Below are 57,671 nucleotides of genomic sequence, written 5' to 3' on the forward strand. Positions count from 1 at the left end.
TAAAGGTCTGTTATAAACCGAAAAGTTGCGTATATTTACACGCAACTTTTCATATACCAACACGTTAGCGGTAATGTAAAACCACTCGACATAAAGACCATTAATTAAACAATGAACGATAGCATTTTAATAAAGAATACAACCATTGTGAATGAAGGACAATCATTTATTTCAGATGTTCTTTTGTCAGATGGACTGATTCAAAAAATTGGAAATATTGAACCTAAACCGAACCAAAAAGTAATTGACGGAACAGGAAAACACTTGTTCCCAGGAATCATTGACGGACAAGTGCATTTCAGAGACCCAGGACTCACGCATAAAGGAGATTTATATACCGAAAGTAAAGCTGCGATTGCAGGCGGTGTGACTTCCTTTATTGATATGCCAAATACAGTCCCAAATATATTAACTGTAGAGAGCCTAAGAGAAAAGTTTGAAATCGCTTCCAAAAAGTCTTTAGCGAATTACTCGTTTTTTCTTGGTGTCAACGGAGATAACATTGACGAGGTAACTAAAACCGATACCAGTCAATTTATTGGTGTTTCTGATGACGGCTTGTACTTTACAAAAAAAGGAAATCTGCTTGCCGACAATCCAGAGACAATGGAAAAACTATTCGCTAACTGCAAATCCATTATCGCCATTCATTCAGAAAAAGAAGAAATTGTAGAAGAAAACGAAAGGATTTTTAAAGAGAAGTTTGGCGAAAATATACCCGCTAAATACCACCCAATCATTAGAAACACTCAAGGATGTTATGAAGCTACTAAGCGAGCTATTGAATTAGCTAAAAAACACAATGCTCGCTTACATATTCTGCACTTGACCACAGAAGCCGAAACACACTTGTTTCAAAATGACATTCCATTAACAGAGAAAAAAATAACGACAGAAGTTTCTCTTCACCACCTGTGGTTTTCTGACAAAGATTATGACCAATTGGGAATGCTGATTAAATGGAATCCTGCCATTAAAACCGAACAAGACAAACAAGGCTTGTTGACCGCTCTACTTGATGACAGAATTGATATTGTTACAACAGACCACGCACCACATACATTGGACGAAAAAGAGCAACCTTACTTTCAGTCAATGTCAGGAGCACCAATGGTTCAACATTCTTTGAATTGTATGTTGGAATTTTACAAACAAAACCTCATTTCATTAGAGAAAATAGTTGAGAAGATGTGTCATAATCCAGCGATTCTTTACAAGATGACCAAAAGAGGGTTTATAAGAGAAGGATATTATGCCGACTTGACATTGGTTGACTTGAATAGTAAATGGACAGTAACTAAAGAGACCCTACTCTATAAATGTGGTTGGTCGCCATTGGAAGGAACGACTTTTCAAACGGAAATCAAACAGACCTTTGTGAACGGAAATTTGGTTTATGATAACGGAATATTTTTCGAGCAAGTAAAAGGAAAAGAAATAGAATTTGGGATAAGAAATAAAGAAAACACTACCGCTAACATTGGCTATACGTAATGCGGGCGAAAGTGCAGATATGAAAGTAATTACATTAAATAAACTAACTGCTAAACGGAAAGTGAAGTGCCTTGAAATCCCGCACTACGCATAGCCGAGACCGTTATGTTTAATTGCTCAGGAAAATCGAATTGCAGGAAAAATTTGCTGAATATTTTTTAAAGTTTGTTAAGTTCAAACCAAAAAAGGAAAATAAGAACGTGGGAATATTTTAATTTCTGAAAATCTAGTAATAATCTAAGAATTAAATTCTTGTTTGAAAATTATCGCAAAAATTTTCTTTGTAAAAAAATCTAAACTAGAGTAAAAATAATTAAAGAATAAGAAAAATACTTGGGAAATTTTTACTGTTTGAAAATTTAGTAATCATTTAAAACACTAAACTTTTGTTTGAAAATCATGGTTAAAAACTCTTTTCCAAACTCATTTAAAAATGTTCCAAATAGAATAAATAAAATTGTTTTTTTTTTAATAAAAATCAATAAAATATGAAAAGGAAAATTATAAAAAAGGAAAAAATAAAATGCTAAAAAAAAAAAGAAAATGGAATTAAAACGTGTCAAACATTGTGTTTCGCAACAAAACATAACACTGTATAAAAAAAATTGCTACTTTAGTGCTTAAATAAAGGCAATTGCTTTTTTATCAACTTCTGAATTTCCTTCGGAAATTCCTCGTTGACAAAAAACGCAACTTTCCTTATACGAGAAACGTTGTGTATAATGCAAAAAAATGAAGAACATCTTGAATAGAACAGAACAATTTATACTTAAAATAATATCTATTTTTAAACCTAAAATTGACAGATGGATTGTCAAAATATTTATAGGTTCTGGTCTTACTTTAATTGTATCAGGATTAACTGGATTATCTTGGTATGTTGCAGTCTTACTAAATGTATTAAAAGCAGAATTAAAGAATAATTTAGGAACAGATTATGGAATTGGAATTATAGAATGGTCTTCTGTTGTGATTGGTTCAATTTTAACCCTTATTGGCTTAATTATTTACTTTATAAACAAACGTATTGAAAGCAAGAATAAAGATAAACCTAAATTATTAATTGCAATTTTACATAAATCAATCGATGATTTTTTAGAGCCAAATTTTGTAAATATCAGAAACGGTTATTATAAGAATTTTGAAACTCACAAAATTGTAATTGACCAAACCAAAACATACAAATCCGGAGAATTAAACTTTCCTGACTATGCTATATTTGAACAACAAAACTTACTAACTGAAATAAAAACACTAACAAAGACTAATCCAAATATTGAAATTGCATATTTTGGATTGGCTCACATACCTATGCTTTTTGATATCGGTTCTCAAATAGCAGATAAGTTTAAAATAGACTTCTTTGAATACAATCGTAATTCTTATCAATGGGATTATTTAGAAATAGGTCAAAATAAATTACTTATTACTCAAAATTCTGAGATAAGAGAAAATGAAAACAAAAATGCAGTTATAAAGATTGAAATAAGCTATCCAATAAACAATGAATTAATAGAAAATGTTATTCCCGACTTTAAAATATTAAATTCAATATCTCTTGATTCTATAAAATTAGATTCTATAAAAAACATTAGTGAAATTAAAGATATTTCTATAATATTCAGAGAGTCTATAGATAAAATATTAATCAATTACCAAGACATAAAACAAATTCATTTATTTTATTCAGGTCCTGTATCGTTAGCAATTAATTTAGGAAGAAAAATAAGTAAAAGAACTGATCCTAAATTTATTATTTACAACTATATGAATAATACCAATCCTAAATACAAATGGGCAATAAACTTAAATGAAAATGAGTCCTCTAAAAAAATAATTCAAAATTAATGTATAACCTTAACAATAAACTAGGGAGCTTTTATAACGAGGTTGTCAGACTTAAAGAAGCAGACAGAAACAAACTGCGAGAATATAAAAAATTAAACCTTGAACGACTAAATTCAGGTATTGATTCAATTAATGCAAAAGAGAACAAATCCTATCCTTATCCAACAATATTAGAACAAGGAAGTATAGCTATGCATACAGCAAATCGACACGATGACAATGATTATGACATAGATGTTGCTGTTATTTTTCCTAAAGACCAATTACCGACAAGTGCCTTAAATTCAAGAAAGCTTGTAGAAAAGTTTTTGCGAGAGAAAACGGGAAATTTCTCTAAACAACCTGAAGCAAGAACAAATGCTGTTACAATATGGTATAACGAAGGTTATCACGTAGATTTCGCAATTTACCGACAATCTATCGACTTTTTCGGCAATACAATTTATGAACACGCAGGTTCAAATTGGAAAAATAGAAATCCTCAAGATATTACTAATTGGTTTAGCAACTTTGTTATAACAAAAAGTCCAAATAAAAATTTTGGAGCTACTGTTGAGAATAACCAATTTAGAAGAATTGTGAGACTTCTTAAGAAATTTACACGTTCTAGAGAAAACTGGAGCCTACCTGGAGGTTTAGTTATTTCTATTTTGGCTTCAGAATGCTATGTTCCAGATTATTATAGAGATGATATTTCACTAGTCAAAACTATAAACTCAATATATAATAGACTTAAATACAATAATCAAGTATATAACCCTACTGATAAATCTTCTGAGCTAACCGAAAAAAGCAAGTATAAAAATGAAGTTAATAGATTAAAAGAAAAACTAAAACAAGCTGTTAAAAAATTAGATATATTGAACAGTCCTGAATGTGACGAAGACAAAGCTAACGAAGCTTGGAAATGGATTTTTAATTCAGATTTTTGGAAAATAGAAATAGAAACAAACAGTTCCTTAAACAAAAGTTTTTCTCTACCATCAAATCTGATTTCTTTGAATGCAAGTTTACATATTAGCAAAAATGGTTTTCGTTTAAATTCTAATGTCACTAATGGTAATTTTAAAATTCCAAAAAAAATGTGGTTAAAATTTAATGCTTCTACTAATATATCAGTCCCTTTTGATGTTAAATGGATAGTAGAAAATAAAGGAGATGAAGCGGAAGCTAAACCTGATTTAGGTCACGAAACATTAGACCAAAATATATATTCAAGTTCATTTTCCCATTGGGAACAGACTGCCTATAAAGGAAAACACAAATTAATTTGTCAAATTATTAAAAATAGCCAAGTGGTAGCTACCGAAAAATTTGAAGTGATAATAAAAAAGTAAAGCACTATACACAACACCGTATATAATTTATTGCTGGCTTTTAGCCTACTTGCGAAAGTCCTCGCGGACTTTCTTGGTCGGTAATTATTTACTAAATTAGTTGCTTGAAACACGCAACAAACCATATACAACAACGTTACCTGCAAGCTAAAAAAACATACCGATGAAAAAAACAACTGTATTAATTGGAATTATATTCTTTACGACAATCTTTGGTTGTAAGGAAAGTACAAACAAACTTGGAGAAAATGAATTTGTTCTTAAAGGAGAATTAGAAGGAATTAAAAACGACAGTTGGATTTATTTAATATTTGATAATAAACCTGTTGACTCGACTAAAATAATAGACAATAAATTTTCAATAAATGGAGTCACAGAACATCCAAAGCAATACAATTTATTGATTAAAAATTCACAAAATTACACTCGTATTTGGTTAGAATCTGGAGAATTAAAATTTAAAGCAAAAGACGGAGAATTTAAAGACGCCATAATTGAAGGGTCTAATTCACAGAAAGAAAGTGAAAAACTTTGGAAACCAATTTGGGAATATAGAAAACGAAGAGACAGTCTCTCAAAAATAGTGTATAATAACGAACTAAATGATAGCTTAAAGTTAAATGCAAAGTTGGAACTTAAAAAAGTTCAACAGAATAGGCTGAAAATTGAGAGTGATTTCATTAAAAACAATCCTCAATCATATGTGAGTGCAAAAACTCTTGATTTTTATGCTACGTCCTTACCCAAGAAAACAGTTTACGAATTATATGATGGCTTTAGCGATGAAATAAAAAAATCTTCTTATGGGAAATCTGTAAAACGATTTTTGGACTTAAACCAAAACCCACAAATTGGAGATAAATATTTAGATTTTACAATGCCCAATGAAAATAATAAATTAGTGAAATTATCAGATTTCGAGGGTAAATTAATATTGTTAGAATTTTGGGCTTCTTGGTGTGGACCTTGTAAAAAAGAATATCCAGCATTAAGAAAGGCATATTCAAAATTTCATAGTAACGGTTTTGAAATTGTAAGTATTTCGGAAGACCAAACCAAAGAACAATGGCTCAAAGCAATAGATGAAAATAAATTAAATTGGATTAATCTTTGGCAAAAAGGTGGAAACAATGCTGACCCTTATTTAATTTACGGGATTAACGGAATACCTGCAAATTTTTTAATTGATGAAAATGGAATCATTATCGAACAAGATTTGAAAGGAGAAAAATTAATATCAAAAATAGAGGAAAAGCTAAAAGATAAAGCCAGCAGGTAACACCGTATATAATTTATTGCTGGCTTCTCGCCTACTTACGAAGGTCCTCGCGGACTTTCTTGGTCGGTAATTATTTACTAAATTAGTTGCTTGAAACACGCAACAAATCATATACAACAACGTTGTAAAACATTAAAAAAACATTTGTGCAAAAAATAGAATTTGGAGATATAAATAAATTTTTAGTTTCAATTGGAATTGTTCTAATTGGACTTGCTATTCTTACGCCTTATTTATATCTAAAAGAAGATTTTGGACTGAATATTGAATCTCAAAAGATTTTGAAATTCGACCAAGAGGTTCAACAAATTTTCACCAACAAGAAAAACCAAATAAGTACAATTCAAAGTATTATTCCTTGGACATCTTCTATTCTTTTAGGTTTAGGAATTTTAATTAGTGGAATTGGAATTAACAGGTGGCTTAAAAGACAAAGTAAAATTGACGAAAAATTTGACAAAGAGATTCAAATACTTGATATAGAAATTCAAGCATCTTCACCAGAAGAAAAAATTGAGAATGCCAAAAAAGAAGTTAAAGATATTGAACTTGCTGAAGAATTGGAATCAGAAGTGAAATCTGTTCATAAACCAAGAAACCAATCCTATATTAATTATATGAAAATAGAAAAAAATCTATTTGACTTATTTAAAAATATGGATAGTCCGAATTTCAAAGTATATCAAGAACCGAAAATTGGAGATAGATTTTACATAGATATACTTCTTAAAGCGAAATCTATAAAGTATTCTGACCGAATTATAGAAATCAAATACTTTAGAAATCAATTGCCAATTTCTACCATTCAAAAATCATTACATCAATTAAGTACTTATATTTCATATTACAGAAATAACACAAATAAAAGAGTAATTCCTATTCTACTTTTAGTTTATAAAGATGGTATCATAAATAAAGATAGATTGGATAGATATAAAGAGAGAATAGAATTTTTCGCTAAAGACATTCCTGAATTGACAAGGCTGAAAACGGAATTTATAGCGGAATCTAAACTTGAAAAATTTGATGTTAAGAAACTATTGAAAAAATAACGTTTTACAACACCGTATATAATTTATTGCTGGCTTTTTGCTTACTTGCGAAAGTCCTCGCGGACTTTCTTGGTCGGTAATTATTTACTAAATTAGTTGCTTGAAACACGCAACAAACCATATACAACAACGTTGTGGTGCATACAAAAACTGAATGAAAAGCATTTTAATAATATTAGGAATCATTATCGGAATTATAGTTTTAGTTGCTATTATTTCAATAAATAAAAGACGACCTAAATTCAACAAAAAAGGATTTAGTCTTTTAGAAAAAACACTACTTTCTGAACTTTACGAAATGTTTGATTCCGAAATTCAATTAAAGTTAAAAACTCAAATTGAATATTTTGAACCAAAAAGAAAATGGAGACAATATTGGGAAAAAAGTATGTCAATAGAACTTTATGGAAATAATGAAAATCCAATTTCCGGCAACTTAAAATATAACAGAAAAGATGAAAGTAAACTTGCAACAATTAGGTTTAAAGTAAATAGCGAGAAATATAACATTGAATTTGACAATTATGACGGACGAATTTGGGGTTGGAAAATAAGACCAAATCCAAAGTCAATTATGAAAGAGACGACAATTAATGTTATAAGTAAAAAAATAAACAACGACCCAAATAGTTTTGCCCAAACTACTTTCAAAAAAGAGAAAATAAAATCGATTCCAAAATTTGACGGTTTACTTGGAGAATTAAATGCTATTCAATCTATAAATCAAGTTTTTCAACCGATTGGAAATCAATTCTTGGAAAATTACACAAAAAATATTGATTCAAAATTACCTGTTGAATATCTAAAAATTATTGAAAAATCTGAAGGAGTTGATTTTGGAGATTTTAGAATACTTGGAGTATCTGAAATATACTCAACTGGACTTGACAATGGAAATTACTTCCACTTGGCGGAATTTGATGATGGAGTTATTACAATAAAAGAAGAAGATAAGAGTGGAACAATTTATTACTGCCACTATTCTGGACTTTTGGACGATTTAGGAACTGATTTTAGAAAAATAATATTGGAACGTGCAAAAAGTACGACACCACAACACCGTATATAATTTATTGCTGGCTTCTTGCCTACTTGCGAAAGTCCTCGCGGACTTTCTTTGTCGGTAATTATTTACTAAATTAGTTGCTTAAAACACGCAACAAACCATATACAAAAACGTTAGGCACCATTAAAAACAAACTATGAAAGTCCCATTTTACATTTTGATTTCACTAATGTTTTTGACTTCTTGCAAAGAAAAAGAAACAGAAAACCGAGTTGAAAACTATACCGAAGTCAACCTCAATTTTAGCGATTATGAACCAAGTGAGCATAAAAGCTTTATCGACTTGAAAATTGAAAACGGAATTAATCCAATTGACCAACAGTTAAAAATATCTGATAGCGGAACAGTTTTTTATAATTTTATTAATGAGAAAAAAAGAGAGCTAGTTTTTAACTATGAAAATAGAGAATTTAGCTTAATCGTTTCACCTAACGAAAAATTAAACGCAGAACTAACAATTGCAGAATTGACCGATTGGAAATCTAAATTCAACGGATTTAAAACTACTTCCGGAGAAAATAGAGTTACAAACAATCTTATTCTTGAAAACACATCTTACATTGACAGCTTAATTAAAAAAGCACCTGATGGATTTAGCAATGATGGGAAGTCTGTTGATATTAATTATAAAAACAAACGGATTTCAGAAATGCAACAACAATTAAAAGCATTTGACTTATTTATAAAGGAAAAGAATATCAAAGACAAAACATTTATTGATTGGAGTAAATCCCAAATTAGATACCGAGCAGGAAATGATTTAAGTCTATATCCATTTTTCGGAACACTAAACAGAAAAATTGATGATGAAAATGACTATTTCAATTTCATCAATGAAGTTAAACCAAATCAAAATGATGAATTAACTTATCAATCACGCTTAAAATATTTAGAAACATTATCTACTTCATACAAGATAATGAGCAACGTTGCTGACAAATATTCATCCGAGAGAGAACAATTAAAAAAGGATAGTCTATCCAATTTTCCAATCGCATTTAATATGGTTAAAAAGCGTCCAAAAAATGATGAAAGTGAATTATTGATGGCTTACTTATATCGCAAGAATAATAAAGTGCCAGAGCTATATCAAGATAGTTTGGCAAGTTTCGTGAATGATAAACTATTTAACCAAGTTAAGTCATTAGAAAAAAATGAGACGTTGGATATAGTAACTCTAATTAAAAATTACGACATACCAGATAATGAAAAAACTGAACTTTTAGCACTTTATAATAATGCAAAAGGAAAAGTTATTTATCACGATTTTTGGTTTACGAATTGTGCGCCTTGTATGAAAGAACTTCCTAACTACAACGATTTAATTGCAACAACTAATGAACAAGATGTTGAATTCATTTTTTATGGAGCATATATGAAAAATGAAGAATGGAAAAAGACAATAGATAAATTCAAACTGAAAGGCAAACATCATTTACTTACAAAAAACCAATTGGCCTTTTTTGAAAAATATTTTAGAGTTCACGGCTTTCCACATCATCAAATAATAAAATCAAACGGGCAAATTGGCGATAAAGTTCGTTTTGGAGCATATCCAAACAACTTTGATGAAATAAATAAACTGATAGGTAAAAACCAAGTTGCGAATAATAACGGTGCCTAACACCGTGTATAATTCATTGCTAGTTAGAGCTTACTTACGAAAGTCCTCGCGGACTTTCTATCTGTGATTTATTTGCTAACTTTAGTGCTTAAACACGCAACGAAATCATACACAATCACGTTAGCCAAAATTAAAAACAAATATGTGGGAATCAATTAAGCAGTTTTTTATTGACAATAGCGCAGCCATTATAATATCATTAGTAATCGGTGCTGTATTTTTTATTTTAGGACCTTTAGGCTTATGGTTTTCAGGAAAGAAAGTAAAGAAAGAAAAAATACATAAGGCGAAATCAGAACTTCTTGACTTGATAGAAAGTATGCTTGTAAATAATGAGAAAATTACTGTTTCAAAGCTTATTACGCTTTTTAGAGCAGTAGAAAGGCAAAATGGTAATAATCTCGGTCTTGATTCTGACTTAAATAATATACTTGAAGATTTAACATTACGCTTTGCGAAAAGTAAGCATCTATCGTCTGAGCAAAAGGATGTCTACATTGATAAAATTGACAAACTGATTGAATCTGTGAACAAGCAAGAATTGCCGGACGAAGAGAAAACTCAGATTGAGAAGAGAGAACTTCCCAAATCATTTAAGACAATTATAAAGGACTTAAAAGCGGAATCTGAATCCGAGAATATTGACAAGAAAAAATTGAATGAAAAAATAGATCAATTAGAAAAAAGGCTTGTTGGTACGAGCGATCCGTTTTTAAGAATGATAAGAATAATAAGAGAAAAACCACAGCTATTTTGGACAGCGATGCTAGTTTATGTAATAATTGTGGTTTTAGTTTTATTCATAACAGGTAAAATAAACTTTGGCTAACAACGTATAAAAATAATAGGGCAATTGTAGCAAAACCGAATGGTTTGGGCACTTTTGCTAAGTCGCCAAATTTTTAAATTTGGCTTATTGAGAAAAAAGATAATAAGTAAAATTTAAAAATTCGGCTTGTGTTTCATCCGAATGGTTAGCGACTTTTTTCAGCCCTACTATTCTTATACAAAACCGTTGGCAACTATTAAAAAAAATCGTAACTCAAATTGAAATTATTTAAAATCATAATATTTTTTCTGTTTTCAACCTTTGTTTATGGACAGAATACTCTTCCGAATATGGAGGAGGAAATAATTATTAATGACAGCTTAATAGCTAAACCTGGAGAACGTTATATTGACGGAATTAAAATTGGATTGGAGAAAATAATCATTCACGAAAACAACATTAAAGAAATAAAAGTTTACAAAGGAGAAAGTGCAAAAATTTATAGCGGAGCAATTGGAGCAACAATAATTGAACGAAAAAAGAAATATGAATTTGTTTTACTCTCAAAATTTATAGCCGATTTAAAAAGTGGAAATAAAAAGCTAAAAAACGAGAAAAACATTGAGGTAATTTTAAACGAAATTTTAATTGAAAAACCTGAAGAATATAAAATTGAATTAAATCCTGAAATGAAAATCACAATTCAGAATTATTCTGATGACGGAATTTATCACGGAGGAAAAGAAAATAAACCGAAAACACAAATAATAATCGGAACGAAAAAATAACAGTTGCCAACACCGTATATAATTTATTGCTGGCTTCTCGTCTACTTACGAAAATCCTCGCGGATTTTCTATTCGGTTTTTATTTGCTAACTTTAGTGCTTAAACCACGCAACAAACCATATACAAACACGTTGTGGTGCATTTAAGAAAAATCGTGCTTAAAGAGAAAATTTAGCTGATTGAAATACTGAACGAATAAAAAAACGAACTGAATTACTAAACGGAAAATAAAGAAAATGGAACAGGTTGGAAATTTCAAAATAATCGGAATAGAAACTGAAACAACAAACGAAAACGGAAAATCTGCGGAGGATATAGGCAAACTTTGGGAGCAATTTTATTCCGAAAATATTCCTAGCAAAATCCTGAACAAAAAAAGTGATGAAGTTTATTCGATTTACACCGACTACGAAACTGATTATAAAGGAAAATACAAAACAATAATTGGACAAAAAGTGGATTCGCTTGACAAAATTCCGAACAGACTAATCGGACGAGAATTTAAAGGCGGAAAATATCAAAAATTTATTGCAAAAGGAGAAATGCCAAATGCAGTAATGGAAAAATGGCAAGAAATTTGGAAAAAGGACAAAGAATTGAACCGAAAATATACAGCGGATTTTGAAATTTATGGAAAAAAATCACAGAATGGAAAAAATTCGGAAGTTGAAATTTATATAGCAACTGAATAAATAACGACACCACAACACCGTGTATAATTAATGGCTAGTTCTAGCCTACTTACGAAAATCCTCGCGGATTTTCTATTCGGTTTTTATTTGCTAAATTAGTTGCATAAAACACGCCACTAATCATACACAAAACCGTTGGCAACAAGCAAAAATGAGAACATTATGAGAAAAATAATTAAACCTTTATTATTGCTAACATCACTTTTGATAATATATTCTTGTAATCCTGAAATTGATATATTTGGAGGAAATGAACATTTCAAATTTTCTAGTTCAGATGAAATTTATTTGTTTAAAGATTATAATAAAGTCGGAGAAATAAGGCAGTTTATTAATGAAAATAATAGAATTGTTAATTTTGAAATTGAGAGATATAAAATTGAAAAAGAATCTTCTGGATTTCTTTCCCCAGCAAAGATGTATTATTATGATAATTTAGTAATAATTTTGAAACTGACTGAAATAAATTCAGAAGTCTGTAATAAAATCATCATTTCTATTTCAAAAAGCAAAGAAGGAAAATTAGGTAATAGTATTTCTATTCCATCATCTACTGAAAATTCTTGTGGTGGAATTAAATTTCAGTATAAAATCCCTGAACCAATTGAATACGAAATCAATGAAATGAAGATTGGAAATATTACATATGAAAGTGTTTTGACATTTGAAGGTAAAGGAGGTCTAATTAACTATTTATCATTTTTTGAAAAATCAGAAGTTAATAAAGTTTATTTTGACTTAAAAAAAGGAATTATTGGTTTTGATGATTCTGAAAGTAATACGAAATTTAGAATTATGAATTAAAGCCAGTTGCCAACACCGTATAAAAAAAATTGCTGGTTTTAGCTTACTTACGAAAATCCTCTCGGATTTTCTTGGTTCGTGTTTTATTTACTAACTTTATTGCTTAAAACACGCAACTTTTCTTATACAAAAACGTTATGTGCAATTAAAACATAGCGGTCGGAATAAGCCGAATAGAGACTTGAAACAGAAGTAGGCAAAACAAAAAACAATTGAAAAATGGCTTTAAATTGGTATCAATGCAAAAATTGCGGAACTGCAATCAAACAAGACAGAAATCCAAGTAATTCAGGATGTTCTGCAAAAACTTTTCACTCTTGGACAAAATTGGCAGAAGTTGGCGACACTAATTACAGTTGCAAAAAGTGCGGAACAACTATCCAGGCGAAAAGAAACCCTTCAAATTCAGGTTGTCCGAGTTCAACATTTCATTCTTGGACAAAACTTTAAGAATGAAAAAACGACCAAATCTTTTTGACTATGCGACTTCGGAGCTTTCGCAAGACGCATTTTTAACTTGGCTAATCCAATGGGCAGATAAAGACTATCGAGAAATTGATAGTTCTTTAAATGCTTGTGCTATTTCGTTTGTTCAAGAGCTTTTAGGAAAAGACAATTCTTATAAGATTGAAACGGTTGAAGCAGGTAGACAATGGAACAACATTGATGTTTGGGCTTTAGTGAATAATCAATATTTCCTTGTAATAGAAGACAAAAAAGGAACGAAAGAACACTCTGACCAACTAAACCGATATTCCGAAATCGCTAAAAATCACTACGAAAAGTCTGAAATTGAGATAAAACTTGTTTACTTCAAAATGGAAGAGCAAGGAAAATACTCGGACATTAAAAATGCAGGTTTTTTGATTTTTCAAAGGAGCAAAATGCTTTCAATACTTGAGCATTATGTGAACTCAACAGAAAAGTCAATGCAAAATGACATTATTGTTGATTATCACAAAAACCTTGACAACCTAAATAAGAAAATCAATAGTTATTTAACTAAACCATTAAACGAATGGTATTGGTATTCTTGGCAAGGCTTCTATTCTGAACTTCAAAAACACATTGGCGGAAATTGGGAATATGTTTCAAATGCCGCAGGCGGGTTTTTAGGTTTTTGGTGGAATTGGAATTACTCGAAAATTGACGGAAAAGAATTTGAATATTATCTGCAATTAGAACAAGACAAATTTGTATTTAAACTTTACGCTTACAAAGAAAACGAGCGTAGAGAAATCAGAGACTTTTACCGCAGACATTTATACAAGAAAGCGAAAGAATTAAATGTTGAAATTTCTCAATTTGGTCGTTTAGGAGCATATATGGGAGTTGCTAAACTGAACTCTGAATATCGATTAACAAACGAAAATGGACTTTTAAATATTCAAGCAACAGTTGACAATTTAAAGAACATAATGAAACTGATAAACGAAACGGAAAAAGAAATAAAAGCACATAACAAAGTGTATAGTTAATGGCGGTTTAATGCTGTAATTCAAGGTTTTAGCATTTAACAAACTAAGTTCTAAACCGAAAGTTAAGTGTTTCAAAATCCGCCACTAACCATACACAAACCGTTACCCACAAGCTGAAAACCAGCCGCATATTTTAGCACTTTCGGTTTTTCCCAACACATAAATCCAACGCTCTAAAAACCAAAAGAGCTAAAACTTTCCCAAAATTCGTAATTATGTATTTAAGTATTTGCTTATATACGTAATTAATTATATGTTTGTACGACAAAGCAAATAACTTTAATAAAAATATATACACAAATGAAATTAGAAATAACCTGTACAAGAGCGGAAGCCAACCATAAGCAGTTACAAAACTGTATGGAGGCATTGGATAATATGGAAGGGAGTTTTCAAAAAATGACAAAACTTTTATCAATTGCAGGAAGCGATGTAAGATTGAGAATTCTTTATTTATTGAATTTAGAAAATGAACTATGTCCTTGTGATTTAGCTGATATACTAAAAATGAGTGTTCCTGCGATCTCACAACATATACGTAAAATCAAAGATGCAGGAATAATCAATTCAAGACGAGATGGTCAAACACTTTATTATTCATTAAATAAAGATGAAACAGAGATATTTATTAGCATTTTTAAATCTATCGAATTAATTAGAAAAACAGCATAATTTATAAAGAAATGAAAACAGAAAAAACATCAAAAAATGCAGCATACACAGGTTTATTTGCTGCTGTAGCAGCATCATCTTGTTGCATACCACCTGTTATAGCATTAATAGCTGGCGTTGGAGGAAGTGCATCTGCACTATCTTGGATGGAACCTTTTAGACCCTATTTAATAGGTTTAGCTGTAATAGCTATTGGCTATGCTTGGTATGCTTACTTAAAACCCAAAAAAGCCGATGACTGTTGCGAAGTTGATGCAAAACCAAAATGGTATCAAACCAAAGGCTTTTTAATAGGCATTACATTGTTTGCAGCTATTTCAATTAGCTTTCCTTATTATTCTCATATATTTTATCCAGATAACAAAAAAGAGGTTATTGTCGTAAATCAATCAGACATTCAAACTGTAAATTTTGATGTAAAAGGTATGACTTGCGCTTCTTGTGAAGAACACGTTAAGCACGCTGTTAACGAATTAGAAGGTATTGTTAATGTAGCTGCTTCTTATGAGAAAGCTAATGCCGAAGTGGAGTTTGACAATACAAAAACATCTAAAGAAGATATAGAAAAAGCTATAAATTCAACGGGTTATAAAGTTATTAATAAATAAAAATAAATCTTATGAAAACAGCAAAGCAATATTTGGGCAAACAATTAAACACCATGTTATCTGAAATTCAACTTGATGATAATAATTTTATCGTGAATGTCCAAAGGGAATTACTTAAAGGCAATCCACTGCCAAAAACAACATTTTATGCACTTATCGATGCAACTAAAGAGAAAGCTGATTCACTGTTGGAATTATTAGGAGAGCTAAATGAAAATAACCAAATTACAGCCTTTTCTGGTTTGTCGATTACACCTACCAACCACAAGTTTATAGTGCAAGGCAAAACACTTTATACTTGGTGTGCATTAGACGCTATATTGTTTACCGAATGGCTGGATGTTTCGTCCCAAATTATATCTCAAGACCCAATTGACAATTCTATAATTGAGTTGAATATTGAATGCGATCATTTGATATCATCTAATCCATATCCAATATTTCTCTCTTTGATTGAAAAAATGGACTCTTGCAATATCAGAGGTTCCTTTTGCAATCACGTCTTTTTTTTTGCAAGCGAACAAACCGCAAAACAATGGCTTGACAGCAATGTAAATGGCAAGATATTAACCATGGAAGATTTATTTGAATCGAATAAAATTGGCTTAAAATGTTGTTAAAAATAATCACCTATATTTATTAAGCACCACATAAAAACAAATCATTTTTAATATGAAGAATTTATTTAAAAAGAAAAACGAGTTATCTCAAAAAACAGAAACTGTTTCATTACAGATAGAAGGAATGACCTGTAGTGGCTGTTCATTACATATCGAAAAGGATATCAATAAAAAAGATGGTATTCTAATCAGTTCTGTGAACCACGAAACTGGTAAAGGAGAATTTACTTTTGATACTGCCAAGTTGAATAAAGAGGAATTGATTAACGCTGTAAATAGCATTGGTAAGTATACGGTTGTTAAAGGCAATGAAAAAGAGGATTGTTGTGATTCAATTTCGGATAGCACGACAGATAAAGCGTCCAACAAAGGAAAAAATCAATTCGATTTAATCGTAATTGGAGGTGGTTCTGCTGCATTTTCAGCAGCCATAAAAGCCGAAAGTTTAGGGCTTACCACGCTTATGGTAAATGGTGGTTTAGATTTTGGTGGCACTTGTGTTAATGTAGGTTGTGTACCTTCTAAAAATCTAATTCGAGCTGCCGAAACAGCTTACCACGCTACACATTCTAATTTTGCAGGAATAAAACCAAAAGGCGTTGACATTGATTTCGCACAAGTTATCAAGGATAAAAAAGCTTTAGTTGCTGCATTACAACAACAAAAATATATGGATGTGGTCAGTGATTTTAAAGGCTTGACCATGCTCAAGGGATGGGCAGAGTTTGTGGATACTAAAACCATTCTTGTAGATGGAAAAGACAAGTTCACTGCAACCAATATTATAATAGCCACGGGAGCAACCACCAACATACCTAATATCGAAGGATTAAATGAAGTTGGGTATTTAACTAATGTGTCTTTGTTCGATTTAGAAGAAAAACCAGAAAGCCTAACCATTATGGGCGCAGGTTACATAGGGTTGGAAATAGCAATGGCCTATAATCGTTTAGGTGTAAAAGTGCGCATCATTGAATTTACAGATAGACCTTTACGAAGTCAAACCGAAGACATTACTGGTGTTTTAGTTGAACAAATGAAAAGTGAAGGCATTGAAATTCTTCCAAATTTTAGAGCCTTTAAATTTGAAAAAGAGGGCAACAATACTATTATTCATTGTAACTGTCCTGATGGTTCTACAACACAAATTGTTGAAAAAGGACATATTGTTGTCGCGACAGGAACCACGCCAAACACGTCTAAATTAGGTCTAAAAAAAATAGACCTAAAATTATCAGAAAGAGGGCATATTGTGGTTAATGAAAAAATGGAAACTAATATTTCCAATATTTATGCAGCTGGTGATGTCACTAATACACCGCCATTTGTGTATACAGCAGCAACCGAAGGCAGTACAGCCGTTAATAATGCATTTTCATTATCAAAACAAAGTGTAGATTATGCATCATTACCTTGGGTAGTATTTACAGACCCTCAAATTGCGGGAGCAGGTATGGATGAAATTGAAGCTGAATCAAGAGGCATTCCTTTTGAAGTATCAAAATTAGATCTAACACATGTACCAAGAGCTTTAGCTGCACAAGATACCAGAGGATTTATAAAGTTGATTCGTAATACGGAAACGGATAAATTAATTGGAGCAAGAGTAATAGCACCAGAAGGTGGTGAACTCATCCAACAATTAAGTATGGCTATTAAATTTGGAATTACAGTAAAAGATTTGGCTGAAAGTTTTTATCCATATTTGACACTTGGAGAAGGAATCAAATTAGCAGCAATTACTTTTGGAAAAGATGTTTCTAAATTGAGTTGTTGTGCAAGTTAATCCCTACTAAAAGCCATACACATTTGCAATTCGCTCAAAGCCACCACGCCATCAAAAATTGCAAAAGAGTATGTCTTGCCAACGCTCAATCCGAACATTTAAGAAAATATCGGAATTGAAAAGCAGAACGGAATAAAGCCAGTGGGTAACAACGTATATAAAAAATAGCAGTTAAGAGCTAAACTAAAAGTTTGGTTCTTTTCTGCTATCTTTGTTTTCAACTGAAAAATTGCACATACAAATCTGCTACTTTTCATATACAAGACCGTTGTGCCCAATATGAGAAAAACCTCGAAATGAAAATTGACATTCACGTACATACAAGAAAAGTAAAGTCAGGTGATGCACCGACAAGGAACATAGAAAAAGATAGGTTTGTCGAAATACTGAGCGATACTGATGTAAATATTTTGGCAATTACCAACCATAATCATTTCGATACTCAACAATATGAGGAGTTTAGAGATGGTGTTGAAAGTCACTGTCAAATATGGCCAGGAATTGAACTAGATGTTTTTGAAAATGAAAAAAGGTCTCATTTAATAGTTATCTGTAATCCGAAAAACTACCAAGACTTTAATAAAGCCGTAAGTGAAATATTAGATGGAAAAAATCCAGATACTTTTACAATTTCATTAGAAGAAACAGTAGAAAAATTTGATTCTTTAGATTGTATTTACATTGCTCACTACTTCGTAAAAAAACCAAATTTAGGCGATAAGGAAATTGAAATGCTAATTGATTTAGTTTCAAATCCCAAACGAATTTTAAAAGAAGCAACAAACTCAATATCAGCCGGAATATACATAAGTCACGGCCATAATTCTATTTATGGTTCAGATGTACAAAACTGGGACAATTACATAGAACAATCACAAAATTTACCTGAACTTAGACTTCCTGTTGAGAGTTTCGAACAATTCTGTCTTTTACTAGAAAAAGATGAAGCCACAATAAGTACTATTTTAGATAAAAAATCTAAAGAAAGTATTGAACTATTTCCTTTTAATAGTGACCCTTTTGAGAAAATAGTGTTAGATGTTTACTCTGACATCAATATTCTTTTTGGAAGTAAAGGAACTGGTAAAACGGATATTTTAGAATCCCTTTCTAAACATTACAACAGCAAAGGACATAAAACTTCTGTTTATAAGTCAAATGACAATCATTTAAACTCTGTCTTTGATATTAAAGGTAATTCATTCAATTGTGATGCGTCTGATTTTGGATTTGACGAATGTTCTGATGAAATAAAGTTTCTCAAAGAAGTTACTGAAGAAAAAGTCACTACATTAAACAAATATGACTCACATTTTTCGTTTCAAGAGACAAATAAAATTTCACAAAAACTAAAAATAAAAAATATTACTCAAGCAGATGAAGCTCAGTCTGAGAGAATACTTGAAGAAATAACAGATATTCTAGACAACTTTAAGACGTTTAACGATTATATCGATGAAAATTCAGATATCTCTAAATATGTTGATGTTGAATTAATAACGGAACTTGGAAATGTACTTGAAAAAATACTGGTACAACTTAAAGTAAGTACCGAACAAAATTTTATAGAAAACAAAAGTATTAAACTACTAAATGGAATTATCTCTTGTTTCAATAATGAAATTGCAAAAAAAACTAATCAACCACCAAAGCCAACAAAAACAGGTTTCTTAGAATACTCTAGAAATCGTATTAAAATAGAAAGGGCATCCAAAAAGATTATTAAATTAATAAACCAATCAATAAATCCGATTGAAGAATACGCTGGTAGTCTTGGAGAAAAGGGAGAATTATTCTGTAAGACAAATTTAATATTTCAAAATGGTTCATTTTCAAATGGAGATTATACCGCAGTAAAAAATGTCTACAAAACACCTCAAAAGGAATTTGCCAATGCGATTATTTCTATTTCAAAATATATTCATTCAAATGAGTTATTCTTAAAGATTACAGAATTAAACGAGATAGAAAATATTAATACAATTAATTCACTTAGCGATTTATTATTAAAATACAAGCATTTCACGCTGAATGGGACGATTTACAGTCCTTCCAATGGTGAATCATCAATGATTCTGTTGCATAAGGAATTAGCTGATGATAAGGACATCTATTTAATTGATGAACCAGAAAAAAGTCTAGGTAATGATTACATTAATGATGTAATAGTACCTCTAATAAAAGAAAAGGCACTTCTTGCAAAAAAAGTTATAATAGCAACACACGATGCAAATATTGCAGTTAGAACATTACCTTATAATTCAATTTATAGACTTCAAGAAAAGGGAAAAGGATTTACTCTAACAGGTAATCCATTTTCGAACTCATTAAATTGTATTTATGGTTCAAGGCCAAGTCTTGATTGGAAAGAAATTAGTATGAAAACTTTAGAAGGAGGAAAATCAGCCTTTGGAGAAAGAGGAAAAATATATGGAAACTAAAAAAGCAACTATTAAAAGAGAAGAACCTCATACCTATTTGGTTCTTGATATTGGAGATAATCCAATTCAAATTAATTTAACCGATGACAACCCAAACAATGTAAAATCAGCATTTAATTTAATTTTAAAAGAATTAAAAAAAGGATTGTTTGAATTTGAATTGGAAGATGAAAGTTCAGATTTATATAATAATATTTGTGTTGAGTATTTAACTCAGTTAAATAGTGAAATCAAAGCTATTCATACTGAATTAGAAGAATACGAACTAACTGAAAATGAATAAAATACTGGGCACAACACCGTGTATAATTCATTGCTAGTTATAGCCTACTTACGAAAGTCCTCGCGGACTTTCTATCTGTGATTTATTTGCTAACTTTAGTGCTTAAATCACGCAACTAACCATACACAAACACGTTGTAAAAAACTGGCGGAAAAGTTAACCGAAAAACTTAGTTCTTCTAAATTGAATTTTTGCTTTTAAAGTTTAGATTTCTCAAAAAACAGAAAAATAAACGGAAAAATTCCGTTTTCAAAAGTTCTTTTTTAAAAAAATAGTAATCCGAAAAATTTGTTTTTTTTACATTGTGGAACAGTCTCTCGCTAATCTTTTTTTTGCGGGAATTGCAAAAGTTACTGAATTTAAAAACGTGAGAATTTTCTCTTGTTAGAAAAACATAGTTTGCGGAATTTAGCTAAAAAAGGAATTTATTTTCTTTGTTGGAATTTTCTCTAAAAGTCAGAAATTAGAAAATTATTTAGTAAATTTATAAAAATGGAAAAATGCTGAAAATGGAAATTAAAAATTCAACAATAAAACACGCTTTTTACAACACCTTGTATAAAAAATTGCTGTATTTAGCGTAATTTAAAACTAGTCGCTCTTTTGTAACTTCTGAATTTCCTGCGGAAATTCCTCGTTCACAAAATCGCAACTTTCCATACAAAACAACGTTGGCAGTAATAAAACTAAACAACCAGAAAAATAACATTAAAAATGGAAATTAAAGAATTATCAAAAATATTAAGTCAGAATTATACGAATGCATATAACGGAGAAAAAGTTGTACAAATACATTTATTCGGAATAAAATATGGAGAAATAATCAGAAAGAATAAATATTCTTCAAAAGCTATAATAGATGAATCTGGTTTGAACGAATCCTATGTTGCGGAATTGAATAAAGGAATTAAGTTGAGGAAAGAAGTCGTTTTTGAAAATGACGAACTAGAATTAAAAAGTTTAGGAAAAATCCTAAAAGATAATTATGAAAACGCAAGAAGTGGAGAAACGGTTGCTTCTATTTATTTGTTTGGAATAAAATACGGAAAGCTCATTAAAACGAAAAACTATCCAATTAATGAAATTATAAAAATCTCTGAAATTAAAGATTCATACTTTGCTGAATTGAATAAAGGAATAAAATTATCTGAATATATAACCATAAAATAAAATTACTACTGCCAACACCTTGTATAAAAAATTGCTATATTTAGCATAATTTAAAACTTGTTGCTCTTTTGCAAACTTCTGAATTTCCGCTGGAAATTCCTCGTTCACAAAACCGCAACTTTCCATACAAAACAACGTTACCTAACATTAAATGAAATCCGTAATAAAATTAACATTTGTAATATTTTTAATTTTTAGTTGTTCAAAAAAACAGAAAGCTAAATCTGAAATAAACACGAAAAAAATTGAATATGGAGTTATAATTTCTGAATATCTTGAATCTAAAAAGAATGAACCAACACTTGTTTTTAATAACCCATTTTACAATAATAAAAAGTTTGCAATCAAACTTTTAGAAAATGACATAAGTTGGTCTGAAAAAAATAACGCACTTGAGATTATAATTAATGGAACTAAAATAAATACGTCTGATAAAGTTACATTGAATAACAATTGGGGAAAAAGTGTTGATAGTGTAAATTTTGCAAATAATGTTATGCAAATCAAACTTTACGAATCTGATTCTCTAATTGGTTTTGTGCTGACTAATGAACCTTGCACAGGACTTGGTTGTAGCGTGAATTATCAGTTAATTTTTGACTTAAAGACCAAATCTGAAAGTTATTTTGGTAGATTTAGAACTGGAACTGAATTTGAATTATACGACTTTAACCAAGATTCGAAAATTGATTTTTTAAGTAAGACTTTTTATGGTAGAAATGAACAAATGATTGACACAACAGAATTTATTTTATACAGTCAAACCGAAAAAGGAAACTTTCAAGAATATAAAACGAATAAACAAAAACGATTTAGTTTTAAACATATTTATCCTCAAATTTATCCAAACCGAAATAAAGATTCAATAAAGGAGGTATTTGAACAAAATTGGGTAGAAAAAATAACGTTAGGTAACACCGTGTATAATTAATTGCTTGGTTCTCGCCTACCTACGAAAATCCTCGCGGATTTTCTTGGTTTGTGTTTTATTTACTAAATTTCGTGCTTAAAACACGCAACTAATCATACACATCAACGTTCTACGCAATTTGACCAAATCAAGAAAAATAGAGACTACACTCATTGATATCGCTTGTTTACTAAATCTGATTTTTAATTTATCGGATTTAAAATTAGTTTCGGTTAAAATTTAAAACGGAATATGAAATCAACTGAAAAAATATTTATAATTTTTTTAAGCCTTTTTACGGTAATTTCTTGTGCGACCAGTAATTCCCTACGAAAACCTAAATCCACTTATTCTAGTGATGAAATTTTAAAAATGGCAGAATGGCGTTTTGACTATAATTTAGAAAATTTAAAATTATGTGACTTGTATATTTTGGACGGAGTTCCTTACGAGAAAAAAGTGATTGATTCTGTTTTAATGAAATATGACAAGCGAGATATCCGAATGATAAGTTTCCTTGAAAAACCAACTGAAAATACTTGGTGGAATAAGAATTGTGACTTAATTCCTCAAATACAAACTAAATTAATCAAACAAACACGTGAATATAAATCAGAAATTCTAAACCGAATTATAAAAACTTACAGCAAATACGATAAAGAAATTAAAATAGCAGGAACATCTTGTGAATATTGTCCTTTGGTTATTTTAAATAATAAACCATTTTTTGCAAGCCAAAGTGAAGTTTTATCTAAAATAAGTGAATTAAAAATAAATAAAGTTGATTATATCGCTGATTATAGAAAACCTCATAATATTGAGTATTTTGGTTCTTTATCAAAAAACGGAGTTATTGAAATATTTACGAAATAAAAACTGCGTAGAACACCGTATATAATTTATTGCTAGTTCTAGCCTACTTACGAAAATCCTCGCGGATTTTCTATTCGGTTTTTATTTGCTAAATTTAGTGCTTAAACCACGCAACAAACCATATACAAACACGTTGTAGGTAATTTAAGAAAAACTATGAGGAAAATTTTAATATTGATATTTCTAACAAGTTTTTTTGGATATTCTCAAGAAAAAGAGAATTCCGAAAACAAGGAATTTAAAATTCTTGATGGAATTTCTCTAAAGATTAATAAGATAGAAAAAACAACGGACTCTACTTCGACTTTCTTTAATGAAGAAATAGCGGTTGAAAGATTCAAACTTAATAGTGAAATTAATGTACAGGTTGAATGCAATATGGTTGAGGGGAAATTTGAAAAAGCAAGAGCAAATTATCTAATTGAAATCGGAATTGATAAAGATGGTTTAATCAGAAAAAGATTTGCTGATTCTATTTATAAATATTGGACTGAAAAAAGTGAATCATATTTAAGCGGTTATGAATCTTTACCTGCTACGAACCATATTTTCTATAAAAAAGGAGATTATGTAATGTACATTGACCCTCAAAACAATAACATTGGAAAATACTATTTGATTTATTTCAAAAACCGAATTATGAAAGTGACTTTTAAAGGGTTTGACCAAAATGGAGGTTGGGGAGGACTTTCTGCATTTTTATCAGAATTGGTTGAATTTAAATTTGATAAAAGGACAATCAAACCTGAATACAAATCAAAATTTGACCCGAAAAAGTATATTGAACTATACGAAAACAAAGAATTTGAATAAAAACTACCTACAACACCGTATATAATTTATTGCTAGTTCTAGCCTACTTACGAAAATCCTCGCGGATTTTCTATTCGGTTTTTATTTGCTAAATTACGTGCTAAACCACGCAACAAACCATATACAAACACGTTGTATTTAATATCGATAGACTTTCGGAATTTTCAATACACTTTCTCGAATTTTCAAGCGTATCTAGTGAGAAGTTTTACGGTATAACTTTGAAATATTTTAGATCTCAAACTTTACGATTGAAATCGTTGAGAGTTCACTCTCAAAACGTTAAAACGTTATACAGTTTGAAGATACTGAAAATAATTGACAAAGTCAAGTATTACGTGACTTCTCTTTGAGCGAGACTTGATAATTCTTTCACTTAAAGACGTTCCATATAAAACGCATATAAAACATATTTAAGTGAAAAACTGCATTGAAAAGCGTTCTATTGTAGCGTCTTCGAGACTCCGTATTTTCAGGTGAATTTTTGGAAAGGTTGTCAGTGATGATATCTTTTAGAAGATCCTCGAAACTATTTATATGATGGATTATGGAAAATACTAAACACAACAACCCATATAAAAAATAGCTACTTTAGTTATTATTAAAAAAATTAAAGTATTTTTAAGAACTAATAGAATATCTATAAAATAATAGCTTTAAAAACGCTACATTTCATATAGGTACTCGTTGTACAACATTAACACAAACTTTACGCTGAATTGAAAAACCTCAAACCTGAATTCTCAATAAACGAAGTTGGAAAGTTCCGATTTTATAGCGGAATTCTAATCGGAATTGGATTTAGCATAATTCTAAATTCTCTATTTCGTCTGACTTTAAGAGTGTGTAATTTAGGAATGTCTATTGACCAATGGAGTTTGGAATATGAAATTCCTCTTTATTATCATATTTTAATTGGATTTGCTTCTTTTGGATTTTCTTTTTGTTTTACAACTTATTTATGGATGAGCAAACCATTTGCAAATAACAGAAGGAAAACTCTGAAATTAAGAATGGCTCAAATTAATCCGATTTGGATTTTCTTTGGAACACTTATATTTCTATTAAGATTGTTTTGGTTTTTTACAAGTATTGAATTGACAATCGAAAAGGATTTTCCGGTTTTAGGTTTTATGATTCCGACTTTTATATATCTGTATTGTTGGAATTTAATTTCGGATATTTATAAATCAAAAAAAGCGTTTCTGATTTCTTCGCTGATTTTCATAATTAGCGGAATTATATTAAGCGGAATTTAAAAATGAAAACAAAATAACGTTGTACAACACCGTATATAATTTATTGCTAGTTCTAGCCTACTTACGAAAATCCTCTCGGATTTTCTATTCGGTTTTTATTTGCTAACTTTAGTGCTTAAAACACGCAACAAACCATATACAAACACGTTGCCAGTAATTAACCATGTACTTTCCTGAAATAGGTTGACTAAAAATTCATCAATTATTAATAGTCACTTATGAAAAATCAAAAACAACACTGGCAGAAAAAAAAGTACCAAAAAGTAACTTTAGAAACCAAACTATTCGTCGTTGACCAAATTCAAAATGGTCAGATTTCAACAAACTTTGCTTCCAAAAAATATGATGTTCCTAGAACTACTATTGGTTATTGGATTAAAAAATACAGTACTTTAGTGCAACAAAACACTGGTATGAGTAAAAACGATGAAATTAAAAAATTAAAGGAACGTATTGAAGAGTTGGAGTTTGTAAAAGACTTTCAACAAGACATTATTGCTGATATGGAAATCATTACAGGGGTCGATTTGGCAAAAAAGTCATTGCCCAAAACATTAGCAAAAGAGATAGAACTAAAAAAGAAAAACATTTTAAAACAAAATGGATCTATCAATGTTTTGGGATTAGCAAACAAGCCTACTACAAAAGACTTAAAACACAAAAAATCAAACAAATAAACGATACCAAAATTATTAAAATGGTTAAAAACTACCGTAAAAAGGTAGGTCAAAAAACGGGTGGTATCAAACTATATGCTGAACTTAAACAAGACTTTATTAACCAAGAAATTAAAATAGGAAGAGACAAGTTGTATGACGTTTTAAGGCTTCATAATTTACTGGTACCCAAACTCAAAAACTACGTGACAACAACCAACTCTAATCACCTGTTTAGAAAATATAAAAACCTAATTAAAGACCAAGTGCCAACTAGACCAGAACAGCTCTGGGTAAGCGATATAACCTATATTAAAACAGATAATGGACATAACTATTTAGCAATTGTTACAGACGCCTATTCCAAGCAAATTATGGGATATAATCTAGATAATCATATGAAAACTTCTCTCTGTACAAAAGCGCTTCAAATGGCTATTAAAAACAGAAAATACCCTAATAAAAAACTCATTCATCACTCAGATAGAGGTTTTCAATACTGTAATCCAAAATACACTCAATTTGCTGAAAATAATGGAATTATTATGAGTATGACAGAACAATACGACCCTTATGAAAATGCAATCGCAGAAAGAATAAACAGAACTTTGAAATATGAATATGGTCTTAAAAATTGCATTAAAAATACAGAGATTGCTCAAAAAACTGCGAATCAAGCTGTGCATATTTACAACAATTTAAGAACCCATTTTAGCTTAGATTTAAGAAAACCAGCTGAAGTACACCTAAACCCAAATATCAAATACAAATCATATCGAAAAAATAAACTAAATTTGACTGAACTTAAAATTTAAACTAATAGCAGTTCAAATTATTTTTTGCCTTCTAAACGGCTAAAAAAAATAATTTGGACGGGATAATTTAAACTAAAAAAAGGTCAACCTATTTCAGTATAATACACCAACCTATGAACATAAATTTAATCCGACCTGAAAAAGTCAATTTAAAAGACCATCCAGTTTTGACTGAAAGTTGGTTACAAGACATAATCGCCAAAAATCCAGAAATTATTGGACTTGGAGATTTAAGTCTCAAAGACAAAGAAAGAAAACAACTTCGAGCAGGAAGATTAGATATTTTACTTCAAGACCCAGATATAAATAAACGATACGAAGTCGAAATTCAACTTGGAAAAACAGACGAAAGTCATATAATCCGAACGATTGAATATTGGGATATTGAACGAAAAAGGTATCCGCAATATGAACATTGTGCTGTAATAATTGCAGAAGAAATTACGAGTAGATTTTTAAATGTAATCGGACTTTTTAACGGAACTATCCCGTTAATAGCTATTCAACTTACAGCCTATAAAAATGGAGACGACTACTTTCTGACTTTCAACAAAGTGCTTGACGAAATGAATTTAGGTTTGGTCGATGATGATGAAGAAATTAGTGAAATTACCGACCGAAATTATTGGGAGAAAGAAAAAGGAACACCGAAAACCATAAAAATTGTTGACGGAGCTTTGGAATTAATCACAGAAGTAATCCCAGGTTATCAATTAAAATACAATAAGTTTTATATAGGTTTAGCTCAAAATGGTCGAGCAGATAATTTTGTGCTGTTTAGAGCGAAAAAGAACTTTACTCGAATGGAAATTCGACTTGAAAAATCAGATGAATTAGAAAACGAAATTGAAAGTCGAGGAATTGATGTAATGGACTACGAAAAAAGAAATGGACGATATAGAATTAAATTGACCGAAAAGGATTTAAAGCAACATAGGGAATTCATCAAAGATTTAGTTAGAAAATCAAAGGGAATACACATTGAACCTGAACAACAGAACGAATAATAACTACTGGCAACAACGTATATAGCTCATAGCTAAGTAGTTGCTTAATCGAAGTTAAGGTATATTTGCGAGTCCGCCAAATTTTTAAATTTGGCTTATTGAGAAAAAAGATAATAAGAAAAATTTAAAAATTCGGCTCGTGCTTCATCCGAAACTAATTGTTTAATTTGCACGCTACGAGCCATATACAGAGACGTTGCCCATAATTAAAAAATGAACCGAATAACAATCATATTTTTTATTTTAATTCTAAATTTTTCTTGTTCTGAAAAGAGTGAGAATAGTGGATTATTAAAAGAAAACAGTCTTTTAAAAACTAAAATATTGGAATTGGAAAATGTCAATGCTGAATTGAGTAAACAGAATTCAATTCTTAAATCATTGAAATCTGACAAAAAGAAAAATGAAATTTCTGAATTGAGAGATTCTAAAGTAATAAAATTACTCGACGAACGATTTTCAAAAGACACATTAGATTTACAAAAATATGGAAACGAATATATCTTCGAGAGAAATATTGAGTTGACTAAATTAGATAATAAACTATTTGCTGAAGCTTTTGGAAATATAAGAGAACAACTGAATTCTTTCGGCTATTCCGTTTTTAGTATTTGTGACGGAGAATCACTACCTCTTGAGATGTGTAATTGCACAGATTCGATATATATAGTTATTGAACCAGAAGAACTTGGAGAAGATTACGAATTATATCGAGTTGGCTATTTCTACAATGTTGATTTAGTTTCATTGGAACGAATTGAAAAAGAAAATTTTGAATACGATTTTGAATTAACATTTGAGCACGGAAAATACCCAAGAAAAAAAGAGAAAATAAGCTTGAACGAAATGAAATTGGAAAAATAACTATGGGCAACACCGTGTATAATTAATGGCTAGTTCGAGCTTGCTTACGAAAACCCTCGCGGATTTTCTATTCGGTTTTTATTTATTAAATTAGTTGCTGAAACACGCCACTAATCATACACAAACACGTTGGCATTAATTTGAATCACTCAAATCTGAAATTAAAATCTATGAAAAAAATATTATTCGTAATTATAATTTATATGACTTATAATTCGACTTTTGGACAAAAAAATAAAGTTGAATACGATAAAATTGTACCAGAATATATTTTAGCAGTTTGGGAACAAAATAATTCTGAAAATAATTCTGAATTTCAAGTTAAAGAACTTAAACAAATTAAATCTTTTTTTGAGGAATTTTTTAAAAAAGAAAATCAAATTTTAACAAACGAATTCCTTAAAAAACCATCGGAAAACACTTTAGTAGGACACTATTTACATAAAAAATTAAAATGGAATTCTTTTAATGGTCCACACGTTGGAATTAAAAAACTGAAAAATAAAAAAGTAATTAAGAACGAACTTAAAAACCTACCAAACGAAAAAGAACTTTTAGCTCATTATTATTTGTCTATTTTTTCAGATGTACTAAATAAACAAAGACCTATGAATCTTGCATCAACAAATATTGATTTGGAAAAATTGAATTTAGAAGATAATACAGAGAAATCAATTCTAATTCTTTGTGCTATGAGACATATTGGAAGTCAAGTAGGTTCGTATTCAACAACAAAATTTCCCAAAAATTGTTTTAGAGCAAAAGAATATGAGGAAAATATGCCGAAATTTAATGGAAAACCATTTTTTAAATATGAATTATTAGACTTCAAAGACTTTGAAATTGAAGTAGATAAAAGATATCCGAAAATGAGCTTTTTGAAAAGATATTTACCAGCGTTTGAAATATCAAAAAAGGAATATTTAAAATGTGTGGAATATTTAAAAAACTAATGCCAACACCATATATAATTTATTGCTTGCTTTTTGCTTACTTGCGAAAATCCTCTCGGATTTTCTCGGTTAGTAATTATTTACTAAATTAGGTGCTTGAAACACGCAACAAACCATATATAAACACGTTGGCAACCATTTACCAATCTGTACTTTCCTGAAATAGGTTGACTAAAAATTAAACACTTAATTATAGTCACTTATGAAAACTCAAAAACAACCCTGGCGAAAAAAAAGCTACGAAAAAGCAACTTTAGAACTCAAATTATTCGTCATTGATCAAATTCAAAATGGTCAAATTTCTACCAATTTCGCTTCAAAGAAATATGACGTTCCCAGAACTACAATTGGCTATTGGATCAAAAAATATAGTACTTTAGTGCAACAAAATACTGGTATGAGTAAATTAGAGGAAATTAAAAAACTAAGGGAACGTATTGAAGAACTTGAGTTTGTAAAAGACTTTCAGCAAGACATTATTGCAGATATGGAACTTATTACTGGAGTGGATATGTCAAAAAAGTCGCTGCCCAAAACATTAGCAAAAGAGATAGAGCTAAAAAAGAAAAACCGTTTAAAAGAAAATGGCTCTATCAATGTTTTGGGATTACTAAACAAGCCTTCCACAAAAGATGTAAAGTCCAAGAAAACAAAGAATTAAACCATCAAAAACTTACAACTATGGTAAATGATAATCGCAAGAAAGTAGGCTCTGAAACTGGTGGTATAAAGCTATATACTAACCTTAAAACTGACATGATAAATCAAAATATTAATATCGGTAGAGATAAATTCTATGACTTTTTAAGGTCAAATAATTTACTCATCAAAAAAAGGAAAAACTATGTTACTACAAACAACTCTAAACATTTTTTTAGAAAATATAAAAACTTAGTGAAAGACCAAGTTCCTACTCGACCAGAACAGCTTTGGGTAAGCGACATTACCTATATTAAAACTGAAAAAGGACATAACCATTTAGCTATCGTAACAGATGCCTATTCCAAGGAAATTATGGGTTACAAACTCGCTAACCACATGAGAACTTCACTTTGCAAAGATGCGCTCGATATGGCTATTAAAAACAGGAAATATCCTAATAAAAAGCTTATACATCACTCAGACAGAGGTTTTCAGTACTGTAATCCAAAATACACTGAATTTGCTGAAAGTAACGGAATTAAAATGAGTATGACCGAGCAATACGACCCTTACGAAAATGCTATTGCAGAACGTATTAACAGAACTTTGAAATATGAATACGGATTAAAAAGAACCCTTAAAAACACCGATATTGCTCAAGAAATGGCAACACAAGCTGTAGATATTTATAACAATTTGAGGTCGCATTTTAGTCTAAATTTAAGAAAACCAGCTGAAGTGCATTTAAATCCAAACATCAAATACAAGTCGTATCGAAAAAATAAGGTAAATTTAACTGAACTAACGATTTAAAAACAAACTTAGTTCAAAATATTTTTTGCCTTCTAAACGGCTAAAAAAAAATCTTTTGAACGTCTTAATAGTAACCAAAAAGAGTCAACCTATTTCAGTATAATACAAAAAAAACGAATGAATAGAATATTAGGAACATTAATTGCGATTTTAATTTCGCAAATCGGATCTAGTCAAGACTATCAATCTGAATTTCAAAAATACTGTCAGACTAATGACACTATCAATCAATTAAAAGTTTTGAACGAATGGAATTCGGCTAATCCAAAAGATGCGGAACTTTACACAAGCTATTTCAACTATCATTTTTTGAAATCAAAGCAAGAAATCCTTGCTATGTCAACTGACCAACCAAATGGAGAAAGCCTTGTATTAAAAGACAGTTTAAATCAAACAGCAGGTTTTTTAGGAAGTAAGATTCATTTTGACCAAACAGAATTAGAAAAAGGGGTAAATAAAATTGACGAAGGAATTAAACTTTATCCTAATAGACTTGATATGCGATTTGGAAAAATCTTTGTTTTCGGAGAAATGTCTGATTGGAAAAATTTCACTTCCGAGATTAAAAAAACAATTGAATATTCAGCTACAAATAACAATAATTGGACTTGGACTAATAACGAAAAATATGATGGTGGAGAAAAAGAATTTCTTTTAGATATTCAAAATTATCAATTACAATTGTACAATACTGGAAATGATGACTTGCTCAAAAATATGCGTGAAATTGCAAACAAAGTTCTGAAATTCTATCCAAATCATATTGAAAGCCTATCTAATCTATCAATTACTTATTTAATAACAGGAGAATATGACAAAGGAATTGAGGCACTTTTAAGAGCAGAAAAGATAAGCCCGAAAGATTATATTGTACTTGGAAACATTGCTCAAGGATATAAATTAAAAGGCGACAAGAAAAAAGCTATTGAATATTATGAAAAGACTGTTAAATTTGGAGATGAAAGAGCTAAAGAATATGCGAAACAACAAATAATAGAACTGAAAAAATAAAAACTGATGCCAACATCCGAATAAAACAAATAAAAATTAGCTTTTAGTTACTTCCAAACGTATACCAAATTATTATTTAAAATTGATATCAAAATCGTCATCATAAGTAGACGATTTTTTTATGCTTTTTTGTTTCTTTGTAGTCCATAAAAAACTTCATAAACCTAAAAAGTTTTAAGGTTTTCTAATCAGCATCTTAATTGAATATTCAAAGAACTACATATTTATCTTTAGGCACAAACCAAGGCAATAAATTGGAAAACCTACAAAATGCAATTGATTTAATTGCTGATAAAGTGGGTTCGATTTTAAAAATCTCTTCTATTTACAAAACTGCTTCTTGGGGTTTTGACAGCAATGATTTCTTTAATGTTTGTATTAAAATAACCACCATTCATCCAGCTGAAAAAATACTACAACTTTTTTTAGATATTGAAACTACATTAGGCAGAAAAAGAAAAGATACTGGAGGATATGCTGATAGAAATATCGATATTGATATTTTACTAATTGATGATGAAATTATTTTTTCAAAAGATTTAATAGTTCCACATTCAAAAATGTTGGAACGTAAGTTTGTTTTGGTTCCTTTGGTTGAAATTGCAAATTCTGTAATGCATCCTGTGATAAAGCAAGAAATTAGCATTTGTTTGCAAAATTGTATAGATACCTCAGAGATTTCTTTGGTGAATGAAAAATTAAAAAGACCAATTCCTATTACTGAAAAGTATAATTATATTGCTATTGAAGGAAATATTGGTGCAGGAAAAACATCACTGGCAAACTTGGTTTCAGAAGAGTTTAATGCGAAACTGATTTTAGAACGTTTTGCTGATAATCCTTTTTTACCGAAATTTTACGAAGATAAAGAACGTTATGCGTTTCCTTTAGAAATGAGTTTTCTGGCAGATCGTTATCAACAATTATCTGATGATTTAGCACAGTTAGATTTGTTTAAAAACTTTGTAGTTTCTGATTATTATATTTTTAAATCGTTGATTTTTGCGCAGATTACCTTACAAAAAGAGGAATATAAATTGTACAGAAAAATGTTTGATTTGATGTATAAAGAAATTACGAAACCAGATTTATACGTGTATTTGTATCAAAATACAGACCGTCTTTTAGAAAATATTAAAAAACGTGGTAGAGAATATGAGCAAAATATTCAGCCAGATTATTTGCAAAAGATTCACGATGGCTATAAAAGTTTTATTAGCACGCAACAAAACTTAAACGCCTTAATTATTGATGTATCAGAAATTGATTTTGTTCATAATCCAAAAGATTATGAAGATGTAATCAATCAAATAAAAAAGGCGTAAACATTTATTTTTTAAGCTCTAATTTTTCTGCAAAATAGTCACAAAAATCTTTCATAGTTGCTCCCATTTTTGCATCGTCTGTAGCTCTTTCAAAAGATTCTGCCATAGAAACTAAGGTTTGATGATAAAACTGTTTCATTTCATCCACTGGCATATCTTTAGTCCACAAATCCATGCGTAACGTGTCTTTTTTCTTATGATCCCAAACAGAAATCATCACTGCTTTAGAAGGTTCATTATTAATTCCTCCATCAATTGCACTCCAAGAAATTTCTTCTGGAACTTTGTTTTCGTCTAAACCTATTTTAAATTTTACTTCTGAATTATGCTTTACTGACATTACTTTTTCGGTTTATATTTAGATTTTTTGAAGATTTCCTCTTCATCCATTTTTAATAATTCTTGCAAAGATACATCATTATGTTTCATGTACGAATTCACAATTTGCCAACCCATCCAAACTCCAATTCTTCCTGGAGAAAGATCATCTTGCTGCATATAAAATTTAGAAAAAGGTGCAATTTCAATAAATCGTTGATTCAATTTTGTATCGGTACTAAATAATATTTTTCGATCTATAAAATACATCCAAACTTCTTCTTCGTTTGCTTTTGCCCAGTTTAATTTATCTTCTGAGTATCCTATTTTTTGCCTTTCAGAAACTTCTGGCAAATACGCATCTAACAAATACATTTTTTTTCCTTCAAATATTATTTTCGATATAAAATTTCTGTTTGTATTTGCATACAATTGTTTTTCAATAATCGAATTTGCTACATCTACTATAATATGTTCTTTGGTGTTATTTTCTTTGATATAGGCTGGGTAATCACCATAAAAAGGATGTGTTTTCCCAAGATATACATCTAACGAAATTAGCAACAAACTATCTGCGTAAATAACTCTACTTTCATAATCGATATTACTTAACATGGTGATGACATCAGGAGCTTTAAACTTTGGATTGTAATATTTTACATGTTTAAAAAGTAATGTTAATTGCTTGTCTTCCGTTGAAAAATCTTGATATATTTTTTGTGTTTCAGCAAATAATTCTTGTTCTTCAGCATCGTAAATTTTTGCTAAGGATAAACTATCTGTAAATACGTCTGGAAATAAATAAGGATATTTTAACTTTATAGTTGGTAAGGTTTCTTTAGTTGCATTGTAAAAATCGACATCATATCTTTTGATGGAAAAATCAACATTTATGTTAGAAACATCAATTTTGGGTTGATTTTTATCAGAACACGAAAAAAGTAAACATAAAACAATCAATACTGCAAAAGAAAATCTCATAATATTTGTATCTTAGTAACTCAGTTTAAGAACGATAAAAATACTAAAATAGTTTATAAATGAAGACCGAAAAAGTAGCTGATTACATTATAAATTGGTTAAAAGAATATGCAATAAAGGCCAATGTAAATGGTTTTGTGGTAGGTGTTTCTGGTGGAATTGATTCTGCCTTAACATCTACTTTATGCGCAAAAACGGGTTTAAAAACGTTGTGTGTAGAAATGCCAATTCACCAAGCAGCAAGCCAAGTTTCTAGAGCCGAAGAACATATTGCACAGCTAAAAAAGCGTTTTGAAAATGTTAGTGAAGTTAAAGTTGATTTAACTGCTACTTTCGAAAACTTTAAAAGTGAAGTTCCTACTATTGATAACCAAGCAAAAGTGGATTTATCTTTAGCAAACACAAGAGCTCGTTTACGAATGACAAGTTTGTATTATTTGGCAGGCATTCATGGTTTATTGGTTGCAGGAACAGGAAATAAAGTGGAAGATTTTGGTGTTGGTTTTTACACAAAATATGGTGATGGAGGAGTAGATTTAAGTCCGATTGCAGATTTAATGAAATCTGAAGTGTATGAAATGGCTGCTTATTTAGGCGTACCAAATTCTATACAAAAAGCAGCTCCTACTGATGGATTGTTTGGTGATAGTAGAACAGATGAAGACCAAATTGGTGCATCTTATGATGAATTAGAATGGGCAATGAAAATGCAAGATGAAGGTAAAACTGACGCTGATTTTTCTGGACGAAATTTAGAAGTTTTTAAGATTTACACAAGGTTAAACAAGATAAATCAACATAAAATGGTTGCAATACCTGTTTGTGAAATTCCAGAAGAATTACAGTAAATTTGCAGCAACCATCAATTTTTTTATTCTCATATACGCCTTCTTTTTAGAGCCTCTATAAATTTCTATGGGCAATAAAATAAAAAGAATAATAATTTTTATGATTTTAAAAAAATGTGTCATTTTTAAACTGTTATATATTTGTAAGACGCAATTACTTATAAAATTCACCTTTAGCAATTAAACGTAAGATTGACTTTTACCTTTTTCAATAAAACAAAAAAATGCCTTAACAATTTCTGTTAGGGCATTTTAATTAAGTTTTTGTTTGACTAATTTTTATAACAAATTAGCTGCAATCATCATCTTTTTAATTCTCATATACGCTCTTCTTTTAGATCCTTTTGAAATTTCGAATGGTAAGAAAATAAATAGTTGAATGATTTTTAAAATTTGAAATACTCTTTTCATGACTTTTTTTTATTTTTTATAGCACTGTAAATATACAAAAAAAGAAATAAACATCTCTTATTGAGCATATAGGAAAAACACCCTAATTAAAAATTATTTTATTATTATACAAAACAAGGGGAGTATGATGTTTTAAAGCTATAATAAATTAGCCGAAATCATCAATTTTTTAATTTTTAAAGAAGCTCTTTTTTTTGAACCATTAGAGATATCAAATGGTAGCTTCAAAAATAACTGAACAATTTTTAATATTTTAAATGCCTTTTTCATGATTTTTTTAATTCCTTTTCAATGCCAAAAATAGTCAAATAGTAAGATATATTTAAAATAAAAACGAATTTGAGCGTATTTTTAGTGATATGGTATTTTCTTTAATTATAAAATATAAAATCTATTATATTTTATGATTATTTTCTAGAATTTAACAATTAAAAAAAACTTATACTACTCTGTTTAGTTTTTCGAAAAGGCGAATTTTAAGACTTGTGTAATTTTTAATGGTCTCTAAATCAATTGTTATAGAAGCATCTTCTTTAGCTTCTTTCATAAGCTCATCAATTTTTTTACCGATTAAAACTCTTCGTAAATTAAAAACAGCATCGTTTACAGCTTTGCTTAAAACCTCTATGGCTTGCGTAACAAAAATGTTTTGAGCTTCCCAATTACTTAATTGATGTTTTTCTTCATCCATTAAGATAGAAGTTACTGTATTTGCAATATTTGGGTTTTTGCTATTCACTAATTTATCAATTTCTAGTTTTTGAGATTGATTTAATTGGTGAATTATATCAACATATATTTCTTGAAAAATAGCGTTGGAAAACTCAATTTCATCATCTTGCAAATGCAAATATATTTCTGACGAAACTGAATTTTGATATTTTCTTTTGATGATTTTTTCTCTTCCATTTTCATCAACATTGGTAACTTCTTCAACAAAATCTACTTCTTCATTTCCATACAACAATAAAATTCTAATAATTTCTTGTTCTAAAATAGTCAGTTGATCTATTTTGTTAGCTAGTAATCCTTGCCCACCTTTAACTAAACCCATTGCAGCTTGCTCCTGTTCATAAAAATATTCTGGAGGTGGCTCATTTGGATCTACATTCGGGTTTGGATTCGAATTTGTATTTTGACTAAAATTAGCATTGCTATTTGCAGTATTATAAGAACTCTTTTTAGATTTTTCTGTAGCGTCTTTCTTTAAAATTTGCGCTAACTCACTAAACAAAACACGTTCTGAAATTTCCATAATTCTAGAACATTCTTGTACATATACTTCACGTTGAATAGAATCTGGAATTTTAGAAATACTCGCAACAATATCTCTAATTACAGTCGCTTTTTTTATAGGATCGTTTTTAGAATCCTTTAACAACATCGAAACTTTAAAGTTGATAAAATCTTGAGCAGCCGTTTCTAAAAACTCTTTTAATTCTGTTTCTGAATGTGCTTTTGCAAAACTATCTGGATCTTCACCATCAGGAAACTGAACCACTTTTACGTTCATTCCTTGTTCTAAAATTAAATCGATTCCACGAATGGACGCTCTAATCCCAGCTGCATCTCCATCAAATAAAACTGTAATATTTTTTGTTAATCTGTTTACCAGCCTAATTTGATCTGAAGTTAACGCAGTTCCTGAAGATGCAACTACATTCTCCACTCCAGATTGATTGAAAGAAATAACATCTGTATACCCTTCTACTAAAAAGCAATTATCCTGTTTTGCAATTTCTTTTTTAGCTTGATAAATTCCGTATAAAATTTTACTCTTGTGATAAATATCACTTTCTGGAGAGTTTAAATACTTTGCAGCTTTTTTATCAACCTTTAAAATTCGGCCACCAAAACCTAAAATTCTACCAGACATGGAATGTATAGGAAACATAACTCGCCCTTTAAAACGATCAAATTGTCTGTTTTCTTTTACAATTGATAAACCTGTTGATGCTAAATATTTTAAATCATAGCCTTTTGCTAACGCTGCTTTTGTAAAATTATCCCATTCATCTAAACAATATCCTAAATCAAATTTTTTGATAGTCTCGTCTGTAAAACCACGTTCTTTAAAGTAACTTAAACCAATAGCTTTGCCTTGATTGGTGTTTAGCATTAAATTATGAAAATAGTCTTTGGCAAAATTAGAAACCAAATACATGCTTTCACGCTCATTTAATTGCGCTTTCTGCTCATCTGTTTGTTCAGTTTCTTCAATTTCTATATTGTATTTTTTAGCTAACCATTTTAAGGCTTCTGGATAGGAAAAGTGTTCATGTTCCATTAAAAAAGAAACGGAGTTCCCTCCTTTTCCTGTAGAAAAATCTTTCCAGATTTGTTTTACTGGTGATACCATAAAAGAAGGCGATTTTTCATCCGTAAATGGACTTAAACCTTTAAAGTTACTTCCTGCTTTTTTTAGTTGTACAAATTCACCAATAACTTCTTCCACTCTCGCAGATTCAAAAATTCGGTCTATGGTACTTCTGGATATCATTTAAAATAATTTTATTTAATAGTACAAATATAGTAAGAAGTTCGTCTTTTAAAAACAAAGACCTCACAGGTTTTGAAAACCTGTGAGGTCTGAAAATATTATTTTATAACTTCTTTTTTTTAAATTTGCTATGTGCGTTAAGGATTGAAACGACATCCTTTTTTCTTAGTTCGAGTGAATTTGCTTTTTAGCAAATTTGTATCGAGAACTCAGAAAAAAGATATAGTGAAAAGCCTGACCTTTAGGGAACGCCCAAAAAAAATTAAGAAGCCGCTTTTAATTTCTTTAACGTTGTATTTGTTAATTTTGCTTCTGCATATTCTTTGGTAACATTCAATTCCTTTTCGTCAGAACTTGGTAAATCGAACATGGCATCTGTAAAAATAGCTTCGCATAAAGAACGTAATCCTCTTGCGCCTAATTTATACTCAACTGCTTTGCCAACGATATAATTTAAAGCATCTTCTTCGATGGTAAAATCAACATCATCCATTTTAAACAATTTTGCATATTGCTTGATAATTGAATTTTTAGGTTCTGTTAAAATGGCACGTAACGTTTCAGCATCTAAAGGGTTCATGTAACTTAACACTGGTAAACGACCAATAATTTCTGGAATTAAACCAAATGCTTTTAAATCTGATGGAATAATGTATTGCAACAAATTACCTTCATCTATTTTATCATCTGCTAAAGAAGCTGCAAAACCAACTGCTTGTCTGTTTAAACGCTTGCTGATAATTTTTTCAATTCCTGAAAATGCGCCTCCAGCAATAAATAAAATCTCTTTGGTATCAACTTCTATAAATTTTTGCTCAGGATGTTTTCTACCTCCTTTTGGTGCTACATTTACAACAGTTCCTTCTAGTAATTTTAATAAAGCTTGCTGCACACCTTCACCAGAAACATCTCTAGTTATTGATGGATTATCGCCTTTTCTGGCAATTTTATCTATTTCATCAATAAAAACGATACCTCTTTGTGCTTTTTCAACATCATAGTCTGCGGTTTGTAAAAGTCTGCTTAAAATACTTTCTACATCCTCACCAACATAACCTGCTTGTGTTAAAACAGTAGCATCTACAATTGAAAAAGGAACATTTAACATTTTTGCAATTGTTTTTGCAACCAACGTTTTTCCTGTACCAGTTTCCCCAACTAAAACAATGTTAGATTTTTCGATTTCTACATCATCCTCTTCATTATCTTTAGTTTGCAACAAACGTTTATAGTGATTATAAACTGCAACAGACATTGCTCTTTTTGTTTCTACTTGCCCAATAATATATTGATCTAAAAACGCTTTGATTTCTCTTGGCTTTTTTAAAGTTAAATCTTTTGACAAGCCACTTGTTTTTGAGTCAGAAATTTCTTCCTCTACAATTCCATGAGCTTGCTCTATACATTTATCGCAAATGTGGGCATCCATCCCTGCAATTAGTAAATCTGTTTCTGCTTTTTTTCGTCCGCAAAACGAACACTCTAAATTCTCTTCTTTCGACATTTGTCTCGCTTTTTGCTTTTTCGCTGATTGCTTTTTGGCTCTTCGCTTTTAGCTCTCAACTCTATATTTTAAAGTATTTTTAGCCAATTTCGAATAAGAAATCAGCTAAAAATCTAAAAATTTATTTTCTCACTAAAACTTCATCAATCATTCCATATTCTTTAGCTTCTTCAGCTTTTAGCCAATAATCTCTATCAGAATCATTGTGAACTTTTTCTATTGATTGCCCTGAATGCTTTGAAATAATTGCATACAATTCGTCTTTTAACTTTAAGATTTCTCTAGCAGTAATTTCAATATCAGACGCTTGACCCTGAGCACCACCTAAAGGTTGGTGAATCATAATTCTAGAATGTGGTAATGCAGAACGTTTTCCTTCAGCACCTGCACACATTAAAACTGCACCCATAGAAGCAGCCATTCCTGTACAAATTGTTGCAACATCTGGTGTTATAAATTGCATAGTATCGTAAATACCCAACCCTGCATAAACACCTCCTCCAGGAGAATTTATATAAATTGAAATATCTTTTGTAGAATCTGCACTTTGTAAAAACAACAATTGTGCTTGTACAATATTTGCAACTTGATCGTTAATTCCTGTACCAAGAAATATAATTCTATCCATCATTAAACGTGAAAAAACATCCATTTGAGTGATGTTCATTTGACGCTCTTCCATAATATTTGGCGTTAATCCTGTTGGAGTAACTGCACTTTTTAAAGTGTCATAATGTAAGCTATTAATTCCATGGTGATTTATAGCGAAGTTTTTGAACTCTTTTCCGTAATCCATTTCGTCTTTCTGTTTTAAGTTTAATAGTGTAAAGGTAAGAACAATTCTCTTAATATTTTGTTAGAGTTTAAATTGAAAAACCTGAATTTTTCAATTCAGGTTTTATAAAATTTATTTAGTTCTCGACTGCGCTCGAACTGACAAAAAAACAATTTGAAAGTCTAAAACTATTTTTATTTATTGCTTGTAAGCTTCTTTGATAAACTCTTCATAAGAAACTTCTACTGTATTAAAGTTGATATTTTCTTTAAAGAACGTAATTAATTTTTGACTAATTAATTGTCCTTGTAATTTTTGAGCTTCTTCTTGATTTTGTAAAATTCTACCAGCAATTTCATCCAATTCTTTTTCTTCTGGATTCATGTTACCAAATTGCGCCATTTGCTGACGGATAAAAACCTTCGCATAATCTACCAATTCTTTATAATCAAGTTTGATGTCGTTATCTTTCATCAACTTTCCTTCAATTAATTGGTAACGTAAACCTTTTTCAGATTTTTCGAATTCAGCAGCAGCTTCTTCCGCTGTTAATTCTTTTTCGCCAGCAGTTCTTAACCATTTCTTTAAGAAATCTGCAGGTAAATCAAACTTTGTATTTTCAATTAAATATTCTTGGACAGCTGTTAATACAAACTGATCTGCCTGTTGTTGAAACTGCTTTTCAGCATCTTCTTTAATTTTATCTTTTAATTGAGTTACATTGGTAACACTTCCATCAGAAAATAATTTATCAAACAATTCTTGATCTAATTCTGCTGGTTCAGTTTCAGTAATATCCTCTACAGTAAAGGTTAATTTTATGTCTAAATCGTGAATTTCATCATGAGCAACTCCTAAAATCTGCTGTAATTTATGGTCGTTTTCAAATAATTTTTTTGATTCTAACTCAATAACATCACCAACTTTTGCACCTGTAATTTTATTTTGGTTTTCCTCTCCTTCTAAATCAGCAACTAAAAAAGTTCCTTTTTTGTTGATTTCTTTTTCCTCGTTTACAAAAGTTCCTGTAACATTAGCATCCTTAGTTGCTACTTCAATAGGGTTAACTTTTCCATAACGCGTTTGAATATTCTTAACTTCTTCGTTAATTAATTCGTCTGTAGCAACAATATTATATTGTTTAATTTTATTTTTTGCTGATAAATCAACTGTAAATTCTGGTGCTAAACCAATTTCGAATTCAAAAGTAAACGTATCTGCATTCCAGTCGAAATTTTCATCTATTCTAGGAATAGGATTTCCTAAAATATCTAACTTTTCTTCTTGTAAATATTTATTTAAGGAAGCTTGTAAAAGTGTATTTACTTCATCTATCATCATAGATTTGCCATACTGCTTTTTAATCATTCCCATTGGCACCTGCCCTTTTCTAAAACCAGGAATGTTTGCCTTTTTACGATAATCTGTTAACTTTTCTGTTACTTTTGCCTGATAATCGTCTGCAACAATATCAATTTTAATAACTGCGTTTAACGCATCTACATTTTCTTTTGTAATATTCATTTGTTATTATCTCTAGTTCTTAAAAAATCGACTGCAAAATTAATCAATTTTATTAACCCTACAAAAGTTTAAATTGTTCAATTACAGTTAATTTTGTTTCATTATATGAAAAAATAGCCTTAAAAGCGTAAATTGTAAAAACCAAAGAATTAATAAGCATTCATATTTTAGAATTTGAGAAAATACATTGTAAAAAACATACTTATTAAATTATAATTCTACTGAATAACTTTTTTTTTTCTGATTAGAAAAAACAATGGTAATAGTTTAAAAATCTATCTTCTATGATAAAAAAAATGAAAATCTTTACCTATTTTTATAGTGCAATTAAAACCTCTAATTTGCATTCTTGCAATACAACAATGTAACCTCTACTAAGTGATATAAATAACAATGAACAAGTATATAGACATCATAAAAAACTCCTATTCCAATTATTGGAATTATATTCAAAAATCTGTTTTGATGGATTTGAATTGGGAGAATTATTTCTATGGATTAATTATTATTTCTTTAGTTGTTTGGGGTTTAGAAGCTATTTTTCCTTGGCGTAAAAATCAATCTTTGTTTCGTAAAGATTTTTGGTTAGATACTTTTTATATGTTCTTTAATTTCTTTTTATTGAACTTAATTGTATTGATTGCCTTATCAAATTCTGCAGCAGCAATTTTTAATGATGTCTTAGGTTTGGTAGGTTTGTCTGTATCTAGTTTTCAATTATTGGATTTAAATTCGTTACCCTTTTTTGTAAGAATTTTCATCTTTTTTATTGTGGTTGATTTTGTGCAATGGTGGACACACAGGTTATTACACAGAGTAGAATTTCTTTGGAATTTTCATAAAGTACATCACTCTGTAAAAGAAATGGGGTTTGCTGCACATTTACGCTATCATTGGATGGAACCTGTTGTGTACAATTCTCTAAGGTATATTCCTTTAGCAATTATTGGTGGCTTTTCTGCCAAAGATGTAGCCTTTGTTCACTTTTTTAATATTGCAGTTGGGCACTTAAATCATGCGAATATTAATTGGGATTATGGTTGGTTAAAATACATTTTTAACAATCCTAAAATGCATATTTGGCATCACTCTAAAGAATTACCAGCAGAAAGAAAATTTGGTGTAAACTTTGGATTGACTTTAAGTATTTGGGATTATATTTTTAAAACCAATTATATTCCACATTCAGGAAGAGATATCGAGATTGGTTTTAAAGGTGATGAAAATTTTCCAAAAGGATTTTTAGAGCAAGAAATGTATCCTTTAGGTAAAAAGTAATTTAGAATAGGTCTTCGACAAGCTCAGACTGACATTCGTAATAAATATTGTGTTTAGGAGTTTGATAAAGAAAACCTGCATAAAAACAGAGTCCCTAAAAGTAGCAAAAAACTTCAAAAACTATTTATCTTACTTGTATTCTCCAGAAAGAGTTTCAACGTTTTTCTTATTCGCTCTTAACTTTAATAGAACCAAACCAACATCTATTAGAAAATCTTTTTTGGTTAATGAAAAGATTCTTTTTTGTGCAACCTTAGATCTTATATAATTGGTTTCGAATCGTTTTTTCCATTGATCCTCGTAAACAGAAAGTAACTTTACATCATCTTTAATTAAGGCTTGATGTATAACTTTACTTGCCATAATTGCAGATTCAAAAATAAACTTGTACCCTTCACCAACAATTGGATTTACTTGAGAAACTGAATCTCCTACACAAACCAAATTACCTGACACAAATTTATCGATTACAGGTGTTATTGGTATGCTTCCTCCTTCTACAATATCATTGTCTTTAAGAACTAATTTTTTAATAGTTGGTAATTCTAAAATTGCATTTAAATTATCTTTTAAACCTTTAATCATAATTTTATCAAAAGTACCAAAACCAACAATTGCTCTTTTATTTTTTAAAGGAAATACCCATCCATAACCACCTTTATAATCTTTACCTATTAAAAGATGTATTTCGTTATCATTCCCTAAATATTTAGCATTATATTCTACTCCTGTAGCTAAATCCGTAATTTTTGGAATTAACCCTATTTTTTTGCTGAGAACACCAGTTGTTCCAGAAGCATCTACAAATATTTTGGCAGTATATTCTTTTCCATTTTTATCTTTAACTGCAGTATAGTTATTTTCTGCATCAGCAATAATTTCTTTTATATGAACACCTAATTCGATGTCTATAAAATCGTCATCTAAAGAGTTTATAATCTCTTCGTGAAGTTTTACTTTATCCAACGTTAAACCTACTACTTTTACTTTTTCTTTTAAGGATTTAGAATGTACAACAGCAAAATCAATTTCTTGTGCAACTGAATAATTTGTCAATCCAAATTCTTCTAAATTGATAAAGCTTGCTAGCGTTTTAAATGAAAATTCTAAAAGACTTTTTTTTCTTTCTAAAACAAGAACTTTTTGCTTAAACTTGCCTAATTCTCTGGCTAACATTATTCCTGCTGTTCCTGCTCCAACAATAACAACATCATAAGTAGTTTTTTTCAAAATAGTTTTGTTTGCTAATTAATCATTCAATTTTAAAACAGCCATAAATGCTTCTTGAGGAATTTCTACATTCCCAACTTGACGCATTCTTTTCTTTCCTTTTTTCTGCTTTTCTAATAACTTACGTTTTCTAGAAATATCACCTCCATAACATTTTGCAGTAACATCTTTACGCAACGCTTTTGTAGTTTCACGTGCAATAATTTTTGCACCAATAGCAGCTTGAATAGGAATATCAAACTGTTGTCTTGGAATTAATTCTTTTAATTTTTCAACAATTTTTTTACCAATTGAATAAGCATTATCTGCATGTAATAAGGCAGAAAGTGCGTCTACAGGTTGTGCATTTAATAAGATATCTACTCTTACTAATTTCGATTCACGCATACCAATTGGATGGTAATCGAAAGAAGCATATCCTTTAGAAACCGTTTTTAAACGATCGTAAAAATCGAAAACAATTTCTGCCAAAGGCATTTCAAAAATCAACTCAACTCTCTGTGTTGTTAAATAGGTTTGGTTGATAATTTGACCACGTTTTTCGATACACAAACTCATTACTTGTCCAACAAAATCGGATTTCGTTATAATACTTGCTTTGATAAATGGCTCTTCTACTCTATCCAATCTAGATGGATCAGGTAAATCTGTTGGATTGTTTAATAAGATTAATTCCTCAGGATTTTTCTTTGTGTATGCATGATAAGAAACGTTGGGAACTGTTGTTATTACAGTCATATTAAACTCACGCTCTAAACGTTCTTGAATAATTTCCATGTGTAACATTCCTAAAAATCCACATCGAAATCCAAATCCTAAAGCAGCAGAACTTTCTGGTTGAAATACTAAAGAAGCATCATTTAATTGCAGTTTTTCCATAGAAGAACGCAATTCCTCATAATCTTCTGTATCTACAGGATAAATACCTGCAAAAACCATTGGTTTCACATCTTCAAAACCTCCAATAATTTCTTTTGTTGGGTTTGCAAAATCTGTAATCGTATCACCTACTTTTACTTCTTTTGCTGTTTTAATTCCAGTAATTAAATAGCCAACATCCCCAGTTTTTACAGATTTTTTTACAACCTGGGTTAGTTTTAACGTACCAACTTCATCTGCAAAATAATTTTTACCTGTTGCAACAAACTTTATTTCTTGTCCTTTTTTAATTTCGCCGTTAAAAACTCTAAAATACGTTTCAATTCCTCTGTAAGAATTATACACAGAATCAAAAATTAAGGCTTGTAATGGCGCATCTGGGTTTCCTTTAGGAGCAGGAATTCTATTGATAATTGCTTCCAAAATATTGTCAACTCCAAAACCAGTTTTTCCACTTGCATGAATAACCTCTTCAGGATCGCAACCTAATAAATCTACAATATCGTCAGTTACTTCTTCTGGATTTGCAGAAGGTAAATCTACTTTATTTAAAACAGGAATAATTTCTAAATCGTTCTCCAAAGCCAAGTATAGGTTAGAAATAGTTTGTGCTTGTATGCTTTGAGCAGCATCTACAATTAGCAAAGCGCCTTCACAAGCTGCTATAGATCTTGAAACTTCATAAGAGAAATCTACGTGACCTGGAGTATCAATTAAATTTAAAATATAGTGCTCTCCATTATGAACATAGTCCATTTGAATTGCGTGCGATTTTATGGTAATTCCACGTTCGCGCTCCAAATCCATACTATCTAACAATTGCTCTTTTTTTTCACGAGCAGTTACAGTTCCAGTAAAATCTAGCAATCTGTCTGCTAATGTACTTTTACCATGATCAATATGAGCAATAATGCAAAAATTTCTAATGTTCTTCATCCTTCTATACTTCGTTTACCACTAATGGTTTGCAAAGATAGTTAATAAAGTAATCGATTAAGAATGTATTAACTTGGTTTTTTAGTTAAAAAGTTTCAAAAATAGTATTATTAATAATTGAAGAGGACACGTTAAAATTTATGCACGTATTTTTTTGTAGAAAATATGATAAATTAAATAGATAAATAACAACCAAAAAAATAAAATTATACAATGGTTTTTTAGTGAAATATGCTGTTCAAGAATAAGTCTTGAATACATAAAAAATTGAATTACAGCAAACAAAAACCAATTCAAATATCGAAATGTGTACGTTCCTTTTTTGTTTTTTGAAATTCTTTTTAGATAAATCCAAATGCCACTGGCTGCTAAATAACAAATTAAGAGTCCAAAAATAAACCAAATAGCTTTTGTGAATAAACCTCCAAAATACCCAAAATGAATAGGATCTACCAAATTATTGATCGTCATTAAAGCATTTGTTTCTGTTGCTTTTTGCAGAAACACAACATCATTTGTTTGTGGATCAATAACAACTCTATTGGCTCTATATCTTGCTAATTTTGAATCAGAATTCCCTCTAACTTCTATTGTTTTTTCATCATCAGAAATAACAAAAGAACCAAACGTAAAATTCGGGATTTTACTTTTAGCACTTTTAATGGCAGCATCATAATCTAAACTATAAGAGAAATTTTCTGCTTCATTAAGATTGGTGGAAACATTCTCAATTTCCTGATCTTCAATATAATCTGCAATCGAAAATAAATTGGCTCTTTCTGTAAAATACCAAATTCCAGTTACAGAAAACAACATGATGAATGGAATTGACCATATTGCAAAAGTTTTGTGCAAATTTTTGGTGTAGGCTAAAGCATTATTTTTCTTACCAATATTTATAGAATGTTTTCTTTTATTGTTGATGAATTTTAAACCACTAATTAAAGAACCCAACAGTAAAAAACCAAAAAGCAACACAATGTAATTCCCAATATCTGTAGGAATAAACAAATTATAATGTAAATCTCTAAAAAAACGTTGGATGGTTCCAGTAGAACTGCCTTGTATTTTTCCTGTATAAGGATTTGCAAATACATACAAAATAGCGCCTTCATCATTTTCTAGATGAACAATATCAACTAAATACTCTTCTCTAGATTTTTCCCAGAAAGTTATATGTTGTTTTGGAAAATCTGTTTTTAATTGATTTAGAATTTTATTTTTTGAAGCCAACTCTTTTTGCGGACTTGCTCTCATTTCTGAATTAAATATCCAATCTAATTCGTGACTAAAAACAGCTAAAGTACCAGAAAAACAAACGATAAAAAAAATAATGCTTAGCTGAACTCCTATCCAACTATGTATTGCAAAATAATCTTTCTTTTGAAGTTTTTTCATTTGTCATAAAATCGAATATATTTCGATTTTGAACAAAGAAACATTTTAAAAATAAACTCGATAAATTTAAGATGTTAAAGTATTCTAAATTTTAAAAACTTGTTTTTTAACATCTATTTTTCTTTGTAAACCCTCCAATTACAAAGATTATTGAGAATACAATTAATGCTTTCGTTATCAGAATATAAGAATATATTAACATAGATAGCACTATAGATTCTTTAACTTAGTACAAATTTTTTAAACAAAAACGCTATGAAAATGAAAACTGTATTTATAATAATTGGAGTGATTGTAGTTTTATTTATAATATTTCAGCTTTATTTTGTGAACGCACAAAAAGATATTGAACAATACCCTTACAAAGTTGTTAAAAAGTACGATAATTTTGAAATAAGAAATTACGAAGATGCTCTTTTCACCTCTGTAAAACTCAACACAAATAATTATGACAAAACTTCTAGCAAAGGTTTTTCTATTTTAGCTGGTTATATTTTTGGTGGAAATGAAAAGGAAGAAAAAATAGCCATGACATCTCCTGTTGCTATGACTTTAGAAGAAAACTCAACTATGCTATTTTTGGTTCCAAAAGAATATTCAAAAGAAAGTTTACCAAAACCAAATGATGCATCCATCGAGTTTAAAGAAATGCCTGCAAAAAAAGTTGCTGCGATTACTTTTGGTGGTTGGGCAAATGATGAAAAGATTGCTTCTTATAAAATGAAACTCATAAAAGCTTTGGATAAAGAAGGCATAAAATACACAAATAATTACTTTTTTTTGGGCTACAATGCACCCATGGAAGTTATCAATAGAAAAAATGAAGTAATTGTTGAATTGGAGTAATTTAAGTTAAAACAACCTTATGTCTGTTCGAGCATAGTAGAGAATTTAATTGAGTTCTCGACTGCGATCGAACAGGCAAATTATAATTTATAAAATTTAATAATCTCTATTTAACTCTGCAATTGCGACTTTAAATTCTTCCTTGTTAATTTTTTCATCACCAGATTTATCATAGCCTTTTATCATTTCACCAGCTACCAAACCTCTTAAAAAGCTATTTACACCTGCTGCTTTTAGTAAATCCTTAATTTCATCTTTACTTAAAGAACCGTCTTTATCCTTATCAAATGCTACAAAAGCATCTTCTGGAGAGTTGTATTTTGTTGAAATTAATGTGTGAATATCTCTTAATATATTTTCTTTTGCGCCCATTTTATATTTCTTTAAATGTTGTTTTACTCTTTTATTCCTGATTCTTTGATTGCCTCTTGAAACTCGTCCCAACTTACCAAATTATCCTTATTTTGATCGAAACTTTGCATCATAAATTCGGCAACCAAACCTCTAATTAAAATACTTACGTCTGCTTCTTTTAAAAGAATTTTAAAGTCTGCTTTTGTTAAAAACCCATCTTTATTACTATCATAGTAATCAAATGCATCTTTAGGATGCGTAAATTTACTACGCATCAAACTTTCGATATTGATTAATATTTTTTCTTTTGTCCAAGCCATTTTATAATAATAATTACGTAATTTTTCACAAAGTTAAATTTAAGCAAAGTTAAAAGACTCTTTCAGAGTGACAAATTATATGAAAAAACGAATCTAAACTTTGAATTTAAAACCTTGAACTTTGAACAAATTTAGTCTTGCCATTCTGCAATAAACAAATTAGTATCTCTTCCACCTCCATTATTTCTGTTAGATGAAAAAGCTAACTTTTTACCATCGTTAGAAAATACTGGAAAGGCATCAAACGTTTCTCCATGCGTTACTCTTTCTAAATTTTTACCATCAATATCTATTAAATATAAATTGAAAGGAAAACCTCTTTCTGCTTCGAAATTAGAGGAGAATAAAATCTTTTTTCCTGAAGGATGAAAAAACGGACTCCAATTTGCATTCCCTAAATCTGTTAATTGACGTAATTCAGAACCATCAGCATTACAAATATAAAGCTCCATTTCTGTAGGTTCTACCAAACCTTCTGCTAACAAATCTTTGTACGCTTTAATTTCCTCATCTGTTTTTGGTCTAGAAGATCTAAAGATAATTTTTGTTCCATCAGGAGAGAAAAATGCGCCTCCATCATAACCCAATTCGTCAGTAATTTGTTTCACGTCAGAACCGTCAATATTCATCGTATACAATTCCAAATCTCCACTTCTGGTAGATGTAAATACAATTTTATCGCCTTTTGGAGACACTGTTGGTTCTGCATCATAACCCACTTCATTCGTTAATTGTTTTACGATATTCCCTTCTAAATCTGCTACAAAAATGTCGAAACTATCATACACTGGCCAAATGTATTTTCCGTTTTTACGCAAAGGAACTTCAGGACAATTATCATCTACCAAATGTGTAGAAGCGTAAATAATATGTTTATTATCTGGTAAAAAATACGCACATGTTGTTCTTCCTTTTCCTGTAGAAATCATGGGTGGCATGTTGTCTTTAAAATTTTCATCAGCATTCATTAAAAACATTTGGTCGCAACTTACATTCCAATTTTTATAGTTCGATTGAAAAACTAATTGTTTATCATCAAAACTCCAATATGCTTCTGCATTATCGCCACCAAAAGTTACTTGACGTAAACTTTTAAAATGCACTTCTTCAGGGTAAATTAAAGAATCTTTTACAATTATTTTTTCTTCTGAATTATCTTTAGATTGTTTTTTATCATTTTTACAGGAAAGCATTAATAATGCCAACACAAGTACAGAAAGTAATCTCATTTTGCTTTATATTTTTTAACTTTACAAAAATAATATTATCATCATGAAAAACGTCCTATTTTTTATCTTTTTGAGTATTTTAATTTCTTGTAAGCCAGAAATAAACCAAGAAAACCGAATTAAAGAAGATGTTACTTTTTTAGCTTCGGATGAATTAGAAGGGAGACAAACAGGTACTGAAGGCGAAAAGAAAGCAGCTACATATGTTTCAAAACGATTTAAAGAATTAGGATTACAACCTAAAGGCACTCAAAATTATTTACAACCTTTTTCGTTTAGACCAAAAACAAATCCTCATGATGAGGTAAAATTTGATGTAAATGGAGATGGTACCATTACAGGAAATAATGTGATTGGTTTTTTAAATAACAAAGCAGAAAATACGATTATAATTGGAGCACACTATGATCATTTAGGTTTTGGTGGTGAAGGTTCTTTGTACAGAGATTCTATAAAAGCTATCCATAATGGTGCAGATGATAATGCTTCTGGAGTTGCAGTTTTGCTAAATTTGACAGCAAAATTAAAAACAAAAAACACGAATAACAACTATCTTTTTATGGCATTTTCTGGAGAAGAAATGGGACTTTTAGGTTCTAATTATTTTGTGAAAAATCCCACAATCGACCTAAATAAAGTATCTTATATGATTAATATGGATATGGTTGGTAGAATGAAAAAAGACTCTTCTTTAGCAGTTTACGGCACAGGAACTTCACCAATTTTTAAACAAGTTTTAAAATCGCATAATGACAATTTTAGATTGGTACAGCAAGAATCTGGAGTTGGCCCAAGTGATCATACTAGTTTTTATTTGGCTGATATTCCTGTATTGCACTTTTTTACTGGACAACATGAAGATTATCATAAACCTGGTGATGATTCAGAAAAACTGAATTATGAAGGAATGGATTTAATTGCTGATTACATTTTTAATATTATTTCTGATTTAGATGATAATGGAAAACTTTCTTTTAGAAAAACAAAGAACGAAAGTGAAGATGCACCACGTTTTAAAGTTGGTTTGGGTGTAATTCCAGATTATTTATTTGATGGAAAAGGTATGCGAATTGATGGAATTTCCGAAGATAAACCTGCTCAAAAAGCAGGATTACAAAAAGGGGATATCGTAATTCAATTAGGTGATAGCTTAGTTACAAATATGATGAGTTACATGCGTGCTTTATCAGTTTTCGAAGAAGGAAATTCCACAAAAGTTATTGTAAAAAGAGGAAGTGAAGAAGTTGAGAAGGAAATTAACTTCTAAATAAGCCCATCCTAAATCCTTCCCAAAAGGAAGGGACTTCAAAAAAAGACAATGTTCAAAACCAAACAAGATTTTATTACCAAAATACATTTAATAATTTCGGTTTTAATTGTGGTGCCTGTTTCTTTTGTTTATGGATTCAATCCTTCATCAGAATTTGATATACAGTTACAAACCATAGACGAACATAATTTCTTTAAAGCAATTATGGGTTTGTATTTGGGGTTTTCTACTCTTTGGATTTTAGGCATTTTCAAACATCAATATTTAAAAATAGCGTTAATAACCAACATGATTTTTATGTTAGGGTTAGGTTTTGGTAGAGTTCTAAGCTTTTTTATGGATGGCAACCCAACTTTCGGATATCAATTTGGTACAATTGCAGAATTGTTTCTAGGATTTTATGGAGTTTGGGTTTTGAAAAGATTTAAAATCCGATAATTGCAATTCACACTAAAAATTTGCAGTTTACAAGAAAAGCATTTCAGAAACTTTTAAATGATTGTTTTTTTGTGATATAAATATCTAAATTTATCACTTATGAAAAGAAGAATCCTATTAGTTCTTATTTTAATAATTCCTGCAATTATTTATATTATAGAGAATGAGCCTTATTCCTTAAGAAATTTAGCAGACGCTAGTCACACAGATTTAACGAAACCATATCCCTATTCACCTTTTTATTACATTAAAAAAGATAGTGTAAATGTTTATCAAAAATTAAAAAACGTAGACCCAAATTGGGAATATATAAAAAACACCTTATTTAATACTGATTTAGAAAATAGAGAAACTTACTCACCAATTAAATTAGAAGATGATTTAGTATTGGTTCTTAAAAATGCGACACAACAAGATAGTCTTGCTTTTAAAAGTGTGATAAAAGAATTAAATACACTTGTTCCCTCTTTAAAAATTGTTTTCTTTAAAGATTATAAAGGAATGTCTTATAATGAATTTCTTAAAAAAAATGATTTAAACTATTCCAATATAAATTTAATTTCTGATAAGAATATTGTTTTTCCTGTTTTAAAGATTAGAATCGCTGATTTTGAAAAAGAGAAATACATAAAAGAAACTACACAAATAACATCAGATAATTTAACGTATACCTTCAATAATCATAGAGATTATATGTGGTTTAATACAAATTATTTCAACATTTATTCAAATTTTAATCTTGCTGATAAGATTCCTTTTGAAGAAAAAAAGCAGTATATAAAGTTTAAATTATTAAGGTTACTTTGCTTAACCTACCCCTTAAAAAGTGAAAATGGAGCTGTAAAAGAATATCCCAAAGAAAATATTTTTAATGCCAATAATAAAAATCCTTGGAACAGAAAAGTAACTGAAATGGATAAATTTTTATTACAAAAATTATATGCTCCTGATTTTGATAAGCAGTTTAGTGATTATATGTATAAAGCATATCCTAATCGTTATGCAACCTTTTTTCTAAATCCGGGTTTGGCAAAACTAAAAGCATTAATCATCGTTTTTTTAATTGGAATTTTAGCTTTTGTTTTATCGTTTAATTATTTTCAAAATAAAAAATTCAAACAAAGTTATTTAAATTATTTAATGCCTTCATTAGCAATAAGTGTTCATATTGCAAATTTATTAATCATTTATATGTACTTAACAGTCATTTATATTACAAAATATTTTGAACAATGGTGTGCTGGTATTTTGACAGCAATAATATTAGCAATATGTTGTTCATTTTTACTGTGGATAATTGAAAAGCTCGTAATTAAAAAGCATTTTAATTTTTCTACAAAATTGATTTTAAAAGTTGTAATCACTTATTTCGTTTTAAATTTGCCGTTAATTTTTGCTTATTTGGTAAGTTCCATCCAAAGAAATAGAGGTGCAGAATTTTTACAAGAAGAACCAACTTTACCTCTTTTTATTGGTTTTTTTGGATTAGCTTTAGCTAGAGGATTACTTATTTACTTAAATCAAGTTTCTTTATCTTTAGTAAACGAAAAAGAAGTAGAATTGAGCAAACTAAAAGAACTACATTCTCAAGCAGAAATGAAATTATTACAATCTCAAATAAACCCACATTTTTTATATAATTCTTTAAATTCTATTGCGAGTTTGGCAAAAATAGATGCTGATAAAACGCAACAAATGGCACATTCGTTGTCAGATTTGTTTAAATATTCCATTAACAGAAAAGGAAAAGAAAATAGTACTATTAAAGATGAAATTGACATGGTAAAAACGTATTTAGAAATAGAAAAAATTCGTTTTGGAGAGCATTTACAATTTACCATTGATGTTGATAAAACTTTAGAAAATAAGGAAATTCCGTTATTTTTAATTCAGCCTTTAGTAGAAAACGCCATAAAACATGGTGTTTCTAAAAATGTTAATAATGGAAAAATCAATATAAAAGTGGAAAAACAACATGAAGAAATAACAATTTCTGTTGCTGATAATGGCCCAAATTTCCCTGAAGGATTATTAAGTGGTCATGGTTTGCAAACTGTGCACGATTTATTGCGTTTAAATTATAAAGACAAGGCTTCTTTAAATTGGACGAATCATCCAAAGAAAAAAATTACAATTACAATTCTTGATAAAAAATAAAATGAACAAACTGTATACTGCTCTTATTATTGATGATGAAGCTCCTGCAAGAGAAGGTTTGCAAAATTTATTAAAAGAATTTTCTGATGCAATTCAAATTTTAGGCACTGCAAAAAACGGAATTGAAGCCCAAGAAAAAATCATAAACCTACAACCAGATATTATTTTTTTAGATATAGAAATGCCAGGTTGCACAGGTTTTGAATTATTAGCAAAATTAAAAGTGATACCAATTGTTGTTTTTTGCACAGCTTATGATGAATATGCATTAGAGGCGTTTGAAACCAATAGCATCGATTATTTGGTAAAACCTATAAGATTAGAAAGAATCGAAAAAACAATTCAAAAATTAAAATCTTTTGAAAATAATAATTATTCGGATGAAATTTTGAAGGTTTTAAAAAAAATTGCGAGTAAAAAAGAAGCTCCAAAAATGACTTCTATCACTGTAAAAAAAGATAGTAAATTATTTTTTATAAAGCTAGATGATGTTACGTTTTTTGAAAGTGATAGCAATTATGTAAGAATCAATTCAAATTTAGAAAGCTATTTAAGTGATGAAACTATAAGCAATTTAACAGAAAAACTACCTGACAATTTTCTGAGAATTCACAGGGGAATCATCATTAATAAAAATTATGTAAATGATATTCAAAAATATTTTAACAGTAGGTTTATCATCACTTTAAATGATAAAATGAAAACAAACCTAACTTCTGGCAGGAGTTATAATGATGTGATTAAAAATTGGATTTCATAGTATAAATCTTTCGTAAAAGATCCTGGTAAAAATGGGATTAGTTCAACTAATAATTTTCAATTTATAACTTCGTTGTTTTTCAAAATTAAGTTTCACTAAAAATCACTAATTTTGCAAAAAAATAACTCAGTTTTGGTAAAAATAGGCAACATAGAATTACCCGATTTTCCACTTTTATTAGCACCTATGGAAGATGTTTCAGACCCTCCATTTAGAGCTTTGTGCAAAGAAAATGGTGCAGATGTTGTATATACAGAATTTATTTCTTCTGAAGGATTGATTAGAGATGCTGCAAAAAGCGTCATGAAACTAGATATTTACGAAAAAGAAAGACCTGTTGGCATTCAGATTTTTGGTGCAAATTTAGAATCGATGTTGCAAACCATCGAAATTGTAGAAAAATCGAATCCAGATATTATTGACATTAATTTTGGTTGTCCTGTTAAAAAAGTAGTTTCAAAAGGTGCTGGAGCAGGAATTTTAAAAGATATCGATTTAATGGTTTCGCTTACAGAAGCTATGGTGAAACACACCAATTTACCTGTTACTGTAAAAACACGTTTGGGTTGGGATCATGATTCTATAAAAATTGTAGAAGTTGCAGAACGTTTGCAAGATGTTGGCTGCAAAGCAATCTCAATTCATGGCAGAACAAGAGCACAAATGTATAAAGGAAATGCAGATTGGAAACCTATAGCACAAGTAAAAAACAACCCTAGAATGCACATTCCTGTTTTTGGAAATGGTGATGTTACCACTCCTGAACTTGCCATGAAAATGCGTGATGAATATGGTTTAGATGGTGCTATGATTGGTAGAGCATCTATTGGATATCCTTGGTTTTTTAATGAAGTAAAACACTTTTTTAAAACGGGAGAACATTTACCAAAACCAACCATTGCAGAAAGAACCCAAGTTGCAAGAAGACATTTACAAATGGCTATTGATTGGAAAGGAGAACGTTTAGGCGTTGTTGAAACTAGAAGACATTATACGAATTACTTTAAAGGAATTCCACATTTTAAAGAATTTAGAACAAAAATGGTAACTTCTGATGATCCAAGAGATGTTTTTAATGCCTTTAATGAAGTTGAGGAAAAATTTGGGAATGTTATTATTTCTGAACTTTAAATTTGTTATTTAAGTACAAAAGTTTTAAAAAATAATTTTTTGTAAGCCTCGAACATTTCAAAATTTTCCTCTTTTGAACCAAAATTTAAAACTGAAATGGAATTATCTCTTTTGTAGTATCTTGAAATTGCTCTAAAAGATTCATCATTTTGCATATACCTATAGTTCAGCTCAACAAAATCTGAAGTTTTTTTTACATCTAAAATTGTAGCATTTTTCAACCGATAATTTTTCTGAATAAGATTATCTAAAACTTCCATTAATTCGTTTTCTGTGCTTTCAATATCCAATAGCAAAGTGCACCATGCTTTTTGACTTGGTTCTTCTTTAAAACCAAAAATGGCAACAGAATTATCTTTTCTATAACCATGCACTTGAGAGATTTCCCAGTTTTTAGGATATTTAAAAGAGTATCTACTTGTATTTAAAGAAGCAATTGATGAATTAGTATCCGAAGTGTTAGACGAAGTTTTGCAGCCAATACATAAAAAAATGAATATTATTTGTAAAATTCTCTTCATCTAAATTATCTCTCTATAAACTGTTTATTAATTCTACTACTTGCAATTTTAGCAGCTATAAAACCTAAAACTGTGATTGTTAAAATTACAATAAAGAGATTTAAAAATCTAAATTCTACTGGATAAGGTAAACTTTCTGTAATCATAAAAAAACCGTATTTACTTTGCAGAAAAACAGCAATTATACCAATTAGTAAACCTATAATCATTCCAAAAAAAGTAAGTAGAAAGCCTTGTAAAACAAATATTTTTTTAATTTCTTTTACAGTTGTACCTAAATTATACAATGTTTTTAAATTCGCTTTTTTATC

Annotated in this window: 56 protein-coding genes (1 of these 56 only partly in view); 41 read left to right on the plus strand and 15 right to left on the minus strand. The window is 29.7% G+C overall.

All coding sequences use genetic code 11. From position 1 onward, the window contains the following. The first annotated feature begins 111 nt into the window (after window positions 1-111). From P161_RS0103810 to folK, 33 genes are all read left to right on the plus strand, one after another. Window positions 112-1,494 (plus strand): dihydroorotase, encoded by a 1,383-nt coding sequence (locus P161_RS0103810; protein WP_026775740.1) that lies wholly within the window; start codon window positions 112-114, stop codon window positions 1,492-1,494. A gap of 732 nt (window positions 1,495-2,226) precedes the next feature. After that, window positions 2,227-3,342, plus strand: a complete 1,116-nt coding sequence (locus tag P161_RS0103820) for an SAVED domain-containing protein (RefSeq protein ID WP_026775742.1) — start codon at window positions 2,227-2,229, stop codon at window positions 3,340-3,342. Next, complete coding sequence (locus tag P161_RS18005; protein WP_036841217.1) at window positions 3,342-4,679, plus strand: cyclic GMP-AMP synthase DncV-like nucleotidyltransferase; 1,338 nt, start codon at window positions 3,342-3,344, stop codon at window positions 4,677-4,679. Before P161_RS0103820 ends, P161_RS18005 begins: the two co-directional genes overlap by 1 nt. A 163-nt stretch (window positions 4,680-4,842) precedes the next feature. Beyond that, window positions 4,843-5,958, plus strand: coding sequence for a TlpA disulfide reductase family protein (locus tag P161_RS0103830; RefSeq protein WP_026775743.1), 1,116 nt, complete (start codon window positions 4,843-4,845; stop codon window positions 5,956-5,958). A 146-nt stretch (window positions 5,959-6,104) separates the two neighbouring features. Next, window positions 6,105-7,010: a hypothetical protein gene (locus tag P161_RS0103835; protein WP_026775744.1), complete on the plus strand. Its 906-nt coding sequence runs from the start codon at window positions 6,105-6,107 to the stop codon at window positions 7,008-7,010. 154 nt (window positions 7,011-7,164) lie between these two features. Next, a complete protein-coding gene (locus P161_RS0103840) occupies window positions 7,165-8,079 on the plus strand; it encodes a hypothetical protein (protein ID WP_026775745.1) in 915 nt (304 codons plus the stop codon). Between the two features lie 133 nt (window positions 8,080-8,212). Further along, window positions 8,213-9,700 (plus strand): TlpA disulfide reductase family protein, encoded by a 1,488-nt coding sequence (locus P161_RS0103845; RefSeq protein ID WP_081816978.1) that lies wholly within the window; start codon window positions 8,213-8,215, stop codon window positions 9,698-9,700. A 142-nt stretch (window positions 9,701-9,842) separates the two neighbouring features. Beyond that, window positions 9,843-10,529, plus strand: a complete 687-nt coding sequence (locus tag P161_RS0103850; RefSeq protein ID WP_026775747.1) for a hypothetical protein — start codon at window positions 9,843-9,845, stop codon at window positions 10,527-10,529. Between the two features lie 218 nt (window positions 10,530-10,747). Next, window positions 10,748-11,257, plus strand: a complete 510-nt coding sequence (locus tag P161_RS0103855) for a hypothetical protein (protein WP_155810415.1) — start codon at window positions 10,748-10,750, stop codon at window positions 11,255-11,257. 236 nt (window positions 11,258-11,493) lie between these two features. Next, window positions 11,494-11,949, plus strand: a complete 456-nt coding sequence (locus P161_RS0103860) for a GyrI-like domain-containing protein (RefSeq protein WP_026775749.1) — start codon at window positions 11,494-11,496, stop codon at window positions 11,947-11,949. 162 nt (window positions 11,950-12,111) lie between these two features. Beyond that, the gene (locus P161_RS0103865) at window positions 12,112-12,753 is read left to right on the plus strand and encodes a hypothetical protein (RefSeq protein ID WP_155810412.1); all 642 of its coding nucleotides are present in this window, start codon (window positions 12,112-12,114) and stop codon (window positions 12,751-12,753) included. A 219-nt stretch (window positions 12,754-12,972) separates the two neighbouring features. Next, window positions 12,973-13,203 carry a hypothetical protein gene (locus P161_RS0103870; protein ID WP_026775751.1) on the plus strand — a complete coding sequence of 77 codons (231 nt, stop codon included), beginning with the start codon at window positions 12,973-12,975 and terminating at the stop codon, window positions 13,201-13,203. 2 nt (window positions 13,204-13,205) lie between these two features. Further along, on the plus strand, window positions 13,206-14,231 hold the full coding sequence (locus P161_RS0103875) for a PD-(D/E)XK nuclease family protein (RefSeq protein WP_026775752.1): 1,026 nt from the start codon (window positions 13,206-13,208) through the stop codon (window positions 14,229-14,231). Between the two features lie 300 nt (window positions 14,232-14,531). Beyond that, window positions 14,532-14,903, plus strand: coding sequence for a metalloregulator ArsR/SmtB family transcription factor (locus tag P161_RS0103885; protein ID WP_009780794.1), 372 nt, complete (start codon window positions 14,532-14,534; stop codon window positions 14,901-14,903). Window positions 14,904-14,914: 11 nt separating this feature from the next. Beyond that, window positions 14,915-15,511 carry a mercuric transport protein MerTP gene (gene merTP, locus P161_RS0103890; protein ID WP_009780795.1) on the plus strand — a complete coding sequence of 199 codons (597 nt, stop codon included), beginning with the start codon at window positions 14,915-14,917 and terminating at the stop codon, window positions 15,509-15,511. A gap of 11 nt (window positions 15,512-15,522) precedes the next feature. Then, window positions 15,523-16,131, plus strand: a complete 609-nt coding sequence (gene merB / locus P161_RS0103895) for an organomercurial lyase (protein WP_026775753.1) — start codon at window positions 15,523-15,525, stop codon at window positions 16,129-16,131. 52 nt (window positions 16,132-16,183) lie between these two features. Beyond that, window positions 16,184-17,917 carry a mercury(II) reductase gene (gene merA / locus P161_RS0103900; RefSeq protein WP_051437537.1) on the plus strand — a complete coding sequence of 578 codons (1,734 nt, stop codon included), beginning with the start codon at window positions 16,184-16,186 and terminating at the stop codon, window positions 17,915-17,917. 296 nt (window positions 17,918-18,213) lie between these two features. Beyond that, complete coding sequence (locus P161_RS0103905; RefSeq protein WP_026775755.1) at window positions 18,214-20,358, plus strand: hypothetical protein; 2,145 nt, start codon at window positions 18,214-18,216, stop codon at window positions 20,356-20,358. Further along, window positions 20,348-20,641, plus strand: a complete 294-nt coding sequence (locus P161_RS0103910; protein ID WP_026775756.1) for a hypothetical protein — start codon at window positions 20,348-20,350, stop codon at window positions 20,639-20,641. Before P161_RS0103905 ends, P161_RS0103910 begins: the two co-directional genes overlap by 11 nt. A 714-nt stretch (window positions 20,642-21,355) precedes the next feature. Further along, window positions 21,356-21,811 (plus strand): hypothetical protein, encoded by a 456-nt coding sequence (locus P161_RS19665; RefSeq protein WP_197026324.1) that lies wholly within the window; start codon window positions 21,356-21,358, stop codon window positions 21,809-21,811. Window positions 21,812-21,962: 151 nt separating this feature from the next. Next, window positions 21,963-22,742, plus strand: coding sequence for a hypothetical protein (locus P161_RS0103925; RefSeq protein ID WP_026775757.1), 780 nt, complete (start codon window positions 21,963-21,965; stop codon window positions 22,740-22,742). A gap of 231 nt (window positions 22,743-22,973) precedes the next feature. Beyond that, complete coding sequence (locus tag P161_RS0103930; RefSeq protein WP_026775758.1) at window positions 22,974-23,594, plus strand: hypothetical protein; 621 nt, start codon at window positions 22,974-22,976, stop codon at window positions 23,592-23,594. Between the two features lie 156 nt (window positions 23,595-23,750). Further along, entirely contained in the window at window positions 23,751-24,407 is a 657-nt protein-coding gene (locus P161_RS0103935) for a hypothetical protein (protein WP_026775726.1), read from the plus strand. A 719-nt stretch (window positions 24,408-25,126) separates the two neighbouring features. Beyond that, complete coding sequence (locus P161_RS0103940; RefSeq protein ID WP_026775759.1) at window positions 25,127-25,666, plus strand: hypothetical protein; 540 nt, start codon at window positions 25,127-25,129, stop codon at window positions 25,664-25,666. Between the two features lie 218 nt (window positions 25,667-25,884). Then, window positions 25,885-26,343, plus strand: a complete 459-nt coding sequence (locus P161_RS0103945) for a helix-turn-helix domain-containing protein (protein WP_026775760.1) — start codon at window positions 25,885-25,887, stop codon at window positions 26,341-26,343. Further along, on the plus strand, window positions 26,289-27,137 hold the full coding sequence (locus tag P161_RS0103950; protein WP_231494773.1) for an IS3 family transposase: 849 nt from the start codon (window positions 26,289-26,291) through the stop codon (window positions 27,135-27,137). The genes P161_RS0103945 and P161_RS0103950 overlap by 55 nt, the downstream gene beginning before the upstream one ends. A gap of 113 nt (window positions 27,138-27,250) precedes the next feature. Then, the gene (locus P161_RS0103955) at window positions 27,251-28,144 is read left to right on the plus strand and encodes a hypothetical protein (RefSeq protein ID WP_026775762.1); all 894 of its coding nucleotides are present in this window, start codon (window positions 27,251-27,253) and stop codon (window positions 28,142-28,144) included. A 213-nt stretch (window positions 28,145-28,357) separates the two neighbouring features. Then, complete coding sequence (locus P161_RS0103960) at window positions 28,358-29,008, plus strand: hypothetical protein (RefSeq protein WP_026775763.1); 651 nt, start codon at window positions 28,358-28,360, stop codon at window positions 29,006-29,008. Window positions 29,009-29,178: 170 nt separating this feature from the next. Continuing rightward, window positions 29,179-29,961 (plus strand): hypothetical protein, encoded by a 783-nt coding sequence (locus P161_RS0103965; protein ID WP_026775764.1) that lies wholly within the window; start codon window positions 29,179-29,181, stop codon window positions 29,959-29,961. Between the two features lie 202 nt (window positions 29,962-30,163). Next, window positions 30,164-30,622: a helix-turn-helix domain-containing protein gene (locus P161_RS0103970; protein ID WP_026775765.1), complete on the plus strand. Its 459-nt coding sequence runs from the start codon at window positions 30,164-30,166 to the stop codon at window positions 30,620-30,622. Next, complete coding sequence (locus tag P161_RS0103975; protein ID WP_036841223.1) at window positions 30,568-31,416, plus strand: IS3 family transposase; 849 nt, start codon at window positions 30,568-30,570, stop codon at window positions 31,414-31,416. The genes P161_RS0103970 and P161_RS0103975 overlap by 55 nt, the downstream gene beginning before the upstream one ends. 117 nt (window positions 31,417-31,533) lie before the next feature. Continuing rightward, the gene (locus P161_RS0103980; RefSeq protein ID WP_026775767.1) at window positions 31,534-32,427 is read left to right on the plus strand and encodes a tetratricopeptide repeat protein; all 894 of its coding nucleotides are present in this window, start codon (window positions 31,534-31,536) and stop codon (window positions 32,425-32,427) included. A gap of 200 nt (window positions 32,428-32,627) precedes the next feature. Further along, window positions 32,628-33,752, plus strand: a complete 1,125-nt coding sequence (gene folK, locus P161_RS0103985) for a 2-amino-4-hydroxy-6-hydroxymethyldihydropteridine diphosphokinase (RefSeq protein ID WP_026775768.1) — start codon at window positions 32,628-32,630, stop codon at window positions 33,750-33,752. Window positions 33,753-33,756: 4 nt separating this feature from the next. Here the strand turns inward: folK and gldC are convergent, their stop codons facing one another. Together gldC and gldB are read right to left on the minus strand one after the other, a co-directional pair. Then, window positions 33,757-34,092, minus strand: coding sequence for a gliding motility protein GldC (gene gldC, locus P161_RS0103990; protein ID WP_026775769.1), 336 nt, complete (start codon window positions 34,090-34,092; stop codon window positions 33,757-33,759). Continuing rightward, window positions 34,092-35,051: a gliding motility lipoprotein GldB gene (gene gldB, locus P161_RS0103995; RefSeq protein WP_026775770.1), complete on the minus strand. Its 960-nt coding sequence runs from the start codon at window positions 35,049-35,051 to the stop codon at window positions 34,092-34,094. The genes gldC and gldB overlap by 1 nt, the downstream gene beginning before the upstream one ends. A 59-nt stretch (window positions 35,052-35,110) precedes the next feature. On the opposite strand from gldB, the gene nadE reads away from it, so the two are divergent. After that, entirely contained in the window at window positions 35,111-35,899 is a 789-nt protein-coding gene (gene nadE / locus P161_RS0104000) for an NAD(+) synthase (RefSeq protein WP_026775771.1), read from the plus strand. A 279-nt stretch (window positions 35,900-36,178) separates the two neighbouring features. Here nadE and P161_RS20005 read toward each other — a convergent pair whose 3' ends face one another. The 5 genes from P161_RS20005 to tig form a co-directional block, all read right to left on the minus strand. Next, window positions 36,179-36,310 (minus strand): hypothetical protein, encoded by a 132-nt coding sequence (locus tag P161_RS20005; protein ID WP_302846535.1) that lies wholly within the window; start codon window positions 36,308-36,310, stop codon window positions 36,179-36,181. A gap of 439 nt (window positions 36,311-36,749) precedes the next feature. Further along, a complete protein-coding gene (gene dnaG, locus P161_RS0104015) occupies window positions 36,750-38,810 on the minus strand; it encodes a DNA primase (RefSeq protein ID WP_026775772.1) in 2,061 nt (686 codons plus the stop codon). 262 nt (window positions 38,811-39,072) lie between these two features. Then, on the minus strand, window positions 39,073-40,314 hold the full coding sequence (clpX, locus tag P161_RS0104020) for an ATP-dependent Clp protease ATP-binding subunit ClpX (protein WP_026775773.1): 1,242 nt from the start codon (window positions 40,312-40,314) through the stop codon (window positions 39,073-39,075). Between the two features lie 121 nt (window positions 40,315-40,435). Further along, complete coding sequence (gene clpP / locus P161_RS0104025) at window positions 40,436-41,110, minus strand: ATP-dependent Clp endopeptidase proteolytic subunit ClpP (RefSeq protein ID WP_026775774.1); 675 nt, start codon at window positions 41,108-41,110, stop codon at window positions 40,436-40,438. Window positions 41,111-41,287: 177 nt separating this feature from the next. Next, a complete protein-coding gene (tig, locus tag P161_RS0104030) occupies window positions 41,288-42,613 on the minus strand; it encodes a trigger factor (protein WP_026775775.1) in 1,326 nt (441 codons plus the stop codon). A 393-nt stretch (window positions 42,614-43,006) separates the two neighbouring features. Here tig and P161_RS0104040 point away from each other — a divergent pair, with 393 nt between their 5' ends. Further along, complete coding sequence (locus P161_RS0104040; protein WP_026775776.1) at window positions 43,007-43,891, plus strand: sterol desaturase family protein; 885 nt, start codon at window positions 43,007-43,009, stop codon at window positions 43,889-43,891. 129 nt (window positions 43,892-44,020) lie between these two features. Here P161_RS0104040 and P161_RS0104045 read toward each other — a convergent pair whose 3' ends face one another. The 3 genes from P161_RS0104045 to P161_RS0104055 all read right to left on the minus strand — a co-directional run bounded on the left by P161_RS0104045 (window position 44,021) and on the right by P161_RS0104055 (window position 48,334). After that, window positions 44,021-45,121, minus strand: coding sequence for an NAD(P)/FAD-dependent oxidoreductase (locus P161_RS0104045; RefSeq protein WP_036841227.1), 1,101 nt, complete (start codon window positions 45,119-45,121; stop codon window positions 44,021-44,023). 18 nt (window positions 45,122-45,139) lie between these two features. Beyond that, window positions 45,140-46,936 carry a translation elongation factor 4 gene (gene lepA / locus P161_RS0104050; protein ID WP_026775778.1) on the minus strand — a complete coding sequence of 599 codons (1,797 nt, stop codon included), beginning with the start codon at window positions 46,934-46,936 and terminating at the stop codon, window positions 45,140-45,142. Window positions 46,937-47,074: 138 nt separating this feature from the next. Next, on the minus strand, window positions 47,075-48,334 hold the full coding sequence (locus P161_RS0104055; protein WP_026775779.1) for a PepSY domain-containing protein: 1,260 nt from the start codon (window positions 48,332-48,334) through the stop codon (window positions 47,075-47,077). A gap of 261 nt (window positions 48,335-48,595) precedes the next feature. Between P161_RS0104055 and P161_RS0104060 the strand changes: the two genes are divergently transcribed. Then, complete coding sequence (locus tag P161_RS0104060; RefSeq protein ID WP_026775780.1) at window positions 48,596-49,180, plus strand: heme-binding protein; 585 nt, start codon at window positions 48,596-48,598, stop codon at window positions 49,178-49,180. Window positions 49,181-49,276: 96 nt separating this feature from the next. Here P161_RS0104060 and P161_RS0104065 read toward each other — a convergent pair whose 3' ends face one another. The 3 genes from P161_RS0104065 to P161_RS0104075 form a co-directional block, all read right to left on the minus strand. Further along, entirely contained in the window at window positions 49,277-49,552 is a 276-nt protein-coding gene (locus tag P161_RS0104065; protein WP_026775781.1) for an EF-hand domain-containing protein, read from the minus strand. A 23-nt stretch (window positions 49,553-49,575) separates the two neighbouring features. Continuing rightward, entirely contained in the window at window positions 49,576-49,854 is a 279-nt protein-coding gene (locus tag P161_RS0104070) for an EF-hand domain-containing protein (protein WP_026775782.1), read from the minus strand. Window positions 49,855-49,985: 131 nt separating this feature from the next. After that, the gene (locus P161_RS0104075; protein ID WP_026775783.1) at window positions 49,986-51,083 is read right to left on the minus strand and encodes a PD40 domain-containing protein; all 1,098 of its coding nucleotides are present in this window, start codon (window positions 51,081-51,083) and stop codon (window positions 49,986-49,988) included. A gap of 43 nt (window positions 51,084-51,126) precedes the next feature. Between P161_RS0104075 and P161_RS0104080 the strand changes: the two genes are divergently transcribed. The 5 genes from P161_RS0104080 to dusB all read left to right on the plus strand — a co-directional run bounded on the left by P161_RS0104080 (window position 51,127) and on the right by dusB (window position 56,839). Beyond that, window positions 51,127-52,350 carry a M28 family peptidase gene (locus P161_RS0104080; protein WP_026775784.1) on the plus strand — a complete coding sequence of 408 codons (1,224 nt, stop codon included), beginning with the start codon at window positions 51,127-51,129 and terminating at the stop codon, window positions 52,348-52,350. Window positions 52,351-52,401: 51 nt separating this feature from the next. After that, window positions 52,402-52,791, plus strand: a complete 390-nt coding sequence (locus tag P161_RS0104085) for a DUF4345 domain-containing protein (protein ID WP_026775785.1) — start codon at window positions 52,402-52,404, stop codon at window positions 52,789-52,791. A 99-nt stretch (window positions 52,792-52,890) separates the two neighbouring features. Further along, window positions 52,891-54,948 carry a sensor histidine kinase gene (locus P161_RS18955; RefSeq protein ID WP_051605656.1) on the plus strand — a complete coding sequence of 686 codons (2,058 nt, stop codon included), beginning with the start codon at window positions 52,891-52,893 and terminating at the stop codon, window positions 54,946-54,948. 1 nt (window position 54,949) lies between these two features. After that, window positions 54,950-55,708: a LytTR family DNA-binding domain-containing protein gene (locus tag P161_RS0104095; RefSeq protein ID WP_026775786.1), complete on the plus strand. Its 759-nt coding sequence runs from the start codon at window positions 54,950-54,952 to the stop codon at window positions 55,706-55,708. A gap of 132 nt (window positions 55,709-55,840) precedes the next feature. Continuing rightward, entirely contained in the window at window positions 55,841-56,839 is a 999-nt protein-coding gene (gene dusB / locus P161_RS0104100) for a tRNA dihydrouridine synthase DusB (RefSeq protein WP_026775787.1), read from the plus strand. A 5-nt stretch (window positions 56,840-56,844) separates the two neighbouring features. Here the strand turns inward: dusB and P161_RS0104105 are convergent, their stop codons facing one another. Together P161_RS0104105 and P161_RS0104110 are read right to left on the minus strand one after the other, a co-directional pair. Next, on the minus strand, window positions 56,845-57,360 hold the full coding sequence (locus P161_RS0104105; protein ID WP_026775788.1) for a hypothetical protein: 516 nt from the start codon (window positions 57,358-57,360) through the stop codon (window positions 56,845-56,847). 5 nt (window positions 57,361-57,365) lie between these two features. Beyond that, window positions 57,366-57,671, minus strand: partial view of an ABC transporter permease gene (locus P161_RS0104110; protein WP_026775789.1) — the 3' portion only. It continues 897 nt past the right edge of the window; 306 of the gene's 1,203 nt are visible here — the last part of the coding sequence; the start codon falls outside the window, past its right edge; its stop codon occupies window positions 57,366-57,368.

The sequence above is a fragment of the Polaribacter sp. Hel_I_88 genome (assembly GCF_000687935.1).
Classification (GTDB): Bacteria; Bacteroidota; Bacteroidia; order Flavobacteriales; family Flavobacteriaceae; genus Polaribacter.

What these genes read in the sequence shown, in the direction of transcription:
- P161_RS0103810 (WP_026775740.1), top strand. Translation starts at nt 112, where the DNA reads ATGAACGATAGCATTTTAATAAAGAATACAACCATTGTGAATGAAGGA.
- P161_RS0103820 (WP_026775742.1), top strand. Translation starts at nt 2,227, where the DNA reads ATGAAGAACATCTTGAATAGAACAGAACAATTTATACTTAAAATAATA.
- P161_RS18005 (WP_036841217.1), top strand. Translation starts at nt 3,342, where the DNA reads ATGTATAACCTTAACAATAAACTAGGGAGCTTTTATAACGAGGTTGTC.
- P161_RS0103830 (WP_026775743.1), top strand. Translation starts at nt 4,843, where the DNA reads ATGAAAAAAACAACTGTATTAATTGGAATTATATTCTTTACGACAATC.
- P161_RS0103840 (WP_026775745.1), top strand. Translation starts at nt 7,165, where the DNA reads ATGAAAAGCATTTTAATAATATTAGGAATCATTATCGGAATTATAGTT.
- P161_RS0103845 (WP_081816978.1), top strand. Translation starts at nt 8,213, where the DNA reads ATGAAAGTCCCATTTTACATTTTGATTTCACTAATGTTTTTGACTTCT.
- P161_RS0103850 (WP_026775747.1), top strand. Translation starts at nt 9,843, where the DNA reads ATGTGGGAATCAATTAAGCAGTTTTTTATTGACAATAGCGCAGCCATT.
- P161_RS0103860 (WP_026775749.1), top strand. Translation starts at nt 11,494, where the DNA reads ATGGAACAGGTTGGAAATTTCAAAATAATCGGAATAGAAACTGAAACA.
- P161_RS0103865 (WP_155810412.1), top strand. Translation starts at nt 12,112, where the DNA reads ATGAGAAAAATAATTAAACCTTTATTATTGCTAACATCACTTTTGATA.
- P161_RS0103870 (WP_026775751.1), top strand. Translation starts at nt 12,973, where the DNA reads ATGGCTTTAAATTGGTATCAATGCAAAAATTGCGGAACTGCAATCAAA.
- P161_RS0103875 (WP_026775752.1), top strand. Translation starts at nt 13,206, where the DNA reads ATGAAAAAACGACCAAATCTTTTTGACTATGCGACTTCGGAGCTTTCG.
- P161_RS0103885 (WP_009780794.1), top strand. Translation starts at nt 14,532, where the DNA reads ATGAAATTAGAAATAACCTGTACAAGAGCGGAAGCCAACCATAAGCAG.
- merTP (WP_009780795.1), top strand. Translation starts at nt 14,915, where the DNA reads ATGAAAACAGAAAAAACATCAAAAAATGCAGCATACACAGGTTTATTT.
- merB (WP_026775753.1), top strand. Translation starts at nt 15,523, where the DNA reads ATGAAAACAGCAAAGCAATATTTGGGCAAACAATTAAACACCATGTTA.
- merA (WP_051437537.1), top strand. Translation starts at nt 16,184, where the DNA reads ATGAAGAATTTATTTAAAAAGAAAAACGAGTTATCTCAAAAAACAGAA.
- P161_RS0103905 (WP_026775755.1), top strand. Translation starts at nt 18,214, where the DNA reads ATGAAAATTGACATTCACGTACATACAAGAAAAGTAAAGTCAGGTGAT.
- P161_RS0103910 (WP_026775756.1), top strand. Translation starts at nt 20,348, where the DNA reads ATGGAAACTAAAAAAGCAACTATTAAAAGAGAAGAACCTCATACCTAT.
- P161_RS19665 (WP_197026324.1), top strand. Translation starts at nt 21,356, where the DNA reads ATGGAAATTAAAGAATTATCAAAAATATTAAGTCAGAATTATACGAAT.
- P161_RS0103925 (WP_026775757.1), top strand. Translation starts at nt 21,963, where the DNA reads ATGAAATCCGTAATAAAATTAACATTTGTAATATTTTTAATTTTTAGT.
- P161_RS0103930 (WP_026775758.1), top strand. Translation starts at nt 22,974, where the DNA reads ATGAAATCAACTGAAAAAATATTTATAATTTTTTTAAGCCTTTTTACG.
- P161_RS0103935 (WP_026775726.1), top strand. Translation starts at nt 23,751, where the DNA reads ATGAGGAAAATTTTAATATTGATATTTCTAACAAGTTTTTTTGGATAT.
- P161_RS0103945 (WP_026775760.1), top strand. Translation starts at nt 25,885, where the DNA reads ATGAAAAATCAAAAACAACACTGGCAGAAAAAAAAGTACCAAAAAGTA.
- P161_RS0103955 (WP_026775762.1), top strand. Translation starts at nt 27,251, where the DNA reads ATGAACATAAATTTAATCCGACCTGAAAAAGTCAATTTAAAAGACCAT.
- P161_RS0103960 (WP_026775763.1), top strand. Translation starts at nt 28,358, where the DNA reads ATGAACCGAATAACAATCATATTTTTTATTTTAATTCTAAATTTTTCT.
- P161_RS0103965 (WP_026775764.1), top strand. Translation starts at nt 29,179, where the DNA reads ATGAAAAAAATATTATTCGTAATTATAATTTATATGACTTATAATTCG.
- P161_RS0103970 (WP_026775765.1), top strand. Translation starts at nt 30,164, where the DNA reads ATGAAAACTCAAAAACAACCCTGGCGAAAAAAAAGCTACGAAAAAGCA.
- P161_RS0103980 (WP_026775767.1), top strand. Translation starts at nt 31,534, where the DNA reads ATGAATAGAATATTAGGAACATTAATTGCGATTTTAATTTCGCAAATC.
- gldC (WP_026775769.1), bottom strand. Translation starts at nt 34,092, where the DNA reads ATGTCAGTAAAGCATAATTCAGAAGTAAAATTTAAAATAGGTTTAGAC.
- gldB (WP_026775770.1), bottom strand. Translation starts at nt 35,051, where the DNA reads ATGAGATTTTCTTTTGCAGTATTGATTGTTTTATGTTTACTTTTTTCG.
- nadE (WP_026775771.1), top strand. Translation starts at nt 35,111, where the DNA reads ATGAAGACCGAAAAAGTAGCTGATTACATTATAAATTGGTTAAAAGAA.
- P161_RS20005 (WP_302846535.1), bottom strand. Translation starts at nt 36,310, where the DNA reads ATGAAAAGAGTATTTCAAATTTTAAAAATCATTCAACTATTTATTTTC.
- dnaG (WP_026775772.1), bottom strand. Translation starts at nt 38,810, where the DNA reads ATGATATCCAGAAGTACCATAGACCGAATTTTTGAATCTGCGAGAGTG.
- clpX (WP_026775773.1), bottom strand. Translation starts at nt 40,314, where the DNA reads ATGTCGAAAGAAGAGAATTTAGAGTGTTCGTTTTGCGGACGAAAAAAA.
- clpP (WP_026775774.1), bottom strand. Translation starts at nt 41,110, where the DNA reads ATGGATTACGGAAAAGAGTTCAAAAACTTCGCTATAAATCACCATGGA.
- tig (WP_026775775.1), bottom strand. Translation starts at nt 42,613, where the DNA reads ATGAATATTACAAAAGAAAATGTAGATGCGTTAAACGCAGTTATTAAA.
- P161_RS0104040 (WP_026775776.1), top strand. Translation starts at nt 43,007, where the DNA reads ATGAACAAGTATATAGACATCATAAAAAACTCCTATTCCAATTATTGG.
- lepA (WP_026775778.1), bottom strand. Translation starts at nt 46,936, where the DNA reads ATGAAGAACATTAGAAATTTTTGCATTATTGCTCATATTGATCATGGT.
- P161_RS0104055 (WP_026775779.1), bottom strand. Translation starts at nt 48,334, where the DNA reads ATGAAAAAACTTCAAAAGAAAGATTATTTTGCAATACATAGTTGGATA.
- P161_RS0104060 (WP_026775780.1), top strand. Translation starts at nt 48,596, where the DNA reads ATGAAAACTGTATTTATAATAATTGGAGTGATTGTAGTTTTATTTATA.
- P161_RS0104065 (WP_026775781.1), bottom strand. Translation starts at nt 49,552, where the DNA reads ATGGGCGCAAAAGAAAATATATTAAGAGATATTCACACATTAATTTCA.
- P161_RS0104070 (WP_026775782.1), bottom strand. Translation starts at nt 49,854, where the DNA reads ATGGCTTGGACAAAAGAAAAAATATTAATCAATATCGAAAGTTTGATG.
- P161_RS0104075 (WP_026775783.1), bottom strand. Translation starts at nt 51,083, where the DNA reads ATGAGATTACTTTCTGTACTTGTGTTGGCATTATTAATGCTTTCCTGT.
- P161_RS0104080 (WP_026775784.1), top strand. Translation starts at nt 51,127, where the DNA reads ATGAAAAACGTCCTATTTTTTATCTTTTTGAGTATTTTAATTTCTTGT.
- P161_RS0104085 (WP_026775785.1), top strand. Translation starts at nt 52,402, where the DNA reads ATGTTCAAAACCAAACAAGATTTTATTACCAAAATACATTTAATAATT.
- P161_RS18955 (WP_051605656.1), top strand. Translation starts at nt 52,891, where the DNA reads ATGAAAAGAAGAATCCTATTAGTTCTTATTTTAATAATTCCTGCAATT.
- P161_RS0104095 (WP_026775786.1), top strand. Translation starts at nt 54,950, where the DNA reads ATGAACAAACTGTATACTGCTCTTATTATTGATGATGAAGCTCCTGCA.
- P161_RS0104105 (WP_026775788.1), bottom strand. Translation starts at nt 57,360, where the DNA reads ATGAAGAGAATTTTACAAATAATATTCATTTTTTTATGTATTGGCTGC.